Raw genomic sequence first — 57671 nt, 5'->3', positions numbered from 1 at the left:
CGGCGGCGCAGGATGAAGTGATCCACCAGCACCACCCCGAACAGCGGCGCGAACACCGAGCCGATCAGCAACAGGAAGTTCTGGTACTGGGCCAATGGCGCAAAGCACGCGATCAGGGTGCAGAGCACACCAATCGCCAACGCCAGGTGCTCAACCTTCACGCGCAACAGAATCCCGCTGGACACCGCCGCCGAGTGAATATCGGCAAAGGCATTTTCCGATTCGTCCAACAGGATCAGCAGCAGCGGAATCCCCAGGCCCGCCCCGGCCAGCGCCAGCAACAGCGCATTCACTTCACCGCTCGGCGCAAAGGCCAGGGTGTAGGCCACGCCCAGGCTCATCAGCCAGAAATTACCAATGAAGAAGCCCAAAGCGGTGCCGCCGAATACGCTTTTCGCGCGCTTGCCGAAACGTGAGTAGTCAGCGATCAGCGGCAGCCACGACAGCGGCATGGCGATCGCAATGTCAAAACCCACCGCAAACGGCATCGAACCATCACCGGCCTGAGCCCAGAGGGCGCCGAGGTCGGCTTTGGCGAACAGGTTCCAGGTCAACCACAGGCAGGTGGCAAGCAGCAGCCAGATCCCCCATTTGCGCAGGATTTGCCGCACGAACGTCAGCGGGCCACTCACGGCCAGTAGGGTCGCCAGGCCGCCGAAAAACACGGTCCATAGCAATGGGCTGGACAGCAAGCTGCCCTCGCTGAACGCCCGCGCGCCCAACAGACTGGCGGCATCGCGCATCACGATGATTTCGAACGAACCCCAGCCGATCAACTGCAGCAGGTTCAGCAACGCCGGCAGGCTGGCGCCTTTGGCACCGAGGCTGAGCTTGAGCGCGGCCATGGCGGATAGGCCGGTGTCACTGCCGATCACGCCAACGGCGGCCAGCAACAGCACGCCGACCAGAGTGCCGAGGAAAATTGCCAGTAACGAGCCGGAGAGACCCAGGCCCGGCGCCAGCAATGCGCCGGTTTGCAGGACCATCAGGCCGATGCCGAGGGAGAACCAGAGGGAGAACAGGTCGCGGGCGCCAAAAACTCTTTTGTCAGCAGGCACTGCGATGTCGGGGGAGTAGGTACTCGGTTGAATGTTCAAGGGTGGTATCTCTGAGGGGCACTTTGTTGTTTGGGTGATTGCTATCGGGGGCAAGCCCCCTCCCACATTTTGAATACTGTGGGAGGGGGCTTGCCCCCGATGAGGCCAGTGCAATCTGGGGTCAGACCTTCTTGTACAGCTGACTCCCTTCCTGCTTGAACCGCTCCGCCTGTTCAGCCAAGCCCTTGGCCACATCCACGTCCACCGCTTCAATGCGCTGGTTGGCGGCGTATTCACGCACTTCCTGGGTGATTTTCATCGAGCAGAATTTCGGCCCGCACATCGAACAGAAATGCGCGACCTTGGCAGAGTCCTTCGGCAGGGTTTCGTCGTGATACGAACGCGCGGTGTCTGGGTCCAGGCCAAGGTTGAACTGGTCTTCCCAGCGGAATTCGAAGCGCGCCTTGCTCAAGGCGTTATCGCGGATCTGCGCGCCGGGATGGCCTTTGGCCAAGTCCGCCGCATGGGCCGCGATTTTGTAGGTGATGATCCCGGTCTTCACGTCATCCTTGTTCGGCAGGCCCAAGTGTTCCTTGGGCGTGACGTAGCAAAGCATGGCGCAACCGAACCAGCCGATCATCGCCGCACCGATGCCGGAAGTGATGTGGTCGTAACCGGGTGCAATATCGGTGGTCAGTGGGCCGAGGGTGTAGAACGGCGCTTCGTCGCAGCATTCCAGCTGCTTGTCCATATTCTCCTTGATCAACTGCATCGGCACGTGGCCCGGGCCTTCGATCATGGTTTGCACGTCGTGCTTCCAGGCGATCTTGGTCAGTTCGCCAAGGGTTTCCAGCTCGCCGAATTGCGCGGCGTCGTTGGCGTCGGCAATCGAGCCCGGGCGCAGGCCGTCGCCGAGGGAGAAGCTGACATCGTAGGCCTTCATGATTTCGCAGATTTCGTCGAAATGCGTGTAGGTGAAGTTCTCTTTGTGGTGCGCCAGGCACCACTTGGCCATGATCGAACCGCCCCGGGACACGATGCCGGTCACGCGCTTGGCGGTCAGCGGCACGTAGCGCAGCAACACGCCGGCGTGGATGGTGAAGTAATCCACGCCCTGCTCGGCCTGCTCGATCAGCGTGTCGCGGAACAGCTCCCAGGTCAGGTCTTCGGCGGCGCCGCCGACTTTTTCCAGGGCCTGGTAGATCGGCACGGTACCGATCGGCACCGGCGAGTTGCGGATGATCCACTCGCGGGTTTCGTGGATGTGCTTGCCGGTGGACAGGTCCATCACCGTGTCCGAGCCCCAGCGAATACCCCAGGTGAGTTTCGCCACTTCTTCTTCGATGGACGAACCCAAGGCGCTGTTGCCGATGTTGCCGTTGATCTTCACCAGGAAGTTACGGCCGATGATCATCGGTTCCAGTTCGGTGTGGTTGATGTTGGCCGGGATAATCGCGCGGCCACGGGCGATTTCCTCGCGCACGAATTCAGGCGTGATAATTTTCGGCACGCTGGCGCCGAAGCTGTGGCCGGCGTGCTGCTGGTTCAGCAGGCCGCTGGCACGGGCCTCTTCAAGCTTCATGTTTTCGCGGATGGCGACGTATTCCATCTCGGCGGTAATGATGCCTTTGCGCGCGTAGTGCATCTGCGTGACGTTGGCGCCGGCCTTGGCGCGGCGCGGGTTCTTCACATGGGCGAAGCGCAGCGCAGTCAGTTCGGCATCACTGAGGCGTTGTTGGCCGAAGTGCGAACTGAGGCCAGGCAGGCGCTCGGTGTCGTTGCGCACCTCGATCCACGGCGAGCGCACATCGCCCAGGCCTTTGCGCACGTCGATGATCACGTTGGGGTCGGTGTACGGGCCGGAGGTGTCATACACCACTACGGGCGCGTTGATTTCACCGCCGAAATCGGTAGGGGTCACGTCCAGGCTGATTTCACGCATCGGCACGCGAATGTCCGGGCGGGTGCCTTGTACGTAGATTTTTTGCGAGCGGGTAAACGGCTGCACCGAGCCGGAGTCGACCTTGGCCGATTCACTCAAATGCACGGTGTTTTTTAGTTTTGTACTTTTTATTTCTGTGCTCATCACGGGCTCTCCAACTTATCCAGGCGGTGGATTTTTGTCGGAGCGAACCTGTGACGGATGGACGCACTGAAACCAGTGCTGTGCTAGGCACGAGGGCTGTTCGATTGTCGAACAACATCCCGGACGAAGCACAAGAGGACTCGCCGGGTGACGAGAAATCTTGTTCCCTACGCAGGCGCTAACCTGATCAGGTTCAACGGGATCCGGTATTTACCGATCTCAGCCTTCCAACAAGGCACCCCGACAAGAACGCGGCCAGTCTAGACCATGGCGTGGGCAAATTGCCAATAGCGGTTTATTCAGCGTGATGAATGGCGCGATTGCGGGATTGTTGCGCCGGGTCAGCGCCACTACACTCGATGACCGCCACAATGCTTGACGCCAGGAACGGCCAGCCTTAGCCTTGGGCGATAAATTATCACCGTAATATTCACTCTAGGGATCGCCTCATGCTGCGCAAACTCTCACTGGCGCTCGCCGTGTCTTGTGCGACCAACGGAATGGTCTGGGCAGCTGAAGCGCCCTTGTCCGCCAAAACCGACTTGGTCAGCGTCTACCAGGAAGCAGTGGACAACAACGCCGACCTGGCCGCCGCCCGCGCCCAATATGGCGCGCAAAAAGAAGTGGTGCCCCAGGCCCGCGCCGGCTTGCTGCCGAACCTGTCGGGCGGCGCCGATATCAATAACGTGCGCACCCAGATCGACACGCCGGCCGCCACCGCCAACCGCGATGCGCACTCCTGGCGCGCGACCCTGAGCCAGCCGCTGTTCCGCGCCGACCGCTGGTTCCAGCTGCAAGCGGCCGAGGCCACCAATGAGCAGGCCGCGCTGCAACTGTCCGCCACCGAACAAAACCTGATCCTGCAAAGCGCCGAAAGCTACTTCGCCGTGCTGCGCGCCCAGGACAACCTGGCCTCCACCAAGGCTGAAGAAAATGCCTTCAAGCGCCAGTTGGACCAGTCCAACGAGCGCTTCGACGTGGGCCTGTCGGACAAGACCGACGTGCTGCAATCCCAGGCCAGCTACGACACCGCGCGGGCCAACCGGATCCTGGCCCAGCGCCAGGTGGATGACGCCTTTGAAGCGCTGATCACCCTGACCAACCGCCAATACAACTCGATCCAGGGCATTGTCCACACGCTGCCGGTGCTGCCACCGCTGCCGAACGACGCCAAGGCCTGGGTCGAGACGGCCGGCCGCCAGAACCTCAACCTGCTCGCCAGCAACTACGCCGTAACCGCCGCCGAAGAAACCCTGAAGCAGCGCAAGGCCGGGCACGCGCCGACCCTCGACGCCGTGGCGCAGTATGAAAAAGGTGACAACGACGCCTTGGGCTTCAGCAACCCGAATGCCTTCGGCACGCCGTACCGCGGCGATGTGGAGCAACGCACCATCGGCCTGCGACTGAATATCCCGATCTACAGTGGTGGCCTGACCAGCTCGCAAGTGCGTGAGTCCTACTCGCGCCTGGGCCAGACCGAACAACAACGCGAAGGCCTGCGCCGCCAGGTCGTGGAGAACACCCGCAACCTGCATCGCGCGGTGAACACCGATGTGGAACAGGTGCAGGCGCGCCGCCAGTCGATCATCTCCAACCAGAGCGCGGTGGAAGCCACGGAAATCGGTTACCAGGTGGGCACGCGCAATATCGTCGATGTGCTGGACTCACAGCGCCAGCTCTACTCGTCGGTGCGCAACTACAACAACAGCCGCTACGACTACATCCTCGACAACCTGCGCTTGAAGCAGGCGGCGGGCACGTTGAACCCGGGGGATCTGCAGGACCTGGCGCGCTACCTCAAGGCGGACTACAACCCGGATAAAGACTTCCTGCCGCCGGACCTGGCCAAGGCTGCGGCTGAGCAGTTAAAAGCCCGCCCGGGATACTGAACACACCACCAAACAAATGTGGGAGGGGCGGTGCGACGATTCGACTTGCCCCCGATAGCAGTGGATCAGTCAATAAATGTGCTGACTGACACACCGCCATCGGGGGCAAGTCGAATCGTCGCACCGCCCCTCCCACATTTGGATCTATGTTGAATCAGATCAATCGGCCCAACCCATCCAACAAACGCTTGAGCGCGCCCTGGTTGGCCTGCATCACTTTAAGCCCCGCCTCGGCCATCTTCTGGGCATCCCGAGGCAACTCGAACAGCTGCCGCACCGCCTCGGCCAACCCCTCTGCATCCTCCACCTCACGCAACGCCCCGGCTTCACGCATCATCGCGGTGATTTCCAGGAAGTTGAACACGTGGGGCCCCATCAGCACCGGCTTGGCCAACGCCGCCGGCTCCAGCGGGTTGTGCCCACCGGTGGCTACCAGGCTGCCGCCGACAAACGCGCTGTCGGCCAGGGCGTAGAGAAACAGCAGCTCGCCCATGGTATCGCCGAGCAGCACCGAGGTTTGCGCGGTAACCGCTTCGCCGCTGGAACGGCGCACCGTGGCAAAGCCTTGTTGCCCGCACAGCTCGAACATCGGGCCGAAGCGCTCTTGATGGCGCGGCACCAGAATCAGCAGCGCGTTGGGATAGCTTTCGAGCAATTGGCGATGGGCCGCGAGCACCACTTCATCTTCGCCTTCATGGGTGCTGGCGGCGATCCATACCGGGCGCTCCGTGGCGCCCCACTGCTCACGCAGGGCGGCGGCGCGTGCTGGCAGCTCGGGGTCGATGGTCAGGTCGAACTTGATCGAGCCGGTGACCTCGACGGTTTCCGGCCGCGCGCCGAGGCTGAGGAAGCGCTGGGCTTCGGTTTCGGTTTGCACGGCGAACAGGCGCATTTCTGCCAGCATCGGCGCCGTCAGCTTGGCAAATTTTGCATACCCCTTCGCCGAGCGCGCCGACAGCCGCGCGTTGGCCAGGGCCACCGGAATACCGCGCTTGGCGCAGGCATGAATATGGTTGGGCCACAGCTCGGTCTCCATGATCACCGCGAGCCTGGGCTGCACACGATCAAGAAAGCGCTTGGCGGCGCAGGGTAGATCGTAAGGTAGATAGCAGTGCTGGATGCGCGGCTCATTGGCGAACAGCGCCTGGATCCGCTCGGAGCCGGTGGGCGTCATGCAGGTGACGGTGATCGGCAGTTGTGGATAACGTTCCAGCAGCCCACGAATCATCGGCGCGGCGGCAATGCTTTCGCCCACCGACACCGCATGCACCCAGATCCCGCCCGGCTGCATCGGCGGCAAGCCATAGGAGAAGCGCTCGCCCACGCGCCTGGCATAGGCCGGCGCCTTGCGCGCGCGCAGCCACAGACGTAAAGCCACCAACGGCAGCGCCAGGTAAAACAGACAGCTGTAGAGAGTTCTATTCATGGCGGCGGAGTTTATCCACTTTTTCAATCGATCGCCTGCAGGCACTCGGCAAAACGTTCGGCGAGGAAACGCGCGGCAGGCCCGAGGTGCTCGTCGCGGCGCCAAACCAGCTCCACCACCAGGGCCGGCGGCGTCCATTCGCTGTCCAGCTCCACCATTTTTTGCTGATAGGTCGGGTATTGCACGATATGCCGGGGCAGCCAGGCCCAGCCGAGGCCACTCATCATCCATTCGGCCAATACGTAGAAACTGTCGGCACGCCACACCAGCGGGCTGGCGGCTTCGCTGCCGGGGTAGACACTGGTCTGGGTCGACATCAATAGCTGGCGAAATTGCGCCAGGCGCTGGCAGGTCACGTATTTATCCTGGGCCAGCGGGTGGTTCACACCGCACACGGTGACCATTTCCACACTGCCCACCACGCGTCGCTCTAGGGCCTCGGGGATCTGGTCGTGATAGAACAACAGGCCCAGGTCGGCCTTGCGCTCCACCAACTTGCGCGCCACATCGCCCTGGGCAGCGCTGGACAACTGCACTTCGAGCAATGGGTAGTGCACCGCCAACGCCTCAAGGCTGTCGAGCACCGGCTGGAACAACATCGCCTCGTCCTGAGCCAGGCGCAGGCAGGCTTCTTCACCACGGGTCAATGACAGCGCCCTCCCATTGAGGCGCTCACACTGGCGCAACACCTCGCGTGCCTCCTCCAGCAGCACAGCGCCGGCTTCGGTCAGGCTTGGCTGACGGCCGCTGCTACGCTCGAACAGGCTTACGCCCAGGTCCGCTTCCAGCAACGCAATCCCATTGCTGACTGCCGATTGCGCCTTGCGCTGCCCACGCGCCACCGCCGAAAACGAACGCTGCTCAGCGACGTCGACAAACAGGCGCATCTGTTCCAGATTCCACTGCATGGCCAACCCATCTCTATTTCGGATAGGTAATGACTTTACCCCATCTGACAACCCTCTAGAATGCCGGCCTTATCAGATTGCTGCATACCGAGGACTACCCCATGAACGCCGCCTACTGCTACCTGGCCATTGCCATCTGCTCGGAAGTGATCGCCACCGTTTCCATGAAAGCCATCAAGGGCTGGAGCACGCCGATCCCATTGTTGCTGGTGATCGTCGGCTACGGCGTGGCCTTCTGGATGCTGACCCTGGTGGTGCGTACCGTGCCGGTGGGCGTGGCGTATGCCGTGTGGGCCGGGATGGGCATCGTGATGGTCAGCATCGCAGCGCTGTTTATCTACGGGCAGAAGCTGGATGTGCCGGCGATGCTCGGCATGGGCCTGATTGTGCTGGGCGTGGTGGTCATCCAGCTGTTCTCGAAAACCGCCGGGCACTGACCGCTACTCAACAGCCTGTATACTGCGCCTCTTGTCTTGAACACTGAGGTCGCCGATGCCATCCGTTATTTCCACCGACATCCTGATTGTCGGCGCCGGGGTTGCCGGCCTCTGGCTGAATGCGCGCCTGCGCCGCCAAGGCTTTTCCACGGTACTGGTGGAAAACGCCACCTTGGGTGGCGGGCAAAGCGTGAAGTCCCAGGGGATTATTCACGGCGGTGCGAAATACGCCCTGCACGGCGCCCTCACCGGCGCCTCCGAAGCCATTGCCGACATGCCGCGCCGCTGGCGCGAAGCCCTGGCCGGCAGCGGTGAGCTGGACCTGTCCGGCGTGCGGTTGCTGTCCGAGGCGCACTACCTGTGGTCGCCAGGCACGATCGCCGGCAACCTCACCAGCTTCTTCGCCAGCAAGGCGGTGCGCGGCCGCGTGGACCAGGTCAAGGGCGACGACCTGCCGCCGGCCCTGCAAGATCGGCGCTTCAAGGGCAAGGTTTACCGCCTGGCCGAATTGGTCATCGACGTGCCCAGCCTGATCGAGCGCCTGGCGCAACTGGCCGGGGATGGCCTGCTCGCCGGGCAGCACATCGAACCGCTGCTCGAAGGCGACAGCCTGGTGGGCCTGAAGGTCGATGGCCGCGAGATCCGCGCCCAGCGCATCGTGCTGAGTGCCGGCGGCGGCACCGCCGAGTTGTTGGCCGCGCTGGGCCTGAGCCAGCCGGCCATGCAAACCCGGCCGCTGCACATGATCATCGCCAAGGGCCCTGGCTTGAAGCCGCTGTACGCCCACTGCCTGGGCGGCGGCACCAAGCCGCGTATCACCGTGACCACCCACCCGGCGGCCGATGGCAACTGGGTGTGGTACATGGGCGGCGACATCGCCGAGGCCGACGGGGTGGCGCGCACGCCTGAAGAACAGATCGCCACTGCGCAGAAAGAGCTGGCGCAGTTGCTGCCATGGATCGACATGAGCCAGACCCGCTGGGCGACCCTGCGCGTCGACCGCGCCGAGCCGTTTCAATCGGGGCTGAGCCGCCCCGACAACGCCTTTGTCGCCGAACAGGGCCGCCTGCTGGTGGGTTGGCCGACCAAACTGGCGCTGGCGCCGGACTTCGCCGACCGGGTGATCAACAGCCTGGAACGCGACGGCATCCGCCCAAGTGCCAGCGAGCCCCTGCCCGCCCTGCCAACGCCGGCTATCGGCCAACCTGCCTGGGAGCAACTGTTGCCATGAGCCTGCCGACCCTGCACGACCTGCATCGCCCCTTGGGCAGCACTGGCCTGTTGGTGTCGCCACTGGGCCTGGGCACCGTCAAGCTCGGCCGCGACCAGGGGGTGAAATACCCCAACGGCTTTACGATTCCGGATGACGACGCCGCGCGGATGCTGCTGCGCCAAGCCCGTCAGCTGGGGATCAACCTGATCGACACCGCGCCGGCCTATGGCATGAGCGAGGAACGCCTGGGGCCGCTGCTGCGTGATCAGCGCAAGGACTGGGTGATTGTCAGCAAGGTCGGTGAAGAATTCGAAAACGGCGTGTCCAGTCACGACTTCAGTGCGGCCCACACCCGGATGTCCATCGAGCGCAGCTTGAAACGCCTTGAAACTGATTTTATCGACCTGGTGCTGGTGCACTCCGACGGCAACGACCTGCATATCCTCAATGACTGCGAGGTCTACCAGACCCTGGCCGAGCTGAAACGCGAGGGCAAGATCCGTGGTTTCGGCTTCTCCGGCAAAACCGTCGAGGGCGGCGTGAAGGCTCTGGAACAAGGTGATTGCGCGATGGTCACCTACAATCTGAACGAACAGGCGGAGAAAACCGTCATTGATTATGCGGCCGCCCACGGCAAGGGCATCCTGGTGAAAAAAGCCCTGGCCAGCGGCCATGTGTGCCTGGAGCCTGGAATGGATCCAATTCGTGCCAGTTTCATGTTGTTGTTTGCGCAAACGGGCGTCGCCAGTGCTATTGTCGGGACCATTAATCCGCTGCACCTGGCCCATAACGTGGCGACCGCTGCCCAAGTCATTCGTCAACTCTGATGCCGCCGACGCGGCCGACCCCGTCGCAGAAAGGAGCCGACATGCCGCGAACGCTCATAAGAAAAAACCCCAGCAACTTTAAAACACTGCCGCTGCACGTCGAAGCCACCCCCGAAGGCCTCAGCTACCAGAGCGTGGGCATGCCGCTCAACTTTGCCCAAACCCTGCAACGGCGCAAGCCGGTGGAGGTGGCCGACCCCGAGCGCTTCGTGCTGGAACTGGCCAATCTCGGCGTGTCAGTACGATTGACCCTGCACTGGCAAAACAAGGACTACTGGGTGCTGGTGCGCCAGCGTCGCCAGGACCGGGGCGATGTGGTGCTCAAGCTGATCTCTGGCTACGTGCCCGCCCACGAATTGAACCTGCCGCTGCACACCGCCATCCAGGAAATTGCCGAGGAGTGCCTGCTGGAGACGCCTGAAGGCTGGCTCAGCGGGCGCTTCAACGATACCTGGCTGCCGGCGCCCTACGCGGCAGCCCTGCACTACCGCGAGGCGCTGCCGTTTCGCCTCAGCCCGCTGTCCGGCGCCGCGCGCCCGGTGCGCTGCGCCACCACCCAGCTGATCGAACGCCCACGGGCCTACGTGCACCTGCCGACGGCGTCGCTGCAATTGATTTATGACTTGCGTCTTGAAGTGCCGAAGGAAGCCAAGTCCCTGAGCCTGTTCCATGTGGATGAGCGACTCGAAGGCGACCAGTTAGTCGCGCGCCTGGACCGCCAGCGCCCCGATCTGTACCTGATGCCACTGAAGGACGGCCAGCCGTTGGCCGAGCTGTACACCGTGAAGAAAGACCAGCTGTACCCGGCAAGCACGCGGGGTTTGTACCTGGCCGAAAGCTTCGCCCAGCAGGAAGGCTGGCTGGTGCGTGAGGAGCGCATTCGCTGGAAGGATTGGCTGCGCCAGCAAGGCCTGGCAGCGCCGGAGAAAGAATCGAAATTGAAGCGCCTGGCACAGCGGGTGCTGCGCAAGATTGTGCCGAAGAAGAAAGTTAAAGGTTAAACCGCAATCAAAATGTGGGAGGGGGCTTGCCCCCGATGGCGGTGTGTCAGTCACCTCATCTGTAACTGATACACCGCTATCGGGGGCAAGCCCCCTCCCACATTTGATTTAGGTTAGCCGTTGAGTAGGCGTTCCAGGCCGACTTTCAGCGGGGTAGGCTCGGGCAATTTGAAACTCGCCAACAACCGCTGGTTATTCGCCCGCGAATGCCGGATATCCCCCGATCGCGCCGGCCCGTAAGTCACCGTCGGCAAGCTGCCCACCGCTTCTTCCAATGCCTGCAACACCTGCTTGAGCGTGGTGGTACGGTTCCAACCCACGTTGATCGCACCCAAGGGCGCGTCCGGGGCTTCAATGGCCTGCACCAGCACGTCGACCAGGTCTTCCACGTACATGAAATCGCGGGTCTGCTCGCCGTCGCCGAACACGGCAATCGGCAGGCCCTGCTGGGCACGTTCGCTGAAAATGCTGATCACCCCGGAGTACGGCGAGGACGGATCCTGGCGCGGCCCGAAGATATTGAAGAAGCGGAAAATTACCGGCTCCAGGCCATGCTGGCGACGGTAGAAATCGAAGTAATGCTCGCCGGCCAACTTGTCGGAGGCATAGGGCGTCAGCGGCGCCTTGGTGGTGTCTTCATCAATCGAAGCCCCCTCGCCGTTGTTGCCATACACCGCGGCGCTGGAGGCAAACACCACGCGTTTCACGCCGGCCTTGCGCATGGCTTCGCAGACATTCAAGGTGCCGACGAAATTGCTCTGGTGCGTGCTGACCGGATCATCCACCGACGCCTGCACGGAGGCCACCGCCGCCAGGTGCACCACCGCCGTGGTGCCGACGGCGGCACGCGCCACCAGCGCCGCATCGGCGACGTCACCTTCCAGCAGCTCAACGCGCGGGTTGCCCAGCGGCAAGTTACTGCGCTTGCCTGTGGACAGGTTATCCAGCACCCGCACGGCGTAGCCCTTGGCGAGCAGCGCGTCGACCAGGTGCGAGCCGATGAACCCCGCGCCGCCGGTAATCAGAACCCACTTTTCAGCATTACTCATTGTTGCGGATCTTCTCGACAATGGCGGTGGTCGAGCTGTTCTCAACCAGGCCCAACACTTTGACCTTGCCACCGTAGGCACTGACGATATCGGCGCCAACCACCTGGTCGACGGAGTAGTCGCCGCCCTTGACCAGCACGTCCGGCTTGACCTGGGCCAGGAGGTTTTCCGGGGTCGCTTCCGGGAAGCTGATCACCCAGTCCACCGCGCCCAGGCCGGCCAGCACGGCCATGCGCCGGTCGACACTGTTGATCGGGCGGCCAGGGCCCTTGAGGCGGCTGACCGACGCATCGTCGTTAACCGCGACAATCAGGCGATCGCCTTGGGCGCGCGCCTGCTCCAGGTACGTCACGTGGCCGGCGTGCAGGATGTCGAAGCAGCCGTTGGTAAACACAATGCTTTCGTTATGGGCACGGGCATCGTCAATCGCCAGCAGCAATTGCTCGATGGTCAGTACGCCACGTTCCGAGCCTTCGGAGCGCTGGATCGCGCGGCGCAGTTCAGGCGCGCTGATCGCGGCGGTACCCAGCTTGCCGACCACGATGCCCGCCGCCAGATTGGCCAGGGCCACCGCGTGGGGCAGTTCTTCGCCAGCCGCAATCGAGGCCGCCAGGGTGGAAATCACCGTGTCGCCGGCGCCGGTCACGTCGAACACTTCACGGGCCCGTGCCGGCAGGTGCATCGCCGGATGGCCAGGGCGCAGCAGGGTCATGCCGTGCTCGCCACGGGTCACCAGCAAGGCGCCCAGGTCGAGGTCGGCCATGAGCGTGGCGCCCTTGGTGACCAGCTCGTGCTCATCGGCGCAACCACCGACGATGGCTTCGAACTCGCTGAGGTTCGGCGTGATCAGGCTGGCCCCGCGATAAATCGAGAAGTCCTTGCCCTTGGGATCGGCCAGCACCGGGATGCCCTTGGCCTTGGCGGCCTGGATCAGCACCTGGTGGTTCTTCAAGGCGCCTTTGCCGTAGTCGGACAACACCAGCACCTTGATGCCTTCGAGCAGTTCGTCAACCTGGCCACTGAGGGCCAGGGCGTCGGTGGCGAAGGGTTCTTCGAAATCGATACGCAGCAATTGCTGGTGACGGCTCATGACCCGCAGCTTGACGATGGTCGGCTGGTGGGCAATGCGCTGGAACAGCGCGCGCACGCCGGCACCGCGCAGGCTGTTGGCCAGGCTGTCGGCGGCTTCGTCGTCGCCGGTCACACCCACCAGGGAGGCCGGGGCGCCGAGGGCGGCAATATTGAGGGCAACGTTGGCAGCGCCGCCCGGGCGGTCTTCGATTTGCTCGACCTTGACGACCGGCACCGGCGCCTCAGGGGAAATCCGTGAGGTACCACCATGCCAGTAACGGTCGAGCATGACATCGCCGACCACCAAGACAGGGGCTTGATCGAATCGCGGCATGGACAACTTCATGGAGCAACCCACATACAAAATGAACAGGGGCGCGATATTAGCACAGGGTGAGCGCCGCCTAGTTCGAGAGCTTTATCCGCGATGCATCACGCGCGAAAACTGATCATTTTTTGAACAGAGCCGCCAGGATATGCTCCACGGCGTCGGCCAGTTCGACTGCATCGGTGTTGATTGTGCAGTCGGCCGCCAGCGGCGCTTCATACGGGCTGTCCAGGCCGGTGAAGGCCTTGATGCGCCCTTCCAGCGCCGCGCGGTACAGGCCCTTGGGGTCGCGCCGCGCGCACACGTCGAACGGCGTGTTGATGTACACCTCGTAAAACTGCCCCGGCCCGAACAGCGCCCGTGCGGTCGCCCGATCGGCGCTGAACGGCGAAATCGCCGAGACGATCACGATCAATCCCGCGTCCACCATCAGCCGCGCCACTTCGCCGATGCGGCGGATATTTTCCTTGCGCGCCGCATCACTCATGCCCAGGTCATTGCACAAACCGCTGCGCAGGTTGTCGCCATCGAGCACAAAGGTATGCCGCCCCTGCTCGTTTAGCTGCACTTCCAACGCATTCGCCAGGGTCGACTTACCGGACCCGGACAACCCGGTCAGCCACAGGCAGCAAGGCTGCTGGTGCTTGAGCGCGGCCCGTGCCGCCACCGATAACGACAAGGCAAAGGGACGGATGGAAGCGGAACCACCGGCAAGCGACTGGCTATTCATAACCCAGGACCTCGTAATCACGTTGATAGGCACGCCGGACCAGGCGGCGCGTGCGCAAGGTGCAAAACTCCTTGACCGGCTCGCTACGGCGCCCGAGGGAAACATTCAGATGAGGCAGGGATGAGTTCACCCCGAGGCGTTCGCACAGATGTCGGAAGTCTTGCTCCAGTGACTCCTGGCGCCCGAGAAAATCCATCGCCATGTGGCCCATTTGATCGACCAGAAAGTCGGTCTGGGGCGCGAAATGCAATTGGCGGCGCAGGTTGTCCGGGTGCAGCCAGCCGGCCACAAAATGGTCGAAATCACGGTAGCTGGAGACCAGGGCCTGGGCGTGCAAGTCGCGGGCACCCATGTGGTTGCCGCGCAAGTAGGTGTAGGCCGAGTAAGCACGTTCCAGCGGATCACGCACGAAGGCGAACTTGAAACTGCGCTCGCAGTGCTGGGGAAATTGCTGCTGGTACCAGTAGTACGGCAAATGCCCTGGCCACCGCCCTTCGAGCAGTGCCGAGCACACGCTGCTGCCAGCGCATTTGGGCACGTGGATAAACACACATTTATGCCGTTCGAAAGCGGGGTTGAGCGTGACGACCCCAGACAGGGATTTGTTCACTGCCTGGCGATCCACCACTGACAAACGCCCCAGCAAAAACACCCGCTGGTGTTTCGGGAGCAGTTTCCAGAACAGTCGTTGCAACATTCCATTACCCACGCAAGAAGGTTAGCCCTCTCGTTCTTGATTCGAATCGAGGAGGCCAACATAACAAACGACAGGCGGTGAATTATTTGGCTTTGGTAAAGCCTGTAAGGGCTTTGACACAAAAAACGGGGCGCATTGCGCGCCCCGGCTTATCAGGTGATGTTGGCCGTTGCCGGCTCATCCAGGCCCATGGCGTGCAGGCGCGAGTAATAGCCGCCCATGGCCAGCAGTTCGAGATGCGTACCACGCTCGACAATTTCACCGTGATCCATCACCAGAATCAGGTCGGCTTTCTCGATGGTGGACAAGCGGTGCGCGATCACCAGGGTGGTGCGGCCTTTCATGACCTTGTCCAGCGCGGCCTGGATATGCCGCTCCGACTCGGTATCCAGCGCCGAAGTAGCCTCGTCGAGGATCAGCAGCGGGGCGTTTTTCAGCAACGCACGCGCGATCGCCAGGCGTTGACGCTGGCCGCCGGAAAGCAGCACGCCGTTTTCGCCCACGTCGGTGTCCAGACCATTTGGCAGCTCGCTGATAAAGTCCATGGCATAGGCATCTGCCGCGGCTTTTTCGATGTCGGCACGTGGTGCGCCCGCCAGATCGCCGTAGGCAATATTGTTGGCCACGGTGTCATTGAACAGGGTTACGTGCTGGGTCACTTGGGCCACGTGCCGGCGCAGGTTGCGCAGGCGGTAGTCTTCGATCTCTACCTCGTCCAGCAGGATTTCCCCGGCTTCATGGTGGTAGAAGCGCGGGATCAGGCTGGCCAGGGTCGACTTGCCGCTGCCCGAGCGGCCGACCAGGGCGATCATCTGCCCAGGCGCTGCGCTGAAGCTGATGTTCTTGAGCACTTCACGCTCGGTGCCTGGGTAGGTGAAACTCAGGTTGCGCACGTCCAGGCGACCGCTGACGCGGTCACGCTCCACGGTGCCGCCGTCGACCTCAGGCACTTCATCCAACTGCTCGAAGATGCTCTCGGCACCCGCTACGCCCTTCTGGATCGTCGAGCTGACTTCCGACAGCTGGCGGATCGGCTTGGGCAGCAGGCCCGCAGCAGTGATGTACGCCACCAGGTCACCCGCCGTAGCGTCGCCGCGCAGCAGCAACACCAGGAACATCAGCGTCGCCATGGCGGTGTAGATCACCAATTGCAGCATCGGCGTGTAGACCGCGCCGGTCTTGTTCATGCGCAGTTGCTTGTCGGTGTTGCTCTGGCTGGCGGCGGCGAAACGCTGCTCTTCATAACTTTCGCCACCGAAGCTGCGCACCACGCGGTAGCCCTGGATGGTCTCGGAGGCCACGTGCGTCACGTCGCCCATCGCCACCTGGATCTTCTTGCTCTGCTTGCGGAATTTCTTGCTGGTGCTGCTCACCATCACCGCAATCAGCGGCAGGATCGCCAGCATCACCAGGGTCAGTTTCCAGTTCATCCACAGCAGGTAGCCGAACAGGAACACCACCGTCAGGCCTTCGCGGATCACCACTTTGATCGCATCGGTGGCGGCACCGGTCACCATGGTCACGTTGAAGGTGATGCGGGAAATCAGGTGGCCGGAGTTATGCGTATCAAAGTAGCGGTTGGGCAGCACCAACAGTTTGTTGAACAGCGAAACACGCAGGTCATGCACCAGCCCCAGGGAAACCTTGGCCAGGTAGTAGTTACCCAGGAAAGAGCCCAGGCCCTGCCACGCCGCGATTAGGATGATCAGCAGGGGCACGGCCATCAGCAGTTTCAGGTCCTTGAACAACGGGATCTTGGGCAGGAACACCACATCGGGATTGCTCAGGCCATCCACGAAGTATTTGAGGATCCCGGCGAGCATGGGCTGGGTAGACGCAAAGATCACGAAGCCCACGATACTCAGCATGAACATGCCGAGATACGGTTTCACATAGCCCAGCAGCCGCAAATAGATTTTGAGGCTGGACTCCTGGTCCGCTTTGGGCGGTGCGTCACTCATGTGTCGAGCTCACTGATTGGATAGGACGCGAACTTTATCACAAGCATCGGGTTTGGCCCGCGCCCAGACCAAAACACTGGCCAGCGCAATCGGCAGCCACGAGATAAACCACTCGGCCCGCGGCGTGCCGGTGAGGCTGGCCGCATCGAACTGCATGGCCAGGAACGAGAACACCCAGATACCGATAATGCCCTTGCCGTAGAGCGTGTCGCGCGCCTTCCAGGCTTGCCACAACACGCCGAACCACAGCCCGCACCACAGCAACAGGCCGGGCAGGCCCAGTTCGATGGTGATGTGGGTGAACAGGTTGTGGGAGTGATCAAAATAAAGCCCATCCGCCAGCACCTTGTAATCTCCGCCCAGGCCCAGGCCGGTCCACGGGTGCTCGGAAATCATCTGCAGGGCAGACATGAAGATTTGCGGCCGGTACGAAACGCCACGGGCCAGCATCAGCGACTGCATGGCAAAGAACACTGCCACTGCCGCCACGACCGCGCCGATGGCGATCACTGCAGTGCGCCGGTCACGGCACCAGGCGGGCATTGCGACCACAGTCAGCAGCAGAGCCAGTGCCGCACCACGGCTTTGGCTCAACACCACGAAAAGGCCGAGGAGTCCGATGGACAGCACCCACGCCACTTGCATCCAGCGGCCACGGGGCAGCCAGTGCAGCAGCCAGACGGCCGCCACGCCAATCACGTAGGCGCCCAGGATCGGGTGGGACAACTGGCCCAAGCCCTCGAGACGCGCAGACCAGGCATTGTGCTCCACACCATAGAACTTGATGATCGCCACCAGCGACGACAACGCGAGGCCGAAACCACCCCACTGCATCACGCGAATCACCCGCTCGGACTGGCCACAGGCGAGCACCGGGAAAAACAGCAGGAACATGCCGATGTACAGCAGGCGCTTGGTTTCACGCGAAGGATCTTCGGTATTCGTCCACAATAAACTCACCGCGCCCCACACCGCGAGCGCCGCGACCATCAGGCACATCCAACGCTGTTCGCGCCAGACCTCCTTGAGCCGTTCACGGGCCGACCAGGCAAACACCACGGCCGGCAACCAGAGAAACAACGTCAGCCCTTGTTGATAAATCTTGTTGGTCGGCGCGAAGGCAATCGCCAGCAAAAACCAAAGTAACCCGAAAATCATCCATACCTGCGCCCAACGACTTGCTTGCATCACCCGCTCCTGAAAACGTTCAACCCGCCAACCCGGCATGGTTAAAACCCAAAACTTTCGGCATTATTACCGATCAATGTGCCCCGCGACTCCCACAAGGCTTTCCAACGATGCAATGTTCAAGGCTTGCCCAAGCCGATTTAACCGCGATGATTGAAGGCGCCAGAATCCTGGAAAAGGACAGCTACGGGCCGAAAGTCTACCTGCTGTCTGACGGAAATATCCTCAAACTTTTCCGGCGCAAACGGCTGTTTTCGTCGGCACTGTTTCGCCCCTACTCCAAGCGGTTCATCGACAACGTGGCGCAACTGCAAGCGCGTGGCATCCCCACCTTGACCGTACTCGCGTTCTTTCAACTGGCAGCGCCCGGCATGACCGCCGTGTTGTATCGCCCGTTGCCGGGGGAAACGCTGCGGCAGATTTCCAATCAGGAAGGCTTTGAATGGGAGTCGAACCTCGGCCCGCTGGTGGCACTCATCCGCCGCTTGCATGGCGCAGGCATCTACTTCCGGTCCTTGCACCTGGGCAATATTGTCGTAACGCCAGACAATGAAATGGGGCTGATCGACGTGGCTGACATGCGCTTTCTGCGCGCGCCGCTGAACCCGGAACTGGCACGGCGCAACTTGCAGCACTTCGCACGCTATATTGCGCGCGAGAAGCTGAACGATCGCTTTCCAATGCAAGCATTGGAGCAGGCACTGCTAGCGGCATGAGAACAGCCGCTGGGAGGTTTCACTGAAATCTTTCCAGGCTTGTTCCGGCGCCAGCGCCCGCGACTGAGTCTCGACCACCGCGTGTGCAGAGGTGGCGAAGGCGCGTGCCATAAGGCTGCCCCAGGCTTGGGCATCGTCTGAAGGCGCGTACCAGCCGGCATCCGCCAATTGCTCGCGAAACACCGCCAATTCGCTGGTCAATACCGGTACCCCGGCCATCACCGCCTCTTGCAGGATCAAGCCCAAGCCCTCTTGGGTCGACGGAATGGCAACCCAATCGAAAGCCCGGTAAAGCGTCGCCGCGTCCGGCAGATGGCCCGGCAGCGACACGTTGCCCTGCAAGCCGAGCTGCTCGATGCGCGCTTCAAGGGCTGGCCTTGCGGGCCCTTCGCCGATGATCACCAGGCGCGCGTCAGGCTGTTCGACCGACACGTTGGCGAACGCCTCCAGCAAACAGCCAAACCCCTTGCCATCAACCAACCGCCCCACCGCACCCAACACCGGCGCACCTTGCAACGGCAAGTCCAGGCGCAACCGTGCATGCTCGCGGGTCAGCGCGGCAGCACGAAAGGCAACCGGGTCAAAAGCACTGCGCAACACAGCCACCGGCCGTTGCAGGTAACGTTCAAGCGAGTCAGCCAGGGTTTGCGACACCGCCGCCAACGTCAACTGCCCAGCCGGAAACTGGTCAAACAGCTTCTGGTCTGCCCGGCGCAGGCGCGTGGCGCCATGAAATACCACCACAGCACGCACCTGCGGCAAGCGCTGGAGCACTGGCAGCATCACCCGCGCAACCCCAACCCCATCCAGCAGCACCACCTCCAATGTTTCGGGCAGGGCTTTGTGAAAACGTGAGCGCATCCAGGGAGTCAGCAACTTCCACAGGTGCCGCCCCTTGAGCTGGGCGGAGGAAAGCTTCCATTCGAGCGCCGCCTCCCCTCCTTCCGCACTGCCTTGAAGCAGCCACGTATCAACCGGTGCCCGGCTGACGGCGTGGGACAGTATCTGCTGATGAACCTTCTGCACCGAAGCAAATGCAGTACCACCGGCCCACATGATGTTGAGGATACTCATCGAAAAAAATGACCCTTATGCGGCGTTGTGATGGCTTGTTATCGATAACTAATGGATCAGCCAACCGATACCGACACCCAGTACCAGCATGGCTGCCAGCTTGATCCGCTCTCGCCGCTTGCGCCGCGCTTTGGTCAAGCGCTCTTCTGCCGTCGCCACATGCAAACCGAACCCGGTATGCAGAACCGCATCACCTTCAAGGGTAACTGCCGCCAAATTCAGCTCGGCGTAACGCCTGGAAAGGCCCTTCTCACCCTCGAACCCTGCATAGGGTGCACACAACCGGTATTCCTTGATGCGCCGCAGGCCCGGGTTGAGGGAAAACCCCTGCCACTCGGGCTTGTCGGACAGCAAGGGGTAACACGGCACCCCGCCAACCACCTCGCGCGGCCCCAGATGGATATAGGGGCTGTGCACCTGCAAGTCGTACACGTAGTTGCGCAACCACACTTGAAGAATGTCGGGGCGCTGCTCCAGTACCGTCTTGGAGTCCTCGACAAACCCAGGTCGATAAAACGCCCAGTCATCTTCGCAATGGAATATGTAGGGGGTCTTGACCAGCTCGTAGGCCAGGTCAATGGATGCCAACTGCCCAAGTTTCGGGCGATTGATCAAAAAAGTGCAATGACTGTGCCAGTGCTCGGGGATCGCCCGGCGCACCGCTTCATCGCCAGAGTCTTCGGTAATGAAGACCTCACGAATGTCCGCAGTGTTGAACTGATCGAAGCTGTCGAGCGTGCGTTTCAACAAATCGAAGCGACCACAACTGGTCACTACAAGCGTTATGTCGCTTTGATCGGAGAATTGCATTCAAGCCTCGATAGTATCATATAGCCATTATTTGCAGCCACCTGGCCGATTTCAAACGCCCAGTCCAAGGCGCAACCTTTCCAGCAAGCTCAGCGGCCCACGGGGACGCAGGGGCGGCTGGAGCACTTCGACAATACGTTGGCCGATACGGGCAAAACTGTACTGGCTGACCACCAGCGCCTGCCCATTGCGCGCAATATCTGCCGCCAGTTGCGGATCGGCCCGCAATACGGACAGTTTTTCCTGCAACTGCGGGATATCCTTGTAGAACACCACATTGACCATGTCCTTGAAGCCAAGAGCCTCGTTTTCCGACGCCCCCTGGTCAAACGCCAGCAGCACGCAGCCACAGGCCATGGCCTCAAAATTCTTGATCATGTATTCGCCCATGCCCACATCGGCACTGACGAAAAAACGAATCCGATTGAGGGTAGCGCAATATTCCTCACCGGATTTGGTGCGCGTGACGACCAAAGGTTCAACTTGCGCCAGCTCATCGAGCAACGCCTTGCGACCACTATAGGCCACGCTGTTGGTACTGCCGACAAATGCCAGCTCGATGTCGCGCTCGCGTTCCTGCGGCTGCAGCAATGCCTGATCATAACCCTTGGGCACGAATACCGCGTCAAAGCCTTCAGCGCGCAGGCGCTCGGTCACCCTATGGCCGGAGCTGATCACCCGCACCCATGGCAAGCGGCGGTAATGCGCGCTGAACTTGCCGGTGTATTTGCAAGGGATGTAGTTCTGGTAGGCGTCGTGCTCGAGGATCACCAGGTTCGGGATCGTACGGATAAACCCCACCTGGCGGATTTCCTGCTTGAAACGCAGGAAGAACACGATGCGGTCATAGCGGGTCACGTCGACCTCACGCTTGAAGTACCCGCGCAGGTTGCGCTGCTCATCACTGCTCAGCCAGCGGGTATCACACTCGCAGTGCGCGGCAATGCCTTCGTACAGGCGATCGAGGATAGCGCGCTGTTCTTTCTGCACCAGAAACAAAACTTTCATGACTTTCCCTTTTACAAACGCCAGAACAACTCATGCCGTCGTACGGCCTTGCGGAAAAACTCGTTCTCACCGTAAGGCGAGCGTGCACGCCCCGCCAATACGCGCTGCAACCACCGACGTACGCGCCGTTTGAAGGGCGGCGCGGGTTGCAGGTCATGCATCATGCCCAGCGCCATCGCCTTGTCGCGTTGCTGTGCCAGCGACAGCGGCAGGCTGCACGGCCACAGTTCCTGCGCGGCGTCGAACACCGGCGGCAAGGCAATACCGGCGCCCGCATCGCCCATGGGCCAACGGTCGTTGTCATGCAGGTGGTTGGCGTAACCCAATACGGTCGTCGGCTGCCACTCCAGCCCTTGCAGGGCCTCGATCACCGCGGCATGGGCGCAGATGTGGTCGGGGTGCGGGTCGATGACCGGGTGCGGCAACACGACCACTTCAGGCCGCGCCGTCAGCAGCAATTGGCGCAAATCGGCCAGCAAGTTATTCCAGGTGGGCAGGCCGTCATGGTCTGCAGGTAATGCAAAAGGGTTGAATTGGCGGAACAGGCGGATATCCGACAGCTCAGCCTCGCGCGAAGCAACCGGCTGGTCAGGCGCCGCACGCATCGCCGGCAACTGCAGGCAGAAGTAGCCCAATTGCACGCAATGCGCCTCGGGCACACCGGCCCAACGCGGCACGGCGATACTGTCCCAGGCCCGCAGACGGCCCTTGAGTCGCGAGGCTTCGACCGGCTCCAGGCCCATCTGCTGATAATGTTCAGCTTCGATCTCACCGGCGGTGAGGGTCACGATCCAGGGTTTTTCGGCCTGGCTGTACAGCCCGAAAGCCGCCAGCTCGGCATCGTCGGCGTGGGGCGCGATCACCATCACGCGCTGCGCGGAGTAATCCGGATTGGCCCAGGCCCACAGCCTGGGCGCGCCCTGCAGCGAGCAAAAACGCCCGCGTAACTGCAGCTCGCCGGCCATCAAGGCGGGCGCCAAACCACTGAGGTTGAGATACCGCACGCCGTTCACGCCACGTTCGAACGCCTGCCGGTCCGGGCTCTCGCCGCCTGCAATCGTAACCGCGGGGTCAACGAAACGCCCCAGCCAACGGCTCTTGACCTTGATGGCCAGCACCAGCGTCGCATCGGCCGGCAGGGGTGCATCCACCCGCAGCCGCCCGCCTTCGAGGCGAACCCCGGCAACCTCGGCATCCGCCGCAAAACGGTAGTGATAGTCTTCCCCGGGCGCATAAAACAGGTGGTCGGCAAACCACGCCTCATGGGCCGCCCAGGCCAGCACGCCGAGCACCAGCGGCAGCCACCAGGCCACGCAGATACCGATCACCAGCAGCAGCACCAGGCCGATCAATACGCCGATGCGTTTGTTGCGCCGATGGCGCTTGAGCAATTGCTGTTTGCGGCTCATACGGTCAATACCGGCACGGGGTTGCACCAACGGTCCTTGTACTCGCGGTCAGCCCGCCCGAAGGAAAAACGCAGCGGCTTGCCGACTTCACGCGCCTGCTCCCAGGCACTTTGGGTATTGAGGAAACTCAACACGCTGCCCGGGCTGAACGCGCGGGTTTCAGGGTCTACGCCGCCGTTGACGTACTCCACGCTGATCCACTCGGGCGACTCGACCCGGTATACCAGTTGAACCGCAATCGGCGCGTCATTCAGGAAAATCACCGAACCGATCAGCCAGTCGCGCAGCAGTTCGATCACCTCGGCCATGCGCTCGGCGCCCGTGGCGACAAAGCCCCAACGGCGCAGGAACAAATCGCAGTAGATCGCCGCCAGTTCGACACTGGAAAACTCGCTGACCGGACGCACCACGCCACCGGCCTCCTCGAGCAAACGCAGTTCGCGGCGCTGGTTGTAGCGGAATTTCTTCGACAGCTCTTCCGGGGTGCGCGCCATGGCCAGTTGCTCGGCCTGGGGCTTGAGGCCGCTGAAACGGCCTTCATTCAGGGCCGACAGGTAGCGTGCACGGTGACGCAACGGCGCCTGGGCCGCAGGCGCGGCAGGCAGGATCAGCTCGGCGTTACCCAGGTCGAACAGGCCCTTTTTGCCGCGCTGCTTGAGCACATCCTTGGACAAAGCCAGGTCGCGACCCCACGTGGCGATGCACGCTTGCAGTTCGCCACCGTGCTCCCAGGCCAAGTAACGCACCGGGATGTCAGCCAGCCCGGCCAGGCGCTCGATCACTTGCGGGTGGGTGGCGACGCTGCCGCCAAAACGTTGCCAGGCGGCGCTGTACACAGGCGCGTCGACGACGGACCAGCCGCGCTCGCGCCAGCCTTGAAATCGATTGAGCATCAAGCCCCCGCGGTCAGTTCAATAACGTGCGGCAGTTGCCAGAAGGTATCGCGTACCGCCTGGTCCGAGAACCGCGTGCGCAGGCGTTCCAGCATCATCTCGGCGCACTGCCGTTGCTGGTTCGGGTCCATCGCCGCCAGGTGCCGCAGCCCCTGGGCGAGGTGCTCGGCATCGCCGAAGGGGAACAGAATCCCCACGCCCTCGACCACTTCCCGCGCCCCGCCACAGGCCGTGGCCAGCAAGGGCACGCCGGCCGCCATGGCTTCCAGCAGCACCATGCCGAACGGCTCGTGATCGGAACTCAGGGCAAACACATCGAATGCGCGGAAATACCGGCGTGCATCCGGCACCTGGCCGAGGAACAACACGTTGCCGACAATCCCCAGTTCCCGCGCCAGCGCCTTGAGGTCTTGCTCCAGGCGCCCGCTTCCGAGAATCGCCAGGCGGCTTTGCGCAGGCAAGTGCGGCAGCGCCAGGGCAAAACCCTTGAGCAGCGTGGCCTGGTCCTTGTCCGGATGCAGGCGACCGACGTTGCCGACCACCCATTCATCCGGCGACAAGCCCAAGGCGTCGCGCGCCTCTTCCACCGGCACCTGGATGGCCTGCAAGGCGTCGACATCGATGCGGTTATACAAGGTCTGAATACGGGCTGCCGGCCAGGCCGGCAGGCAGCGGCGCATGTCGTCACGCACGGCCTCGGAAACACCCAGCAGGCTCAGGCGCTTGCGGAAAATACCGGCAAACAGCTTGCGGCTGCGGCGCTGGTAGTCACCAAAAGCGTGATGCACGCCAATCACCGGCAGCCGTGTGGCCAACAACGCGATGTAGATCGGCTTGAAACGGTGGGCAATGCAGAAACTGAAATTGCGCGACGCCGCGATCTTGCGCAGCTCACGGATGGCACCCAGCTTCAGGCCACGGATGGCCTTGGAGCTGAATTCCATGAACAACACTTCATCGCTGGCACAACCGGCTGCTACCTCGGGGTCGGCGACCCCGGTGAGGAACACCGTGGTCACCTTGTAGCCGGAGCCTGCGAACAAACTGGCGTACTGCCGCGCGCAATCCAGAAACGGCCCGTCATAGCCGTGGCAGAACTGCAGGACGTGGCGGTCAGCCGAGCGCGTCATAAGGGTCCACGCCGTCTTTGACGACCAGGATGTCTTCCATGATCAGGTACTGCAGGTCGGAGCCGAAGAACATGTTCAGCGCGTCGGTCGGCGAGCAGATCATCGCTTCGCCACGACGGTTGAGCGAGGTGTTCAGGGACACGCCGTTGCCGGTCAGCACTTCGAGTTCTTTCATCATGTCGTAGTAGCGCGGGTTGTATTCGCGCTTGAGCACCTGGGCACGTGAGGTGCCGTCTTCATGCACCACTTCCGGCACGCGGGTCTTCCACTCTTCCGACACTTCAAAGGTGAAGGTCATGAACGGCGCCGGGTGATCGACCTTGATCATCTGCGGCGCAACGGTGTCGAGCATCGACGGGCAGAAAGGCCTCCAGCGCTCGCGGAACTTGATCTGGTGGTTGATGCGATCCGCCACGCCGGTAGCACTTGGGCAACCGATGATCGAACGCCCGCCCAACGCACGCGGGCCAAACTCCATGCGGCCCTGGAACCAGGCCACCGGGTTGCCGTCGACCATGATCTTGGCAATGCGCTGGGGCATGTTTTCGATCTTGCGCCAGTTCGGCTTGCTCTCGTGCTTGGCGCACGCGGCAATCACGTCTTCGTTGCTGTAGGACGGGCCGAGATAGACGTGTTCCATCTTCTCCACCGGTACACCACGGGCGTGGGACACATAGGCCGCCGCACCGACCGCAGTGCCGGCGTCGCCGGAAGCGGGCTGCACGAACAGCTCTTTGACGTCGTCACGGGCAATAATTTTCTGGTTCAGCTTGACGTTCAGCGCACAGCCGCCAGCGAAGGCCAGCTTGCCGGTGTCCTTGAGGATGTCGCCCAGGTAGTGGTCGATCATCTGCAAGGCCAGCTTCTCGAACAGCGCCTGCATGCTGGCCGCGTAGTGAATGTACGGCTCGTCGGCGATGTCGCCTTCGCGTTTCGGGCCCAGCCACTCGATCAGTTTTGGCGAGAAGTAGAAGCCCTTGCCCTTCTCTTTATAACGACGCAGGCCGATGACGTTGGCGTAGTCGGTGTTGATCACCAGCTCGCCGTTTTCAAACGAGGCCAGACGCGAGAAATCGTACTTGCTGGCATCGCCATACGGGGCCATGCCCATGACCTTGAACTCGCCGTCGAGCATCTCGAAACCGAGGAACTCGGTGATTGCGCCGTACAGGCCGCCCAAGGAATCCGGATCGTAGAATTCCTTGATCTTGTGGATCTTGCCGTTTTCGCCGTAGCCGAAGAACGTGGTCGCGTACTCACCTTTACCGTCGATACCGAGGATCGCGGTTTTTTCCTGGAAGCCGGAACAGTGGTAGGCGCTGGAAGCGTGGGCCAGGTGGTGTTCAACCGGTTCGATCTTGATTTTCTTCGGATCGAAGCCCAGTTGCTCCAGGCACCAGACGATCTTGTTGCGATAGCGCTTGTAGCGACGGTTGCCCATCAGGATCGCGTCGAGGGCGCGGTCCGGGGCGTACCAGTAACGCTTGGCGTAGTGCCAGCGCGCCTCGCCGAACAGGCTGATCGGGGCGAATGGGATCGCCACCACATCAACGTCGGAAGGCTTGATGCCGGCCTGCTCCAGGCAGAACTTCGCCGACTCGTAGGGCATGCGGTTCTTTGCATGTTTGTCGCGTACGAAGCGCTCTTCTTCGGCGGCCGCGATCAGCTTGCCGTCGATATACAAGGCTGCGGAAGGATCATGGCTAAGGGCGCCGGACAGGCCAAGAATCGTCAATGCCACTGGGGTCTAGCCTCTTTTAGTCTGCATGCAGGCGGGTCGCGCCTGAAAAAAGTGTGCTTCCCGCCTGGGCAGGAAACAGCTAAAGGGCGGGATTATAGCTTAAAAGCTGGGGGAAGCTGTTAGCGGCAAGCTGCAACCAGGTGGAGGCAGGCGGTGGGATCAGGCCTAAAGTGGGGTGGTACGGGCCTAAAGTAGCGGCCGGAGGATTCGTTAAACGCTGGCAGAATCGCTAGACTCGCGCGTTTGCCGTACCTGACCGGGTTAACCGATGAAGATTGCTGTCCCCTCTTACCTCACTCTGATCGCCGGCATGCTCGGCCTGTGCAACAGCGCCCTGGGCGACAATTCGCCGCTGGTGCTCGACCCCAGCGTGGTCACTGGGTCGCGCAGCGCCAGCCCGACGTTCGACCTGCCGTACTCGGTAGACGGCATCAGCCGCGAGCAGATCAGCGACGGCCAGTTGGGCATCAATGCCTCCGAAGCCCTGTCCCGCGTACCCGGGCTGGTGGTGCAGAATCGCCAGAACTATGCGCAGGACCTGCAGATTTCCTCCCGCGGCTTCGGTGCCCGCTCGGCGTTCGGTGTGCGAGGCATCAAGCTGATCGCCGACGGCATCCCCGCCAGCACCCCGGACGGCCAGGGCCAGGCCGCCACGTTCAACCTCGACACTGCCGAGCGCATCGAAGTGCTGCGCGGGCCGGCCGCCACCCTGTATGGCAGCAACGCCGGCGGGGTTATCCAGATGTTTTCCCGCGACGGCGAAGGCCCGCCGCGCATCGGCGCCGAAACCCTGGTGGGCAGCGACGGCCTGAACAAAAACCACCTCACCGCCGAGGGCGCGGCGAATGGTGCAGGATTTGTGCTCGACGCCTCGCGCATGGACACCAACGGCTACCGCGACCACAGCAGCGCGCGCCGCGACCAGACCTTCGCCAAGCTTAACTTCCAGCCGGATGACGACAGCAAGCTCGCGCTGATCTACAGCAGCCTGGAGCAGAACGGCACCCAGGACCCGCTGGGGCAGACCTGGGCGGGCTATAAGGCCGACCCGCGCTCGGTGAGCAGCAGTGCGCTGACCTACAACACGCGCAAAAGTATCGATCATCAGCAATTGGGCGTGAATTACGAGCGTTATTTCGGCGATGCGACGCTGCAGGTGAATGGCTACACGGGGCGGCGCAGTGTGATCCAGTATCTGTCGATTCCAGGCACTATCCCTGCGGGTAAACGTGGCGGCGTAGTGGCCTTCGACCGCCAGTTCTATGGCGGCTCCGCCCACTGGCTGCAACCCATCAGCAGCGCCCCCGGCGACCTCACGCTGATCGCCGGCCTCGACTACGACCGCAGCCAGGATGACCGCCAAGGTTATTCCAACACCGTGAACGGCGTGCAAGGCGTCAAAGGCGCCCTCGGCCGTGATGAAATCGACACCGCCACCAGCCTCGACCCCTTCGTGCAAGCCAACTGGTTGCTGGGCGACTGGACCCTGCAAGCCGGCCTGCGCCACAGCACCATGGAAATGAAGGTGGACGATCACTTCCTCAGCGACGGCAACGACAGCGGCAGCAAGACCTACCAGAAGAACACCCCGTCGGTCAGCGTGATGTACGCCTTCACCCCCGACCTGCACGGCTATGTCAGCGCGGGCAAGGGGTTCGAAACCCCGACCCAGGCGGAATCGGCGTACTCCAGCACGGCAAATGGTTTCAACTTTGCGCTCAAGCCCTCGGTCAGCAAACAGTATGAAGTCGGCCTGAAAGCTCGCCTCGGCGAGGACACCCGGGTCAACGCAGCCGTGTTCCAGATCACCACCGAAGACGAACTGGTGGTGCAGCAATCCAGCGGCGGTCGTACTACCTACCAGAACGCCGGCCGCACCCTGCGCCGCGGCTTTGAACTGGGCATCGAAAGCCAGCTGGCCGAACACTGGAGCACCAACCTCGCCTACACCCGCCTGCAAGCCACCTATGACAGCGACTTCATCAGCGGCGGCAGCACCGCCGTCGACAAGGGCAACTACCTCCCCGGCGTGCCGCAAACCACCTTGTTCGCCGAGCTCAATTGGAAGCCCCGGGACTGGGTCAGCACTGCCCTCGAAGGCATGTACCGCAGCAAGGTCTACGTCGAAGACACCAACAGGCAACACGCCGCACCGGGTTACAGCGTGTTCAACTGGCGTGCACGCTTCGAGCAGAAGGTGGAGCACTGGACTTTCCACCAGACCCTGCGCCTGGACAACCTGCTGGACCGCCAGTACGTAGGCTCGGTCATCGTCGGCGACGGCAATGGCCGCTATTACGAGGCCGCACCAGGCCGCTCGTGGTACGCCGGCGCCGGCGCCGAATACCAATTCTGAGTACACCCGTGGCGAGCGGGCTTGCCCGCGTTGGGCCGCGCAGCGGCCCCAAAACACATTTAAGTGCGCTCAACCATGCGTCGACTGGCGAAGCTGAACGCTAACACCACAAAAATCAGCACACCGGTCGCCACCTGCTGCCAGTAGAAATTCCAGCCAATCAGCAGCAGGCCGTTAGCGATCACGTTGATAAACAACACGCCCAGCAGGGTCCCGGGAATGTTCGCCCGGCCCTGCCGGCTCAGGGTGGTGCCGATAAACACCGCGCCAATCGCGTTGAGCAAAAACGCGTTGCCGGACAGCGGCACATAGGCGCTGACCGTGGCACTCAGCAGCACCCCCGCCACCGCGCACGCCAAGGCGGTAGCCAGGGCCACGACGGTGACGATGCGCCGCACCGACAACCCCGAGTAATACGCCAACAGCGGCTGAGTGCCCTGTGCGAGCAATTCACGCCCCAGGCGCCCGCGCGCCAGGGCCAGACCGTAGAACAGCGCCAGCGCTAAAACGATCAGCAAGGGGGTCAGGCCTACAAACTCGGGCTTCAGGCCCTCGGCCAGGTAGATCGGTTGGCCGCCGTCCGAGAGCAATTGCTGGGCGCTGGTGCCAATAAACAAGGTGCCCAGCGTCGCCAGGAACGGGCTGATCCGCAGCCCGGCAATCAAGCCGGCATTCACCAAGCCCACCAGCAGCCCGGCACCCAGCGCGCCCGTTACGGCCACCGCCCAGCCATGCCCGCCGTTAAGCAACACCACGAAACTGAAACTGGCGAAATCCAGCGCCGTGCCGACCGACAGGTCGATACCACCGGCGGCCACGGCGTAGGTCATGCCGATGGCGACAATCGCCAGTAACACGAAGTTGTTCAACAGCAGGCTTTGCAAGTTGCCGGCACTCAAGAACCCCGGCGCCTGCACCGCGAACACCACGACAATAAACACGAACACCGCTGGCAACGTCAGCGGCAACACGACACGCAGGTTCATGACGGCGCCCCTCGACTCAAGGCACTGGATGCGGCCACCACCAGCAAAATCAGCACGCCTTGCACGCCGTTGACCCAGAAGTTCGACACATTGAGCAATTGAAAGCCATTGATCAGAAAGCCAATCAACAGCGCCGCCAGCAAGGTGCCGGGGATACTCGCCACCAACCGCCGGGAAAACACCACCCCCAGAAAGGCAATCGCCACCACCGACAGCAACATGTCGCCGGAGCCCGTGGTGCTGCCACTGAAAAACGCCGCCGAACACAGCGCAGCCACCGCGGCGCACAGGCCCGACAGGGCATAACTCGACAACACGTAGGCCGGTACGCGCAGGCCAGCCGCTTCGGCCGCCTGGGGATATTCACCGACGGCATGCAGACGCAGCCCGTAGGCCGAATGCTGGATCAACAAGGTCAGCAACCCCGCCGTCAGCAACAACACCCACGCCAGCGCCGGCACCGCCAGCCACGTTCCAACGCTGAGCAGATCGAGCAACGGCGAGTCAGTGGAGACCACCGTGTTTTCCGTCAGCACCAGTTCCAGCCCGGCCAGCACGTTCATGCTCGCCAAGGTCGCCAGCAACGGCGGCAAGCGCAACACCACCACGGCCAAACCATTCAGAAAACCAACCGCCAGGCCGCAGCCCAAGGTCAGCAACAGGGTGAGCCAGAGGTCCAGGCCGGCATTGTTGAGACGGCTGAACACCGCCGCACACAGCCCCAGGTTGGCCGCCAGCGACAAGTCGAGCCCGCCCGCCAGCACATTCGAACCACCGCCGATAATCACGCAGGTCAGCCCGAAGGCCAACACGCCGAGGATCGCCGACTGGCTGAACACATTGGCCAGGTTACCCAGCGACAAAAAATTCGGCGCGGCCACGGCAAACCCCAACAGGATCGCCAGGAACACGCCCAGCGAACCCCGGCGCAATATCGCCTCAAGCATGTTCAACCTCCCGAACCAGCGGCGCCGTCGCAGCCACGGCCCCCGTCGCACAGGCCAGCAACTGGTCGCTGTCGACCTCGCCCGCGCGGAACTCACCGGCGATTTCGCCGCGATGCAGCACCACAATTCGATCGCTGATACCCAGCAACTCCGGCAAGTCCGAGGACAACACCAACACCGCCGCGCCCTCTTCCACCAGGCGGCCGATCAAGCGATAAATCTCCACCTTGGCCCCCACATCCACCCCCACGCAGGGCTCATCCAGCAGGTACACGGCCGAGCGGCGGCTGAGCCATTTGCCCAGCGCAACTTTCTGCTGGTTACCGCCACTCAACTGGCTGACCGACGCGTGCGGCCCCGGCGCCTTGATCGCCAGCTCGTCAATCAAACGGGTGGTTTCCAGCCGTTCCTTGCGCCGGCTCAGCAGACCCCAGCGGCTGAACCGCCCAAGCCCCGCCAGCGTAAGGTTTTCCAGCACCGACAGCAGCGGCGAAATCCCTTGGCTGCGCCGCTCCTCCGGCACCAACGCAATGCCCTCGGCAATCGCCTGCCCGGGTGAGCGCAGGCGCAGCAAACGCCCGTCCAGATGCACGCTGCCGCTGTCGGCGCGCTCGACGCCAAACAGTGTCTTGAACAACTCCTTGGCCCCCGAGCCGACCAGCCCGGTCAGGCCGAGGATTTCGCCGCGCCGCACCTGCAGGTCGATCTGCCGATAGCGCCGCGCCAGGCTCAACCCGCGCACCTGCAGCAGCGGCTCGCCCACCTCGACCGTTGCCTTGGGGTACATCTCCTGCACCTCGCGGTTCACCATCAGCCGCGCAATCTCGGCACTCGAGGTATGCCTTGGCTGCACCACCGCCACATCACGACCATTGCGCAGCACCGTGACTTCATCGCACAGGCTGTCGATTTCCTGCAGGTAATGGGAGATGTACAAGATCGACAAGCCCTGGTCGCGCAAACGCTTGACGATGCGCAGCAACTGGTCGACCTCACGCTTGACCAACGCCACGCTTGGCTCGTCGAATACCAGGATCTTCGGCTGGCGAATCAACGCCCGGGTGATTTGCAGCACTTGGCGCTCGGCACTGTTGAGCTCGCCCACCAAGGCGCCGGCCGGCAGTTGCAGGTCAAAATATTCCGCCAGCAATCGCTCGGCTTCACGCTGCTGCCGGCGCCGGTCCACGAACGGGCCGCGCCGCAACTCGTGGCCGAAAAACAGCGCCTCGCCCACGGTAAAACTCGCTGGCAACAGGCGCTCCTGATGGATGAACTGCACGCCCAGCCCATCCACCTGGCGCGGCGACAACGAGGCATACGCCTGACCGTCGATACTCACCTGCCCCGCATCCGCCTTGTGCAGGCCGGCCAGGATCTTGATCAACGTCGACTTGCCCGCGCCGTTCTCGCCCACCAGCCCGTGGATGCTGCCGCGCTCGACTTTAAGGCTCGCATCCTCCAGCGCCAGGGTGGCGCCGAAGCGTTTACGCAGATTCTGCAGGTGCAACGCCGCCATCAGTCACCCCGCAGTTGTTGGACCTGCGCCAGGTTACCGGCGGTGGTCAGCAACGTGGCCACGTGGGTTTCCTTGGGCAGGTCGCGCTGCCCGGCCAGGTAGCGCGCCACGTTCTGCACGGCGGTCTTGCCGATCAGTGCCGGTTGCTGCGCTACCACCGCGCCCACCGGCGAGTTGGCCTGGCCGAGCAGTGCCAGTACTTCGGGGGTGCCGTCCACGCCATAGGTCTTGATCTCGGTGCGCTTGGCATCGATCAACGCCTTGCTCGCGCCCAGTTGCGGAATATCCCACGCTGACCAGATCGCCGAAACGCTGCCTGCCGGGTACTTGTTGAGCAACGCCGACACCTGCGAATAAGCGTCCTGCACGGTGTTGGGGATTACGTCACGCAGCTCCGGCTGGATGATCTCCAGTTGCGGGTGATCCTTGAGTGCGAGCTTCAACTGGTCATATCGGATCGCGCACACCGGCACACCGTAGAAGCCGTTGAACACCAGGATCTTGCCCTTGCCGCCGGCGTCCTTGATCAACTGATCGGCCAGCGCCTTGCCGGTAGCGACGTTATCGGAAGTGGTGTTGTTAAGGCTGTACTGCGATGGCGCATCGATGGTGAACAACGGGATGCCCGCCTTGCTGATGCGCTTGAGCCAGGGGTCGATCACGCTGAGGGTGCCCAGGGTCTGGATCACCGCATCGGGCTTCTGGGTAACCACGGTTTGCAGTTGGGTCACCAGGTTCTTGTCATTACGCCCGGCATCGAGCGTGATGGGCGTGCCGCCCAGGCGCTTGATCTCATCCACCTGCGCCTGGAATGCCTTGATATCAAAATAGTGACTGGTGCCGGTCATGCTCACCGCAATGCGCTTGCCCGCCAGGGACGGCACGGCATCGTCGCCGTCTGCGGCATGCGCCGCGACGCTCAGCAGCAGGGTGGCGCCAAGGCAGATCAAACGGGAAAGCGAGGAAAGGCTGGAAGGCATACAGGGCTCCGCTGTGCGACCGGTGAAAGGGTTCACCAGAAGCCATTGCAGAGCCCGTGCCAGGATTTTTATCGCGTTAAATCAACGGGATAAAAGCCCTGAGTGGAATTGGACTGTCGTGTTCGGCCATCAACTGCCTGATTGCTGTTGCTCAGGCAACAGTTGCCCATATCTGATGAGCTTCGGGCATAAACCGATTTAATGTGGGAGCTGTCGAGCTTTAGCGAGGCTGCGATGCAGGCGCTGCGGTCTATCAGGTATACCGAGGTGATGCTATCGCAGCCTGGCTAAAGCTCGACAGCTCCCACACTCGATCCGCTTCATTTTCCAGTCCGTATTGCTTGAACAACAGCCGTTAGGCATCGCCCCTTCTACACGGGCATATCAACTCGCTGCGGCAAACGCTGATCAATCAACCTGTACAACGCACTCTCCTGCGGCCAATTACGCATAAAGCGCGCACGGTCCTTGGCGTATGCCGGAGCGAAGCTGGCAAGGGAGCGGTGTTGGCACATGGCGTCCAGATCGATCAGGGCCCAGCGGTCTTCGTGCCAGAACAGGTTATGGCCCTTGAAATCACCATGGCTGATGCGCTCGCGGATCAGTTCGGCGAACAGCTGGTCCAGCGCCTGCAGCTCGTTTTCCGGCGCATCGCCGTGTTCGACGTAGGGCGCGAAGCGCTCGATGATGTCCGGCCCCGGCAGGTATTCGGTGACCAGGTACGCGCGGCTGCGCAGCCACAGAAAACGCGTTTCCAGCACAGCCAGCGGCTTGGGCGTGGCGATGCCGAGGAACGCCAGGCGGTTACCTTCGCGCCACGAATGCCAGGCGCGGCTCGGGCGCCAGAAGCGCTTGAGCCAATGGGCAAAACCCTTGATGTTGTAGCGCTTGATCACCAGCGGCCGGCCGGCCACTTCGACTTTGGCCACGCTGGCCGCACCGCCGGTTTTGTACAGATGACCCTGGTCGAGCAGCGCATCTGCCTGCGCCAGCACCGGCAGCATCGCGGGCTCTTCCTCGCGACGAATTGCGCGCAAGGCAAAAGCGCCACGCACCACGCTGAACAGCGTGCACTCGCGGCCGACCTTGCTCAAAAAGTCTTTCAGGCGCCAGGCGCTGACCTTGCGCACCTGTGCTTCCAGGGCCTGCAGCGGCAAAGCGTGCTCGCCGTTGCTCAGCAGGTAGTACACCAATAACTCTTCGGTGAACGGCTCAAGATTCTTCGGTAACTGGGCGAAAAATACCCCAAGATTTTCCAGCACGCGGTTGCGCGACAGCGGCTTGCCGGCCTCTTCCACACGAATCCCGGCACCATCGATCAAATACAGCTTGTCGCCCTGGCGCAGCAGGTTGTCCAGGTGCAGGTCTTCCTGCCACAGGCCCTTGGCGTGCATCTGTGCAATCGCGCCCAGCGCCGCGGCGAGTACGGCGGTTTGTTCGTCGGCCAACGGCGGCAGCGCTTCAACGGCGTGCCAGGCATCGGCAAGGCTTTCGGCGCCTTCGATCAATTCGAACAGCAGCCAGCCACCCTCGCCATCCTGCAAGCCATCGGCGAGCAGCAGCGGCGTAGTCAGGCCCTGCTCGGCGAGCAGGCGCACACCACTGAGTTCACGCTGAAAATGCCGCGCCGCCTTGCTGCCCACCAGTAACTTGGCCAGCACCGGGCGCCCACGCCAAATCGCCGCCCCCACGTAGCGCTCGCCCGGCAATACCCGCAACAGGCTCAGCAGTTGCAGCTGGCCGGGGCCGGCGGCATCCGCAAGGTCGAGGCTCAAGGGCAGGCTCGGGGTGCGGCCGGCGTGTTTCAGCTCGCTCAGACGCATCAGCGGTTCTCCTTGTGGCTGCGCCGCTTGGTCAGGCGTTGCAGCCAAGTGCTGACGAGCGCGCTGTCTTCGGGCTGGTCGAGGTAGGCCGCCAGCAGTTGGCGCACCTGCGCATCCGACCACGGCCGCGCACGGCGCAACAACGGCTCCAGGTCCTTGACCCGATCGCGCCAGCCAAACAGCAGCGGGCGGGTTTTCTCCAGGTCGATCAGCTGCGCGGCATAACCGTCGCCAGTGGCCTGCAGGAAAATATGCTTGGGGTAAAAGCAGCCATGCACCTGGCCGACACTGTGCAGCCGGCGCGCCAGCAGGCCGCAGGCCAACAGGATCGCACGGTGCTGGGCGTCGCTCAGTTGCGGCCATTGGTCGAGCAGCGATTCCAGGTCATTCCAGCCATCCAGGGCGCGGGTCAGCAGCATTGCGCGGTGTTCGCCGGCGACCTTGCGTTCGCCATAGAACGCCGCCTGCAACGCCGGGATACCGAGCTTGCGGTAACGGCTGATATTGCGAAATTCGCGGGAAAAACTCGGCTCGCCCAACGGCCGGTGCAAGCTGCGCGTGAGGTAATTGCTCTGGCGCTTGAGGTAGTAGCCGTGGCCGTCCAGTTCCAGGCGGAACACGCTGCTCCAGCCGCCCCGGCTGGTGTTCGGTTCATCCACTGCGTCCAGTTGCTTGGCCCACAGTGCGTCGAATGTGGCGAGGCCGTGCCGCTCCAGCACTGCACGGTCTTCAGCCGCCAGGAAATCGCTCATTCGCGCCCCTCGAAAAATTTCACCACGTGGCGAATACGCTGCTTGTCCGACGCACTCAGGTGCCGGCGCTGACGGTACTGCATATAGAAACGCAGGCGCTGGGTGGCCGACAGGTGATACTTGGCCACCTTGTCCAGGCACGCCAGGTCCTTGGTGATGCGGTACTTGAGCCAGAAGCCGCGCCAGAAATCACCGTTGGGGCAGTCGATCAGGTACAGGGTCGACTGGTCGTCAATCAGCAGGTTGCGCCACTTCAAATCGTTATGGGTGAAGCGGTGGTCATGCATGGTCCGCGTGTATTCGGCGAGCTGGCGGCTCACCGCATTGACCCACTTGGGGTCGCGCAGGCGCGCATCGTTTCGGTCGGCGAGTACCGAGAGGTCTTCGGTATTCGGCAGTTCGCGGGTGATCATCGCGCCACGGTCGTAGGCCAAGCCCTTGCGCTCCAGGCCCCAGGCCACCACGTCGGCCGTTGGGATACCCCACTTGGCGAAACGCTTGAGGTTCTGCCACTCGGACTTGACCCGCGGCTTGCCCAGGTAGCGCCGCAGCCCCTTGCCCGCACCGGTGTAGCGCTTGACGTAGTAATTGACCCCGCCGCGCTCCACGCGGATCACTTCCGACAGCGGGTCACGCGTCAGGCGTTCGCCTTGCAGGGCGAACACCGCTTCGAGGCTGCCAAAATCATCCGCCAGATTGGCGTAAGCAGGCTCCAGGTTCCAACCCGCCATCAGATCGCATCCCCGTAACGTTGTTTGCGTGCATAGAGTTTGTCGGCCTTACGTTGCATCAGGCTCAGGGACGCCGATTGCTCAGCCAGGATCTGGCGCAGCGGCTGGCGGAAATAACCCTTGAGAAAGCGCAGTTTGTCGCGTTGGGTCAGGCCGATGTCCAGCGCCGAGTAGTACAGCGCCGACAAGTCTTTATCGCGCCAGCGCAGCGGCAAATGCGCGCGCAGTTGGGCGCGGTGCAGGTCGATCACCGAGAGTTTGATGTTGTTCGCGTCGACAGGCTTCGACGTGTCGAGCAGGAAGTGGCACAGGTAGCAGTCGCGGTGGTTCACGCCGCCACGGTGCATGTCGCCGACCATGCGCGCGAGTTCCGCCGTGAGGGCATGGCGCAAGGCCGGGGCCGGCGGCTCGGTGACCCAATTGAGGGTCACGTCTTCGAGGCTGAGGGTCGGCGCCAGTTCTTCAGTGATGATGAACGAGTGCTGGTCCGCCGGGTTACTGCCTTTTTCGCCGAAGGCCACGCCGGTCATGGTCGGCACGCCGAGTTCCTGCAAACGGTGGATGGCATCCCATTCCAGACCGGCACCGAGCACCGGCAACTTGGCGGTGATCAGGTTCTTGAAGATTTCCGCCCAGCCGATGCCACGGTGGATTTTCACGAAATACGGACGGCCCGCGACCTCGGTACGCAACGTGCGACGCGCCGCCAGTTCACGGAATACCTGGCCTTGCAGTTTCTCGACTTCGGCGAAGGCATCGAGCCCGGCCCACAACGTCTTGAACGGTTCGGCAAGAATCAACTTCATCGTTTTGGCTCCGCCAGAATCACATCCGCAGCGTGCTGCGGCATGCTGTAGAGGTCGGCCGTCTCGGCGAAGGCCAACCCATTGCGGCCCCAGGCCGCGCGCTGCGCAGAATCGGTCAACATCCGGGTGAGGTACTGGTTCAACTGAGCCTGCTCAAATGGCTCATCCAGCACCAGGCCGCTGTCGGCTTCGGCAATGTAGTGGGCATAACCACACACCGCCGAGACCAGCACCGGCAGCCCGGCCACCAGGGCTTCGAGCAACACGGTGCCGGTGTTTTCGTTGTACGCCGGGTGGATCAACAGGTCGGCGCCCAGCAGGAAACGCGGGATGTCGCTGCGCCCCTTGAGGAATTGCACGTTATCGCCCAGCCCCAGGGTAGCGCTTTGCAGTTGGAATACTTTGGGGTCATCCTGGCCGATTACAAACAGGCGCGTGCGTTTCTTCAGCTCAGACGGCAGCGCCGCCACGGCTTTCAGGCTGCGGTCGACGCCCTTGGTCTTGAAGCCCGAGCCGATCTGCACCAGCAGCAGGTCGTCGTCGCCCAGGTTGAATTCCTCGCGGAAGCCTTGGCGGATTTCAGCCGCATTCGGCGGCGCGCGGCGGTCCTGGGCAATGCCTGGCGGCAGCAGGTGGAAGCGCTCCAGCGGCGTGTCGTAGTGCTTGATAAACAGCGGCTGCTGCACTTCGGAAATCATCAGCACTTCGGTCTTGGCGTCCTTGGCGAACACCGCGCGTTCATACTCGGCAAAGTGCTTGTAGCGGCCAAAATAGCGGTACAGCGAGTGGCGCAGGTTTTGCGCCTTGTCTTCGAAGCAGCCGTCGGCGGCGTAGTACACGTCGAGGCCGGGCATCTTGTTGAAACCGATCAGGCGGTCCACCGGGCGTTTGGCCAGGTCGGCTTCCATCCACTCCAGCAGCTTCTCGTTGCGCCGATGGTTGAAGAATGCCTTGACCGGCGCCACCAGAACTTCGAAGCCAGGCGGGACGTCGCCTTCCCAGATCAGCGTATAGACGCGAATCGTGTGGCCACGCTGCTGGCATTCCAGGGCGATGCGCATGAAGTCGCGCTGCAGGCCACCGAAGGGGAAGTATTTGTACAGAACAAAAGCCAGTTGCATCAGTGCAGCTCCTCAGCCAATAACAACGTGCTCAGCCGGCTTGCCACACGCTCAGGGTTCAAGCGCGTGAAGCACAGGGGCGACTCGCGCTTGATGTCGAACCGACGCAGGTCGTCGGCCGTGGGTTGATAGGTACAGTGCTTTTGCAAGCAGGGCGCGCACGGAAAATCGCTGCCCAGGTGAATCTGGCCCTTGCCGTAGGCGCCAGTCAGGCCAGGGTTGGTCGGGCCGAACAGGGAAATGGTCGGCACATCCAGCGCAGCGGCCAAGTGGCCCAGGCCGGTGTCTACCGCCACACAGGCGCGGGCGCCAGCCAGCACGCGGGCCACGCCGGCCAGGTTCAGTTTTGGCAGCACCTCGGCGTTTTTCAGGCCTTGGGCCAGGCGCTCGGCGCGGGCTTTTTCGGCGGGGTTGCCCCACGGCAATTTCACGTCCACGCCCAGGCGGCCCATGCGCTCGGCCAGCTCGCGCCAGTAGGCTTCGGGCCAGTGCTTGGTGTCCCAGGTGGTGCCATGCAGCAGCAGCACAAAGGGCTTTTTCGGCGGCAGGCCGAGCAGCTTTTCAGTGCTCAGGCCGTAGTCACCCAGGCCTTTGGGCAGGTCGTAACCCAGGGCCACGGCAAACAGCTGGCGCAGGCGTTCCACCGCGTGCTGCCCACGGGCTACAGCCAGGCGCCGCGAGTAGAAGCGTGCCGCGATGGGCTCACGGGCGGAGTGCTTGTCGAAACCGGCCACCGGCGCACGCACGTAACGGGTCAACCAGGCGCTTTTGAGCAAGCCTTGGGCGTCGATCACCAGGTCATATTTGGTCGACTGGACGCTCTGTTTGAAGCGTCGCCACTCGCCGCTCTTGATGGTCTGCCAGATGTTTTTACGCCAGCGGCGGATCGCCACCGGGATCACCTTGCCCACCGCGGGGTGCCAGGTGGGGATTTCGGCAAAGCCTTCTTCCACCACCCAGTCGAATTGAATGCCGGGGATCGCCCGCGCCGCGTCGGTCAGTGCCGGCAAGGCGTGGATCACGTCGCCCAGGGATGAGGTCTTGATTACCAGTACCCGCAACTCAGTGGACCTCGACCGCAGTGCCTTGCAAGCGCTGCAAGGCCTCGTTCACCGGTTGCGGCAACAACTGGCGCATGCAGTTGTAGTGGCCGAAACGGCAGGTGCGGTCAAAGCACGGGCTGCAATCGAGGCCCAGGCGCACCACTTCGACCTTGTCGGCCAACGGCGGGGTAAAGCCCGGCGACGTAGAGCCGTACACCGCCACCAGCGGGCGGTTCAGCGCGGCGGCCACGTGCATCAGGCCGGAGTCGTTGGACACCACCGAGTCGGCGCAGGACAGCAAGTCGATGGCCTCGGCCAGCGAAGTGTCGCCACTGAGGTTCACCGCCTCTTCACGCAGGCCGGGGATCAGGCGCTGGCGAATGTCTTCACCCACCGGGTGATCCTTTTTCGAGCCGAACAACCACACCTGCCAACCTTCGCGAATCTTCGCCTCGGCGACCTTGGCGTAATGCTCCGACGGCCAGCGCTTGGACTCGCCAAACTCGGCCCCAGGGCACAGCGCCAATACCGGGCGATCCAGCGCCAGGCCAAACTTGGCCAGGGCCGCGTCGCGGCTCACCGGGTCAATCTGCAGGCTCGGGCGCGGGTACGGCTTGGGCAGCTCGGCACCCGGCGCGTAGGCCAGGGCCATGAAGCGTTCGATCATCAGCGGGTAGCGGGCTTTATCCAGCGTGCGCACGTCGTTGAGCAGCACGTAGCGGAATTCGCCGCGCCAGCCGGTGCGCTTGGGAATGCCGGCAAAATACGGCACCAACGCTGACTTCAGCGAGTTCGGCAGCAGGATCGCCTGGTCGTACTGGCCGGCCAGGGATTTGCCGATACGACGGCGGGTCGCCAGTTCCAGCGCGCCATGGCCGAGCGGAAAGCTCAAGGCCGCGCGCACTTCGGGCATGCGCTCAAGGATCGGCCGGCTCCACTCAGGGGCGAGCACGTCGATCTGGCAGTCTGGATAGCGCTGGCGCAGGCACTGGAACAGTGTCTGTGCCATCACCATGTCACCGACCCAACTGGGCCCAACGATCAGAATATTCATGTAGTTTCCACAAACGATACGGGGAGGCTTATGCCTCCCCGCATCGAAAATTAGCCTAGATTGCGCTAGCCACGGAGCCGCTTTGTGTGGGAGCGGGCTTGCTCGCGAAAGCATCACTGCGGTCCGCCAGGCAGACCGCAGCGCCTGCTTCGCGAGCAAGCCCGCGCCCACATAAAGCTGGTGTCCACATTAAATTGGCATCCCACATTTAATCGAGCTTCAGCTTAAACCCAGTTCATTCCAGATTCGCACCACCTGGCGCCGTTCGTCGGCGAACTGATCCCCGGCAACCTTCCCTGCCTCGTTTTGCAAGGCCTGGCGGTGCGCGGCGGAACGGTAGGCCTTATACACCTCGCGCAACAGATGGGCGTCGGCGGCGGGCATCAATCCCACCTGTTCAAGGCCTTCCAGAATGCGGATATTGTCGGTATAGCGCAGCAACGATGGATGTTGCGCAGACCACGCCAAAGCCGCGTATTGCACCATAAATTCAATATCCACGATACCTCCGGCGTCCTGCTTGAGGTCGAACACCGCCGTGGCCTCGAAGGCATTGGCGCCGGTACCGGCCGCCGTGCCCTTGGTACCCAGGTTGTCACGCATCTTGGCGCGCATCTCGCTGACCTCCTGGCGCAGCTTGGCCAAGTCGCGTTCCCGCCCGAGTACTTTAGCGCGGACCTGCTCGAACGCCTGGCCCACATCCTGGCTGCCCACCAGCACCCGCGCGCGGATCAGGGCCTGATGCTCCCAGGTCCAGGCTTCGTTTTCCTGGTAACGCTCGAATGCCCCGAGCGAGCTGACCAGCAAACCCGAGGCGCCGGAAGGTCGCAGGCGCATGTCCACTTCATACAGCTGGCCGGAGTTGGTCTGGGTGGTCAGCAGGTGAATGATCCGCTGGCCCAGGCGTGTGAAGAACTGCGCGCCGTCGATCGGCTTGGCGCCGTCGGTTTCGGCTTGTGGGTCGCCATCGTGGATAAACACCAGGTCCAGGTCCGAACCATGCCCCAGTTCGATCCCGCCGACTTTGCCATAACCGACAATAATGAACCCAGGGTCGCACAAGGTGCCGTCCAACCGCTGCGGCGAGCCATGGCGCGCCACCGTCTGGCGCCAGGCCAGGGCCAGCACTTGTTCGAGGATGGCTTCGGCGAGCCAGGTCAGGTAGTCGCTGACTTTCATCAACGGCAGGCTGCCGGCGATTTCCGAGGCGGCCACCCGCAGGCGGTGGGCCAGCTTGAAGTGACGCAAGGCTTCCATCTGCTGCTCGAGGTCGTCCTCGGGGATGCGCGTCAGACGCTCGCGCAGCTCGGCGGCGAGCTCCGGGGCCAGGGGCGGCTTGAACAGACGGCCTTCGTTGAGCAGTTCATCGAGCAGCAGCGGGAAGCGCGTGATCTGCTCGGCGATCCACGGGCTGGCGGCGCACAGGGTCAGCAGGCGGCGCAAGGCATCGGGGTTTTCCGTGAGCAGCACCAGGTACGCGGAACGCCGCGCGACGGCCTCCACCAGCGGCAATACGCGCTCCAGCACCAGGTCCGGATTAGCGTGTTCGACCGCCTGGGCCAGCAGGCGCGGGATAAACGCATCCAGTCGCTCGCGCCCCAGGCGCTGCATGGCGCGCAATTGCGGGCTGCCGCGCAGGCCCGCCAGGGCTTTGAGGGCCTTGGGTGCATCGGTGAAGCCGCCTTCGTCGAGCTGGCGGCAGGCGGCGTCTTCGTCCTGGGACTCTTCCCACAGCGGCAACCACTCACCACCGACGACCAATTCGTTTTCTTCGCCTTCTTCTTCGTCCGGGTCGGCAATCACTTGGCGGAAGTGCCAGTCCACGCGGCCGCGCCAGTACATCAAGCGCTCATGGAACGCGGCCCAGTCTTCAAAGCCCAGCATAAAGGCAATGCGCGCCTGGTCTTCCGGGCCGTCCGGGAGCATTTGCGTCTGGCGGTCGGCAATCGCCTGGATCGCATGTTCGGTGTAGCGCAGGAATTCGTAGCCATTGCGCAATTCGGCGATTACCGCCGGTGGCAGGTAGCCCTGGCCTTCGAGGGTGCCGAGCACCTTGAGCAGTGGCCGCTGTTGCAGGCTGAGGTCGCGGCCGCCGTGAATCAACTGGAACGCCTGGGCGATGAATTCCACCTCGCGGATGCCGCCCGAACCCAGCTTGATGTTGTCGGCCATGCCTTTGCGCCGCACTTCCTGCTGGATCAGCTGTTTCATGGTGCGCAGCGCTTCGATGGCGGAAAAGTCCAGGTAACGGCGGTACACAAACGGTCGCAACATTTCCAGCAGTTGCGCGCCGGCCACCTGGTCGCCGGCCACCACGCGCGCCTTGATCATGGCGTAGCGTTCCCAGTCGCGACCCTGGTCCTGATAATACTGCTCCAGCGCGTTGAAACTGAGCACCAAGGCACCCGCCGAGCCATAGGGGCGCAGGCGCATGTCGACGCGGAACACGAAGCCGTCGACGGTCATCGGGTCGAGGGCCTTGATCAATTTTTGACCAAGGCGAATAAAGAATTCCTGGTTATCCAGCGAGCGCTTCACGCCCACCGTCTCGCCACCCTCGGGATAGGCGAAGATCAGGTCGATATCCGACGACAGGTTCAACTCCACCGCGCCGAGCTTGCCCATGCCGAGGATGACCATGTGTTGCGGCTCGCCGCTGCGCCGGCCGGTGGGCGTGCCGAATTGGACGCAGTGGCGCTGGTACAGCCATTGGTAGGCCTGGTCGATGCTGGCGTCAGCCATGTCGGAGAGGTCGCGACAGGTTTGCACCAGGTCGGCCTGACGGGTCAGGTCGCGCCAGATGATGCGCACCTGCTGGCGCGTACGCTGGCGGCGCAGCACGCGACCCAGCTCATCTTCTGTTTCAGCCTGTTGCACCGCGCCGGCGATCTGACTGCACAGCTCACCCGGCGCAAAGCCTCGGTCCAGCTCGCCCCAGGCCACAAGTTCGAGCAACATCAAAGGGTCACGAATACTCTGTTCAATCACAAAATCACTGGCGGCGCACACCCGGGCGAAGTCGGCCCACCGTTGCGGCGTCCACGCAGAAAGTCCATGATCGTCGTCCAGCGCGGCCACTGCGTCACGAAATGACTGCTCGGCGCGCTGGGCGTAAGGCAAGAGAATGGCCGGCAGTTTGGCCAGCGTTGGAAGGCTCATGGTCTATCCTTGATCGGCGCGTAAATGGCCTGTTGCTGTGAACGCAAGAACCACGCTCGGTGAAGGACTGTCGAACAAAGGTTAGAAATAGCTGAAATTAATTTCATTTTGGCAGCCAACATCAAACATTCACCTTTTCTTGTTCGCAAATGATCAACAATAACGATTATGCTCACCAGCCAGACCGAGCAATCCGCTCAGTCTTGTGTAGTTTTACTACTCGTATATACATTCGAAAGGCTGAAATGGCCGACGATTTGTAGTAAAACTACAGGACGCCGAAGCAACCTTCGGCCATCCAAGAATTTATGTCGTCTGCCCACAAGGCCAGTCGCAAACTTCAGGCAACCGATTCTGGTAGCCTTTCCGCCCTGGAGCAAGCCATGCAAGACCTCGATCCCGTCGAAACCCAGGAATGGCTGGACGCCCTGGAATCGGTTCTCGACAAAGAAGGCGAAGACCGTGCTCACTACCTGATGACCCGTATGGGCGAACTCGCAACCCGCAGCGGTTCGCAATTGCCTTACGCCATCACTACGCCGTACCGCAACACCATCCCCGTTACCCACGAAGCACGCATGCCTGGCGACCTGTTCATGGAACGCCGCATTCGCTCGCTGGTACGTTGGAACGCCATGGCGATGGTAATGCGCACGAACTTGAAAGATTCTGACCTGGGCGGTCACATCTCCAGCTTCGCTTCCAGCGCAACCCTGTATGACATCGGCTTCAACTACTTCTTCCAGGCCCCGACCGACGAACACGGCGGCGACCTGATCTACTTCCAGGGCCACACCTCGCCAGGCGTCTACGCCCGTGCGTTCATGGAAGGCCGCATCACCGAAGAACACATGAACAACTTCCGCCAGGAAGTGGACGGTAACGGCCTGTCGTCGTACCCGCACCCTTGGCTGATGCCTGATTTCTGGCAGTTCCCGACTGTATCCATGGGCCTGGGCCCGATCCAGGCGATCTACCAGGCACGCTTCATGAAGTACCTGGAAGCGCGTGGCTTCATCCCGGAAGGCAAGCAGAAAGTCTGGTGTTTCCTGGGCGACGGCGAGTGCGACGAGCCGGAATCCCTGGGTGCCATCTCCCTGGCCGGCCGCGAGAAGCTGGACAACCTGATCTTCGTCATCAACTGCAACCTGCAGCGCCTCGACGGCCCGGTTCGCGGCAACGGCAAGATCATCCAGGAACTCGAAGGCGTGTTCCGCGGTGCTCAGTGGAACGTCACCAAAGTCATCTGGGGCCGTTTCTGGGACCCACTGCTGGCCAAGGACGTCGACGGCATCCTGCAACGTCGCATGGACGAAGTCATCGACGGCGAGTACCAGAACTACAAGGCCAAAGACGGCGCGTTCGTACGTGAACACTTCTTCAACACGCCTGAACTCAAGGCGATGGTTGCCGACCTGTCCGACGACGAGATCTGGAAACTCAACCGTGGTGGCCACGACCCGTACAAGGTCTACGCGGCTTACCACGAAGCGGTGAACCACAAAGAACAACCGACCGTCATCCTGGCCAAGACCATCAAGGGTTATGGCACCGGTGCCGGCGAAGCGAAAAACACTGCGCACAACACCAAGAAAGTCGATGTCGACAGCCTGAAGTTGTTCCGCGACCGTTTCGACATCCCGGTAAAAGACGAAGAGCTGGAGAACCTGCCGTTCTTCAAGCCTGAGCCAAACAGCGCCGAAGCCCGTTACCTGAGCGAGCGTCGTGCCGCACTGGGCGGTTTCGTGCCACAGCGCCGCGCGCAGAGCTTCAGCGTACCGACGCCGGACCTCAGCACCCTCAAGGCCATCCTTGACGGCTCGGGCGACCGTGAAATCTCCACCACCATGGCTTTCGTGCGCATCCTGGCGCAGCTGGTCAAGGACAAGGAAATCGGCCCACGCATCGTTCCGATCATCCCGGACGAAGCCCGTACCTTCGGTATGGAAGGCATGTTCCGTCAGTTGGGCATCTACTCCTCCGTCGGCCAGCTCTACGAGCCAGTCGATAAAGACCAGGTGATGTTCTACAAGGAAGACAAAAAGGGCCAGATCCTCGAAGAAGGCATCAACGAAGCGGGCGCCATGAGCTCCTTCATCGCTGCCGGTACTTCGTACTCCAGCCACAACCAGCCGATGCTGCCGTTCTACATCTTCTACTCGATGTTCGGTTTCCAGCGTATCGGCGACCTGGCGTGGGCAGCAGGCGACAGCCGTACCCGTGGCTTCCTGATCGGCGGCACCGCCGGCCGCACCACGCTGAACGGCGAAGGCCTGCAACACGAAGACGGTCACAGCCACATCCTGGCTGCCACCATCCCGAACTGCCGCACCTTTGATCCAACCTACGGCTATGAGCTGGCGGTGATCATCCAGGACGGCATGAAGAAGATGACCGAAGAGCAGCAGGACGTTTTCTACTACATCACCGTGATGAACGAGTCCTACCAGCAGCCAGCCATGCCGGCCGGTGTCGAGGAAGGCATCATCAAGGGCATGTACCTGCTCGAAGAAGACACCAAGGAAGCAGCGCACCACGTACAGCTGATGGGCTCCGGCACCATCCTGCGCGAAGTGCGTGAAGCGGCGAAGATCCTGCGTGACGAGTTCAACGTCGGCGCCGACGTGTGGAGCGTTACCAGCTTCAACGAACTGCGTCGCGACGGCCTGGCCGTTGAGCGCAACAACCGCCTGCACCCTGGCCAGAAACCAGTGAAGAGCTACGTCGAAGAGTGCCTGGCCGGCCGTAAAGGTCCAGTCATTGCCTCTACCGACTACATGAAGCTGTTTGCTGAACAGATTCGCCAGTGGGTCCCGTCCAAGGAATTCAAAGTCCTGGGCACCGACGGTTTCGGCCGCAGTGACAGCCGCAAGAAGCTGCGTCACTTCTTCGAAGTCGACCGTCACTTCGTGGTGTTGGCAGCCCTGGAAGCCTTGGCTGACCGTGGTGAGATCGAACCTAAGGTGGTGGCTGACGCTATCGTCAAGTTCGGGATCAACCCGGAAAAACGCAACCCACTGGACTGCTGAGGAGATTTTTTGTGAGCGAACTCATTCGCGTACCTGACATCGGCAGCGGTGAAGGTGAAGTAATCGAGCTGTTTGTAAAGGTCGGCGACAAAGTCGAAGCCGACCAGAGCATCCTGACCCTGGAGTCGGACAAGGCGAGCATGGAAATCCCTGCTCCCAAGGCCGGCGTGGTCAAGAGCCTGAAAGTGAAGCTGGGCGACCGCCTGAAAGAAGGCGACGAACTGCTGGAGCTGGAAATCGAAGGCGCCGCTGATGCGGCCCCTGCGGCGGCTCCTGCCGCTGCCGCTGCAGCACCCGCACCGGCTGCTGAAAAGCCTGCTGCTGCCGAGGCCCCAGCGGCCCCGGCTGCTGCACCGGCCGCCGCCACTGTCCAGGACATTCATGTTCCGGACATCGGTTCGTCGGGCAAGGCCAAGATCATCGAGCTGCTGGTCAAGGTCGGCGACACCGTCGAAGCCGACCAGTCGCTGATCACCCTGGAGTCCGACAAGGCCTCCATGGAAATCCCTTCGCCGGCTGCCGGCGTGGTGGAAAGCATCGCGGTCAAGCTGGAAGACGAAGTCGGCACTGGCGACTTCATCCTCAAGCTGAAAGTACAAGGCGCTGCACCTGCCGCTGCTCCAGCTGCGGCTGCTCCGGCTGCCAAGGCTGAAGCGGCTCCGGCTGCAGCGGCCCCTGCACCTGCACCTGCTGCAAAAGCCGAGGCCGCACCGGCCCCTGCGGCTGCCGCACCTGCGCCAAGCGGTGCCAAAGTTCACGCCGGCCCGGCTGTGCGCCAACTGGCCCGTGAGTTTGGCGTGGAGCTGAGCGCTGTGTCGGCCACCGGCCCGCACGGTCGCGTGCTGAAAGAAGACGTGCAGGTTTACGTCAAAACCATGATGCAGAAGGCCAAGGAAGCGCCGGCTGCTGGCGGCGCTACCGGTGGTTCGGGCATTCCGCCGATCCGCACCGTGGACTTCAGCCGCTTCGGCGAAACCGAAGAAGTGCCGATGACCCGCCTGATGCAAATCGGCGCGGCAGGCCTGCACGCCAGCTGGCTGAACATCCCGCACGTGACCCAGTTCGACCAGGCCGACATCACCGACCTGGAAGCTTTCCGCGTTGCGCAGAAAGCCGTGGCCGAGAAGGCCGGCGTGAAACTGACCGTGCTGCCATTGCTGCTCAAGGCCTGTGCGCACCTGCTCAAGGAGCTGCCGGACTTCAACAGTTCGCTGGCGCCAAGCGGCAAGGCGATCATTCGCAAGAAGTACGTGAACGTCGGCTTTGCCGTCGACACCCCGGATGGCCTGCTGGTACCGGTCATCAAGAACGTCGACCAGAAGAGCCTGCTGCAGCTTGCCGCTGAGGCTGCTGCACTGGCTGCCAAGGCGCGTGACAAGAAGCTCACCCCGGACGACATGCAGGGCGCGTGCTTCACCATCTCCAGCCTCGGTCACATTGGCGGTACTGGCTTCACGCCAATCGTCAACGCGCCGGAAGTGGCGATCCTGGGTGTGTCCAAGGCCACTATCCAGCCTGTATGGGACGGTAAAGCGTTCCAGCCGAAGCTGATGCTGCCGCTGTCGTTGTCCTACGATCACCGTGTGATCAACGGCGCCGCTGCTGCACGCTTCACGCAGCGCCTGAGCCAACTGCTGAACGACATCCGCACCATTCTGCTGTAAGCGACAACGGCCTCCCCCTGACCGGGGAGGCCTGGCTGCACCGATTTCCGAGCGCCACGCTCGTACCTCAACCCCGCCCCTTGGCGGGGCTTTTTTTGTCTGTTTTGCGGTCATAAATTGGACAGGCAAAACAGGTTTGTACACCTTCCGTCACGTCGATTGAAGAATCCACTCACGCGGCCGATAACACCCTTATAGCACTTAGCCTTCATCCTCTCTTGTCAGCCCGCGCCGCATGATGCAACCTTGCCGCAGGCAACAGAAAAGAGGGCGTGAGCCCGGCGCCGTGCGCGTTATTTCAAGTGAGTTTCCCCCATGAAAAGCCAACCCGATGTCGCCCGAATGGCGGCCGAGGTAGTGACGCAGTTACCGGTGCCCTCGCGCCTCGGTATGCTGCGTTTCGAGCGGCTTAATGAGGCAAGCTGGGCCCTTCTGTATCTCGACCCCAACTGCGAGCGCCAATTCGGCCTGCCGGCGGTCGAGCTGTGCGCCCTGCTCGGCACCCCCTACGCCAGCCTGATGGAACCCCAGGCGCGTTATCAACTGCACGACACCATCCAGCAACAACTGACCCTGAGCCCTCACTACCTGGTGCGCTACACCCTGCACACCAGCGACGGCCCACTGAGCCTGCTGGAAATGGGCGAAGCCTACAAACAACACAATCGCCACCTGCTGCGCGGCTACCTGATGGTGGTCGATGGCCTGTTCAGCGAAATCCCCAGCGCCGCCCCCACGGCAGACCTGGAAAGCCAGAACAGCCGCCTGCAGATCGCCCTGGAACTCAACCAGCGTGCCCAGCAGGAACAACTGCAGCACCTGGAGCGGGTGCGCGCCCAGCAGGAGCTGATCCTGCTGCTGGCCCGCCAGCGCTACACCGCCAACAATTCGCTGCAGGAAGCCGCCGAGCTGATCACCCGCAGCGCCTGCGATATTTACCAGATCGACTGCGCCAGCATCTGGAACCTCGAAGGCCAGCGCCTGGTGCCGATCTCGGCGTACCACCGCGCCGACCAGCAGCACCATATGCCCGAGGCCATCGATGCCAGCTGCTTCCCGGATTACCTGGAAGCCCTGCACACCAGCCGCGCGATCGACGCCACCAACGCCATGCGCGACCCGCGCACCCGCGAAATGGCCGAGAACCTGCGCGCCAAGGACATCCACGCCATGCTCGACGCGAGCATCCGCGTCGACGGCCAGGTAGTGGGCGTGCTGTGCCTGGAACAGGGCGGCAGTTCGCGCGCCTGGCAGGCCGATGAGATTGCCTTTGCCGGCGAACTGGCCGACCAGTTCGCGCAAGTGATCAACAACCACAACCGGCGCACCGCCACCAGCGCCCTGCACCTGTTCCAGCGCGCGGTGGAGCAAAGTGCCAACGCGTTTTTGCTGGTCAACTGCGACGGCGTGGTGGAGTACGTCAACCCGAGTTTCACCGCGATCACCCAGTACAGCGCCGAAGAAGTCCACGGTCACCGCCTGGCCCAACTGCCGGCCCTGGAGAACCTCAGTGAATTGCTGTTCGACGCGCCCTCCAGCCTGGCCAAGAGCAACAGTTGGCAGGGCGAGTTCAAGAGCCGGCGCAAAAACCTCGAACCCTACTGGGGCCAGCTGTCGATTTCCAAGGTGTATGGCGACAACCGTGAGCTGACCCACTACATCGGCATCTACGAAGACATCACCCAGACCAAACTCGCGCAGCAACGCATCGAGCGCCTGGCCTACACCGACAACCTGACCAACCTGGGCAACCGCCCGGCGTTCATCCGCAACCTCGACGAACGCTTCGCCCGTGACAGCGACAGCCCGATCAGCCTGCTCCTGGTGGACATCGACAACTTCAAGCGGATCAACGACAGCCTCGGCCACCAGACCGGCGACAAGCTGCTGATCAGCCTGGCCCGACGCCTGCGCAACAGCCTGAGCAGCGGCGGCAGCCTGGCGCGGTTTGCCAGTAACGAATTTGCGGTGCTGCTCGACGATGCAGACCTGGAGAGCGGCCAGCAGGTCGCCAGCCAGTTGTTGGCGACCCTCGACAAGCCGATGTTCGTCGACAACCAGTTGATCAGCGTCACCGGCTCCGTCGGCCTGGCCTGTGCGCCCCTGCATGGGCGCGACCCGCAGACCCTGATGCGTAACGCCGGTTTAGCCCTGCACAAGGCCAAGGCCAACGGCAAGCACCAGGTACAGGTGTTTACCGAAGCGCTGAACGCCGAGGCCAGCTACAAGCTGTTTGTGGAAAACAACCTGCGCCGCGCCCTGACCCAGAACGAGCTGGACGTGTTCTACCAGCCCAAGCTGTGCCTGCGCAGCGGCCGCCTGCTGGGCATGGAAGCGCTGCTGCGCTGGAACCACCCGGAAAAGGGCATGATCCGCCCCGACCAATTCATCAGCGTGGCCGAAGAGACCGGGCTGATCATCCCCATCGGCAAGTGGATCGCACGCCAGGCCTGCCGCATGAGCAAGCAATTGAGCGCCGCTGGCATGGGCAACTTGCAGGTGGCGATCAACCTGTCGCCCAAGCAGTTCTCCGACCCCGACCTGGTGGCCTCGATCGCCACCATCCTCAAGGAAGAACAGCTGCCGGCCAACCTGCTGGAGCTGGAACTGACCGAAGGCCTGTTGCTGGAAGCCACCGAAGACACGCGCCTGCAGCTGGATCAGTTGAAGAGCTTTGGCCTGACCCTGGCCATGGACGACTTCGGCACGGGTTACTCGTCGCTCAGCTACTTGAAAAAATTCCCCATCGACATCATCAAGATCGATCGCAGCTTTATCCACGAAATCCCGGATAACCAGGACGACATGGAAATCACCTCGGCAGTGATCGCCATGGCCCACAACCTCAAGCTCAAGGTGGTGGCCGAAGGCATCGAGACCTCCGAGCAACTGGCGTTCCTGCGCCGGCACCGTTGCGACGTCGGCCAGGGCTACCTGTTCGACCGGCCGATCCCCGGTGCAGAGCTGTTCGAGAAGCTTAAACGCTACCCTCGCGGGCCAATCGCCTGACAGCGCTGTAACACTCGGGCACACTGGCTGTCTGAATCTTTACCGCTAACTCAACCTGACGAGAGGACTGATCATGGTCTTGCGCTCGGAAATTCTGGTGAACAAAAACGTGCTTCCTACTGCAGAACAAGCTTTGCCTGGCCGTGAAACCCCGATGAACCTGCCGGAAACCCACTTCGTCAACGGCAACCCGCTGCTGGGCCCGTTCCTCGACGATGTTGGCTTTGCGATCTTCGGCCTGGGCTGCTTCTGGGGCGCCGAGCGTAAATTCTGGCAGCGCGACGGCGTGGTCAGCACCGTGGTCGGCTACGCCGGTGGCTACACGCCGAACCCGACCTACGAAGAAGTCTGCTCGGGCCTCACCGGCCATAGCGAAGTGGTGCTGGTGGTGTACGACCAGGCCAAGGTCAAATACGAAGACCTGCTGAAAATGTTCTGGGAACTGCACAACCCGACCCAGGGCATGCGCCAGGGCAACGACATCGGCAGCCAGTACCGCTCGGTGATCTACGCGACCACCCCTGAGCAATTGGCGGCGGCGCAGGCCAGTGCAGAGGCTTATCAGGGTGAGTTAACCAAAGCAGGTTTGGGTGTGATTACCACCGAGATCGATGAGGCGCCGACGGTGTACTTCGCCGAGACGTATCACCAACAGTACCTGGCGAAGAATCCCCAGGGCTATTGCGGGATCGGCGGCACGGGCGTGACTTGCCCGATCTAAGCTCCAGCACAATTCAAATGTGGGAGGGGGCTTGCCCCCGATAGCGGTGGGTCAGCTACAGATGTGCTGACTGACACTAAGCTATCGGGGGCAAGCCCCCTCCCACATTTGTTATGTATCTGGCTTGGGAGTTAATTACTCGGCAATCAGCCAATCCATCTGCCACCCGCCCTGGGTCTGGCCCAGCTGCTTGGACAGCCACGGCAGCAACTCACGCAGTTCCTCCTCCAAGCCCCACGGCGGGTTGGCGATGGCCAGGCCCGAGCCGGTCAGGGTGTTGGGCGTGTCCAGCGGATGCACCAACAGTTCCACCCGCAGCAATTTCGGCGCGCCAGTACCGGCCAGGTCCTGGTAGAAGCGGCGCAACATGCGCTGGTCCTTCACCGGGTACCAGATAGCCGCGACAGTCTGGCGCATACGGCTTACAGCTTCCTTGAGGGAAGCGGCGCAACGCTGCATCTCATCGAGCTTCTCGAACGGCGGGTCGATCAGCATCAGCGCGCGCTTTTCCGGTACCGGCAGCAACGCCCGGGGTACGTGCCAGCCTTCGCCCAGATGCACTTTGACCCGACGATCACCCTTCATGTTGTCCTTGAGCAGCACGCCGTCTTCCGGGTGCTTTTCATTCAGCAACACGCGGTCCTGAGGCCGCGTGAGGCGGCGCGCCAACTCCGGCGACCCCGGGTAATAACGCAACTGGCCATCCGGGTTCATCTCGTGCAGCACGCGCATGTAGTCGGCGGTCAGCGGCGGCAGGTCGCTTTTGCCCCACAAGCGCGCGATGCCTTCCAGGTATTCACCGGTGCGGTTGGCCTGGTCGCCTTGCAGGTCGTACAGCCCGATGCCCGCGTGGGTGTCGAGATAGGCGAACGGCTGCTCCTTGCGCGACATCAGGGCGATGAGGCGGGTCAAGGTCAGGTGTTTGAAGACATCGGCGTGGTTGCCGGCGTGAAAGGCGTGACGATAATTCATGGTTGCTCCTGCGCAGGGGGCGAAGTTTACCTTTTACCGGCGCAAAGGTGCAGGGCCGCATGCCGGGCGGTGCTTATGCCGCAAACACAGGAGGCGGGGCGAAAAAAATCTAAATGGACGGGCAGGCGCAGATTTATTGTGGCGGGCAGCCCATCCAAGGAGGACAACCACCATCATGAAAGACGCCACCATCGCCCTGCACCACGGCTTCAAGTCCGACCCGACCACCAAGGCCGTCGCGGTGCCGATCTAGCAGAATGTCGCCTTCGAATTCGATAACGCCCAGCACGGTGCCGACCTGTTCAACCTGGACGTGCCCGGCAACATCTACACGCGGATCATGAACCCCACCAACGATGTGCTGGAGCAACGCATCGCAGCGCTGGAAGGCGGCATTGCGGCCCTGGCAGTCTCGGCCGGCAGCGCCGCGATCCACTATGCAATCCAGACCCTGACCCGCGCCGGCGACAATATCGTCACCACGCCGCAGCTCTACGGCGGCACCTACACCCTGTTCGCCCACCTGTTGCCGAGCTTTGGCGTGGATGTGCGCTTCGCCCGCGACGACTCCGCCGAGGCCATCGCCGAGCTGATCGATGACAACACCAAGCTGGTGTACTGCGAGAGCATCGGCAACCCGGCCGGCAATATCATCGACCTCGAAGCCCTGGCCAACGTAGCCCACGCCCGTGGCGTGCCGCTGGTAGTGGACAACACCGTGGCCACGCCGATCCTGTGCAAGCCGATCCAGTTCGGCGCCGACATCGTGGTGCACTCGGTGACCAAATATGTCGGTGGCCACGGCAACTCCCTCGGCGGCGTGATCGTCGACAGCGGCACCTTCCCCTGGGCGAACTACCCGGAAAAATTCCCCGGCCTCAACAGGCCCGAGCCGGCCTATCACGGCGTGGTCTACACCGAAAAATTCGGCCCCGCCGCGTTTATCGCCCGCGCCCGCACCGTGCCGCTGCGCAATACCGGCGCAGCCCTGGCGCCCATGAACGCCTTCCTGCTGCTGCAAGGCCTCGAAACCCTGGCCCTGCGCATGGAGCGCCACACCGAAAACGCACTGAAAATTGCGCAGTTCCTGCAAGGCCATGCCGAGGTGGAATGGGTCAGCTACGCCGGCCTGCCGGACCACCCGCACCACGCACCGGCGCAAAAATACATGCAGGGCAAACCTTCGGCGATCCTGTCCTTCGGCTTGAAGGGCGGCTTCGATGCCGGTGTACGCTTCTACGATGCGCTGCAAATCTTCAAGCGCCTGGTCAACATCGGCGACGCAAAATCCCTGGCCTGCCACCCAGCCTCCACCACCCATCGGCAGATGAACGAGCAGGAACAAGCCAAGGCCGGCGTGAAGCCGGAGATGATCCGCCTGTCGGTGGGCATCGAGGCGATTGAAGACCTGATCGAAGATTTGCAACAGGCGCTGAGTTCAACCCGAGCCTGACGCCAGCGAGTCGACCAGTGCTTCATAGCTGATATCCGTACCGCGCGCGAAGTAGGCGACCTTGTGCCGCAAGGTCGCCGAGGTAAAGGCCGTGTTCAGGTCGGGCCGCTGCTCTTCGAGCCATTGCAGCAGGTTGTCGATCAGGGGCTGCTGCGATTGCTCTGCCAGGTGCTTGAGTAACGGCGCGGGCACTCGCCACCAAGGGCTGGCTTTGGCCTCGGTTACCGGCCCCGGCGTAACCGCGAGTGCCTGGCCGTTGATCAGGTAACGCTGGAACACCGGCAACACCTTTCCCGCCTCGTCGCCGAGCCCCTGCAATATCGGTAGAAACTGGGTGCCATCCCAGAAACGCAAAAAGACTTCCTGTCCGCCTGGCAGGTGCACCTTGGTCAGGCCTTGCAGGTGCGCAACCACGCTTTCCAGTGGGCTGGAAGAGACTGCCAGCCAGCCCCAATCCGTCGATTCGGCAGTCGCTATCCAGTCCAGGAAAGCACTGTCCGGACCGACGACTGCGACGTAAGGCATAACCTCATCCCAATCGGCGTAGGCTGTCGCGGCCCAGATAGGTTGCGACGGCTTCCCGGCCGCCATGGCTTGCCACGCCGCGAAAGGTTTGGCATCGCTGGCACTGCCCAGCACCGCGAACAGTTGCTCACCGGCAAGCAGAGGGTTCTGGCTCAGCCAGGTGCCGGGAGCTACATGCGCAGACATCAAGGCAAACTCCGGTGAACGGGAATATTGCACTGGCCATTCTTGCAGCGCTCGCACTCCTCACAAAAAGGCGCGCTGCGTTTCAGGCTGGCCACCTGAACACGGCTCAGCGGCGCGGGAATCAACGCCAACAGCTTCTCCTTAACACCTGGGATTAACGGTACCGGCGCAGGCCCGGGCCCACCGCCGAGCTGGATCGGCACACTACTGAATATGCCGCCCGCCGACAGCGTGATCGACTGCCCTCCTGCCTGGATCGTAACGCTGGCGCCCGCGTCGATAACGATGCTCTGCCCTGCGCCAATCTGAATGGTTCGCCCCGCCTTCATCTGCTGCGAGCCGCCGACCACCAGGTGATCATCCTGCTTGAGCTCGGTCAGGCGGTTGCCATGGGTGATGCGCTGCTCTTCGCCCTGCAGTTCATGGTGCGACTCACCACCCACCCTCACGCGGCGCCTGTTGTCGACCTGCACCTGCTGGTCATGCAACACGTGTTGGGTCCAGTCGCGCTGGGCACGCAGATAGATTTCCTCGGCGCCCTTGCGGTCTTCGATACGCAGTTCGTTATAGCCGCCCCCACCGGGGCTGCTCTGGCTGCGGAAGAGGCTGCGGGTCTTGTCCGCCGGCAGGTCGAGGGGTACCGGCGTCGCTGCGTTGGGCAGGCAGCCCATCACCAGCGGCATATCCAGGTCACCATTGACGAAGCCCACCAGCACTTCCATGCCGACCCTGGGGATCAGCACCGAGCCATAACGGTCATGGGCCCAACTGCTGGCAACCCGCAGCCAGCAACTGGAATGATCGTTGTGTTCCCCGGCACGGTCCCAGGCCAGTTGCACCTTGACCCGGCCGTACTCGTCGCAGTGGATCTCACTGTCGGCAGGCCCGGTGACCACGGCATTCTGGTAACCCGAGATAGCCGGGCGCGCTTGCTCAGGCAAAGGCGGACGAAAAATCACATCCCAAGGGGCGGCGACAAATTCGTTGCGGTAGCCCTGGCGAAAATCAGCGCCGCAAACCTCGGTTACCGCCTCCTCAAGCACTTGGGGCTGCTTGCCTTCGTGGGTCACTTGCCGCACCAGCCACAAGTCATTCCAGCCCTCGCGGGGGTGCCCTGACAGCTTCAGAAAAGCACCACTGACCAGTGCAGGGTCATCGCCCTCGCCATGGGCGAGCCGATAGTCGCTACGATGGCGCTCCAACCCGCGCTGCGCGAGGTATTTGCCATCGGCGCGGTCGCTGAATTGGCCGGGATAGCCCTGCTGCTCGAGCGTGGGAAGCTGTTCACGGGTGGCCGTGCTTTCCAGCACCAGGCGCGGCTTGCGAAAATCGTAGTCGCGCAGGCTTACCGCCGTGGTACAGGTGGCCAATTGCACGGCAAAGCGCTTGATCGCCGGAGTATCCGCGACCATCCCGGAGCCGGGCATGTAAGGGGTGGGTTGCGCGGCCTGGGCGAATACGGTCTGGTCATCGCCAAACACCAGCAGATGCCCTTCGGGTGAATGCTGGAAATGATAGTGAACGCCCCACTCGCCACACAGGCGCTGGATGAACGCCAGGTCGGTTTCACCGAACTGCACGCAATATTCGCGCTCGGGGTAAGTACCGCTCAGGCGAAATTCAAATTGGTCGGCCTGGATGCCCTGCTCCGCCAGCACCAGCGCGACAATCTGCGGCACGCTCTTGTGCTGGAAAATACGCTGATGGCTGCTGTGCGCCAGATAGGCCAGCTGCGGCATCAGGCTGAGCCGATAGCGCGTGAGGCGCCGCCCCGAATCACCCTGCGCTACTCGGTAAACCAGGCCGTGCACACCGTGGCCCTGATCATCGAAACTCAGGTATGCCTGGCGATGCAGCATGCCCTCCAAGTCCAGGTCAGGCTGCTCGCAGACCAGCTCAAGGTTAAAGCAGTAGGGTTGGCTGAGCGCCTCCTCACCACTGAAGCTGTAGACCTTGAGGTCGCTGGCAACCCCGTCCAGGGTCAGGGTAAAAACACTTTGGTTGGCAGGAGCGAACATCCGGTGTTTCTCTGCAATGGGATAGGTCGCCGATTCTGCACCACTGCATCCGGGTGCAGAGCACGTCCCGAATAAATCAGTAAAACCCTACATCCGGACGTCAGAACTTTCCCAGAGACGTCTCAAATCGCACGCAAAAAAAGGCCCGCTATCCGTAGGACGCGGGCCTTCTTTCAACTCAGCGGGCGCCG

General features: G+C 62.4%; 43 protein-coding genes, 1 pseudogene and 1 riboswitch (1 of these 45 running past the window's edge). Of the genes and pseudogenes, 12 read left to right on the top strand and 32 right to left on the bottom strand.

Annotation, left to right across the window (positions count from 1 at the left end; translation table 11 throughout):
* Nucleotides 1-1097, bottom strand: partial view of a putative hydroxymethylpyrimidine transporter CytX gene (gene cytX, locus CXQ82_RS02570; protein WP_101265861.1) — the 5' portion only. 193 nt of this gene lie to the left of the window's left edge; only the first 1097 of its 1290 coding nucleotides appear in the window; the start codon lies at nucleotides 1095-1097; its stop codon lies off the left edge, out of view.
* A gap of 121 nt (nucleotides 1098-1218) precedes the next feature.
* A complete protein-coding gene (gene thiC, locus CXQ82_RS02565; protein WP_101265859.1) occupies nucleotides 1219-3123 on the bottom strand; it encodes a phosphomethylpyrimidine synthase ThiC in 1905 nt (634 codons plus the stop codon).
* 147 nt (nucleotides 3124-3270) lie between these two features.
* Nucleotides 3271-3376: riboswitch (TPP riboswitch) on the bottom strand.
* A gap of 196 nt (nucleotides 3377-3572) precedes the next feature.
* Here thiC and CXQ82_RS02560 point away from each other — a divergent pair.
* A complete protein-coding gene (locus CXQ82_RS02560) occupies nucleotides 3573-5012 on the top strand; it encodes a TolC family outer membrane protein (protein ID WP_101265857.1) in 1440 nt (479 codons plus the stop codon).
* 154 nt (nucleotides 5013-5166) lie between these two features.
* On the opposite strand, the gene waaA is transcribed toward CXQ82_RS02560, so the two are convergent.
* Both waaA and CXQ82_RS02550 read right to left on the bottom strand, forming a co-directional pair.
* On the bottom strand, nucleotides 5167-6438 hold the full coding sequence (waaA, locus tag CXQ82_RS02555; RefSeq protein WP_101265855.1) for a lipid IV(A) 3-deoxy-D-manno-octulosonic acid transferase: 1272 nt from the start codon (nucleotides 6436-6438) through the stop codon (nucleotides 5167-5169).
* Nucleotides 6439-6461: 23 nt separating this feature from the next.
* Entirely contained in the window at nucleotides 6462-7352 is an 891-nt protein-coding gene (locus tag CXQ82_RS02550) for a LysR family transcriptional regulator (RefSeq protein ID WP_101265853.1), read from the bottom strand.
* A 95-nt stretch (nucleotides 7353-7447) separates the two neighbouring features.
* Between CXQ82_RS02550 and CXQ82_RS02545 the strand changes: the two genes are divergently transcribed.
* From CXQ82_RS02545 to CXQ82_RS02530, 4 genes are read left to right on the top strand one after another with little or no spacing between them, the layout of a single operon-like run.
* Complete coding sequence (locus tag CXQ82_RS02545) at nucleotides 7448-7783, top strand: multidrug efflux SMR transporter (RefSeq protein WP_027604927.1); 336 nt, start codon at nucleotides 7448-7450, stop codon at nucleotides 7781-7783.
* A 55-nt stretch (nucleotides 7784-7838) separates the two neighbouring features.
* The gene (locus CXQ82_RS02540; RefSeq protein WP_101265851.1) at nucleotides 7839-9014 is read left to right on the top strand and encodes an FAD-binding oxidoreductase; all 1176 of its coding nucleotides are present in this window, start codon (nucleotides 7839-7841) and stop codon (nucleotides 9012-9014) included.
* Nucleotides 9011-9823, top strand: a complete 813-nt coding sequence (locus CXQ82_RS02535; RefSeq protein ID WP_101265849.1) for an aldo/keto reductase — start codon at nucleotides 9011-9013, stop codon at nucleotides 9821-9823. Before CXQ82_RS02540 ends, CXQ82_RS02535 begins: the two co-directional genes overlap by 4 nt.
* A gap of 41 nt (nucleotides 9824-9864) precedes the next feature.
* Nucleotides 9865-10824 (top strand): metal ABC transporter ATPase, encoded by a 960-nt coding sequence (locus tag CXQ82_RS02530; protein ID WP_101265847.1) that lies wholly within the window; start codon nucleotides 9865-9867, stop codon nucleotides 10822-10824.
* Nucleotides 10825-10937: 113 nt separating this feature from the next.
* On the opposite strand, the gene CXQ82_RS02525 is transcribed toward CXQ82_RS02530, so the two are convergent.
* The 6 genes from CXQ82_RS02525 to CXQ82_RS02500 all read right to left on the bottom strand — a co-directional run bounded on the left by CXQ82_RS02525 (nucleotide 10938) and on the right by CXQ82_RS02500 (nucleotide 17848).
* The gene (locus CXQ82_RS02525; RefSeq protein WP_101265845.1) at nucleotides 10938-11873 is read right to left on the bottom strand and encodes an NAD-dependent epimerase/dehydratase family protein; all 936 of its coding nucleotides are present in this window, start codon (nucleotides 11871-11873) and stop codon (nucleotides 10938-10940) included.
* Complete coding sequence (hldE, locus tag CXQ82_RS02520; protein WP_101273713.1) at nucleotides 11866-13290, bottom strand: bifunctional D-glycero-beta-D-manno-heptose-7-phosphate kinase/D-glycero-beta-D-manno-heptose 1-phosphate adenylyltransferase HldE; 1425 nt, start codon at nucleotides 13288-13290, stop codon at nucleotides 11866-11868. Before hldE ends, CXQ82_RS02525 begins: the two co-directional genes overlap by 8 nt.
* Before the next feature lie 103 nt (nucleotides 13291-13393).
* Nucleotides 13394-14002: an adenylyl-sulfate kinase gene (gene cysC, locus CXQ82_RS02515; RefSeq protein ID WP_101265843.1), complete on the bottom strand. Its 609-nt coding sequence runs from the start codon at nucleotides 14000-14002 to the stop codon at nucleotides 13394-13396.
* Nucleotides 13995-14699, bottom strand: coding sequence for a sulfotransferase family 2 domain-containing protein (locus tag CXQ82_RS02510; RefSeq protein ID WP_101265841.1), 705 nt, complete (start codon nucleotides 14697-14699; stop codon nucleotides 13995-13997). The genes cysC and CXQ82_RS02510 overlap by 8 nt, the downstream gene beginning before the upstream one ends.
* A 152-nt stretch (nucleotides 14700-14851) precedes the next feature.
* Entirely contained in the window at nucleotides 14852-16660 is a 1809-nt protein-coding gene (gene msbA, locus CXQ82_RS02505) for a lipid A export permease/ATP-binding protein MsbA (RefSeq protein ID WP_101265839.1), read from the bottom strand.
* 9 nt (nucleotides 16661-16669) lie between these two features.
* Entirely contained in the window at nucleotides 16670-17848 is a 1179-nt protein-coding gene (locus tag CXQ82_RS02500) for an O-antigen ligase (protein WP_101265837.1), read from the bottom strand.
* Nucleotides 17849-17997: 149 nt separating this feature from the next.
* On the opposite strand from CXQ82_RS02500, the gene CXQ82_RS02495 reads away from it, so the two are divergent.
* Entirely contained in the window at nucleotides 17998-18564 is a 567-nt protein-coding gene (locus CXQ82_RS02495; RefSeq protein ID WP_177409937.1) for a toluene tolerance protein, read from the top strand.
* Here CXQ82_RS02495 and CXQ82_RS02490 read toward each other — a convergent pair.
* The 7 genes from CXQ82_RS02490 to CXQ82_RS02460 are packed head-to-tail and all read right to left on the bottom strand — an operon-like array spanning nucleotide 18553 to nucleotide 26629.
* A complete protein-coding gene (locus CXQ82_RS02490; protein ID WP_101265833.1) occupies nucleotides 18553-19638 on the bottom strand; it encodes a glycosyltransferase in 1086 nt (361 codons plus the stop codon). The two genes, CXQ82_RS02495 and CXQ82_RS02490, sit on opposite strands and share 12 nt — an antisense overlap.
* A 48-nt stretch (nucleotides 19639-19686) precedes the next feature.
* Nucleotides 19687-20448: a glycosyltransferase family 2 protein gene (locus tag CXQ82_RS02485; RefSeq protein ID WP_101265831.1), complete on the bottom strand. Its 762-nt coding sequence runs from the start codon at nucleotides 20446-20448 to the stop codon at nucleotides 19687-19689.
* A gap of 51 nt (nucleotides 20449-20499) precedes the next feature.
* Nucleotides 20500-21456: a glycosyltransferase gene (locus CXQ82_RS02480; RefSeq protein WP_101265829.1), complete on the bottom strand. Its 957-nt coding sequence runs from the start codon at nucleotides 21454-21456 to the stop codon at nucleotides 20500-20502.
* A gap of 11 nt (nucleotides 21457-21467) precedes the next feature.
* A complete protein-coding gene (locus CXQ82_RS02475; protein WP_101265827.1) occupies nucleotides 21468-22865 on the bottom strand; it encodes a PIG-L deacetylase family protein in 1398 nt (465 codons plus the stop codon).
* Nucleotides 22862-23758 (bottom strand): GNAT family N-acetyltransferase, encoded by an 897-nt coding sequence (locus tag CXQ82_RS02470; protein ID WP_101265825.1) that lies wholly within the window; start codon nucleotides 23756-23758, stop codon nucleotides 22862-22864. The genes CXQ82_RS02475 and CXQ82_RS02470 overlap by 4 nt, the downstream gene beginning before the upstream one ends.
* Complete coding sequence (locus CXQ82_RS02465) at nucleotides 23758-24888, bottom strand: glycosyltransferase (RefSeq protein WP_101265823.1); 1131 nt, start codon at nucleotides 24886-24888, stop codon at nucleotides 23758-23760. The genes CXQ82_RS02470 and CXQ82_RS02465 overlap by 1 nt, the downstream gene beginning before the upstream one ends.
* Nucleotides 24872-26629: a carbamoyltransferase gene (locus CXQ82_RS02460; RefSeq protein ID WP_065875259.1), complete on the bottom strand. Its 1758-nt coding sequence runs from the start codon at nucleotides 26627-26629 to the stop codon at nucleotides 24872-24874. Before CXQ82_RS02460 ends, CXQ82_RS02465 begins: the two co-directional genes overlap by 17 nt.
* A gap of 268 nt (nucleotides 26630-26897) precedes the next feature.
* Here CXQ82_RS02460 and CXQ82_RS02455 point away from each other — a divergent pair, with 268 nt between their 5' ends.
* Complete coding sequence (locus tag CXQ82_RS02455) at nucleotides 26898-28985, top strand: TonB-dependent receptor (protein WP_101265821.1); 2088 nt, start codon at nucleotides 26898-26900, stop codon at nucleotides 28983-28985.
* A 59-nt stretch (nucleotides 28986-29044) separates the two neighbouring features.
* On the opposite strand, the gene CXQ82_RS02450 is transcribed toward CXQ82_RS02455, so the two are convergent.
* From CXQ82_RS02450 to glnE, 12 genes are all read right to left on the bottom strand, one after another.
* A complete protein-coding gene (locus tag CXQ82_RS02450; RefSeq protein ID WP_101265819.1) occupies nucleotides 29045-29971 on the bottom strand; it encodes an ABC transporter permease in 927 nt (308 codons plus the stop codon).
* Nucleotides 29968-30918 carry an ABC transporter permease gene (locus CXQ82_RS02445; RefSeq protein ID WP_101265818.1) on the bottom strand — a complete coding sequence of 317 codons (951 nt, stop codon included), beginning with the start codon at nucleotides 30916-30918 and terminating at the stop codon, nucleotides 29968-29970. Before CXQ82_RS02445 ends, CXQ82_RS02450 begins: the two co-directional genes overlap by 4 nt.
* Nucleotides 30911-32434, bottom strand: coding sequence for a sugar ABC transporter ATP-binding protein (locus CXQ82_RS02440; RefSeq protein WP_101265816.1), 1524 nt, complete (start codon nucleotides 32432-32434; stop codon nucleotides 30911-30913). Before CXQ82_RS02440 ends, CXQ82_RS02445 begins: the two co-directional genes overlap by 8 nt.
* Entirely contained in the window at nucleotides 32434-33414 is a 981-nt protein-coding gene (locus CXQ82_RS02435; RefSeq protein ID WP_101265814.1) for a sugar ABC transporter substrate-binding protein, read from the bottom strand. Before CXQ82_RS02435 ends, CXQ82_RS02440 begins: the two co-directional genes overlap by 1 nt.
* 371 nt (nucleotides 33415-33785) lie before the next feature.
* The gene (locus CXQ82_RS02430) at nucleotides 33786-35237 is read right to left on the bottom strand and encodes a lipopolysaccharide kinase InaA family protein (protein WP_101265812.1); all 1452 of its coding nucleotides are present in this window, start codon (nucleotides 35235-35237) and stop codon (nucleotides 33786-33788) included.
* Complete coding sequence (locus tag CXQ82_RS02425; RefSeq protein ID WP_101265810.1) at nucleotides 35237-35989, bottom strand: lipopolysaccharide kinase InaA family protein; 753 nt, start codon at nucleotides 35987-35989, stop codon at nucleotides 35237-35239. Before CXQ82_RS02425 ends, CXQ82_RS02430 begins: the two co-directional genes overlap by 1 nt.
* Nucleotides 35986-36720, bottom strand: a complete 735-nt coding sequence (locus tag CXQ82_RS02420; protein WP_101265808.1) for a lipopolysaccharide kinase InaA family protein — start codon at nucleotides 36718-36720, stop codon at nucleotides 35986-35988. The genes CXQ82_RS02425 and CXQ82_RS02420 overlap by 4 nt, the downstream gene beginning before the upstream one ends.
* On the bottom strand, nucleotides 36720-37526 hold the full coding sequence (rfaP, locus tag CXQ82_RS02415; protein WP_101265806.1) for a lipopolysaccharide core heptose(I) kinase RfaP: 807 nt from the start codon (nucleotides 37524-37526) through the stop codon (nucleotides 36720-36722). The genes CXQ82_RS02420 and rfaP overlap by 1 nt, the downstream gene beginning before the upstream one ends.
* Complete coding sequence (locus tag CXQ82_RS02410; RefSeq protein ID WP_101265804.1) at nucleotides 37523-38647, bottom strand: glycosyltransferase family 4 protein; 1125 nt, start codon at nucleotides 38645-38647, stop codon at nucleotides 37523-37525. The genes rfaP and CXQ82_RS02410 overlap by 4 nt, the downstream gene beginning before the upstream one ends.
* On the bottom strand, nucleotides 38647-39708 hold the full coding sequence (gene waaC, locus CXQ82_RS02405; protein WP_101265802.1) for a lipopolysaccharide heptosyltransferase I: 1062 nt from the start codon (nucleotides 39706-39708) through the stop codon (nucleotides 38647-38649). The genes CXQ82_RS02410 and waaC overlap by 1 nt, the downstream gene beginning before the upstream one ends.
* Before the next feature lies 1 nt (nucleotide 39709).
* The gene (waaF, locus tag CXQ82_RS02400) at nucleotides 39710-40744 is read right to left on the bottom strand and encodes a lipopolysaccharide heptosyltransferase II (RefSeq protein WP_101265801.1); all 1035 of its coding nucleotides are present in this window, start codon (nucleotides 40742-40744) and stop codon (nucleotides 39710-39712) included.
* A gap of 219 nt (nucleotides 40745-40963) precedes the next feature.
* Nucleotides 40964-43903, bottom strand: coding sequence for a bifunctional [glutamate--ammonia ligase]-adenylyl-L-tyrosine phosphorylase/[glutamate--ammonia-ligase] adenylyltransferase (glnE, locus tag CXQ82_RS02395; RefSeq protein WP_101265799.1), 2940 nt, complete (start codon nucleotides 43901-43903; stop codon nucleotides 40964-40966).
* 383 nt (nucleotides 43904-44286) lie between these two features.
* Between glnE and aceE the strand changes: the two genes are divergently transcribed.
* The 4 genes from aceE (at nucleotide 44287) to msrA (ending at nucleotide 52326) form a co-directional block, all read left to right on the top strand.
* The gene (gene aceE, locus CXQ82_RS02390; protein ID WP_101265797.1) at nucleotides 44287-46932 is read left to right on the top strand and encodes a pyruvate dehydrogenase (acetyl-transferring), homodimeric type; all 2646 of its coding nucleotides are present in this window, start codon (nucleotides 44287-44289) and stop codon (nucleotides 46930-46932) included.
* Nucleotides 46933-46943: 11 nt separating this feature from the next.
* Nucleotides 46944-48596: a dihydrolipoyllysine-residue acetyltransferase gene (gene aceF / locus CXQ82_RS02385; protein WP_101265795.1), complete on the top strand. Its 1653-nt coding sequence runs from the start codon at nucleotides 46944-46946 to the stop codon at nucleotides 48594-48596.
* Nucleotides 48597-48911: 315 nt separating this feature from the next.
* Nucleotides 48912-51605, top strand: coding sequence for a bifunctional diguanylate cyclase/phosphodiesterase (locus CXQ82_RS02380; RefSeq protein WP_101265794.1), 2694 nt, complete (start codon nucleotides 48912-48914; stop codon nucleotides 51603-51605).
* A 73-nt stretch (nucleotides 51606-51678) separates the two neighbouring features.
* Nucleotides 51679-52326 (top strand): peptide-methionine (S)-S-oxide reductase MsrA, encoded by a 648-nt coding sequence (msrA, locus tag CXQ82_RS02375; protein WP_101265792.1) that lies wholly within the window; start codon nucleotides 51679-51681, stop codon nucleotides 52324-52326.
* A gap of 135 nt (nucleotides 52327-52461) precedes the next feature.
* Here msrA and CXQ82_RS02370 read toward each other — a convergent pair whose 3' ends face one another.
* Entirely contained in the window at nucleotides 52462-53298 is an 837-nt protein-coding gene (locus CXQ82_RS02370; protein ID WP_101265790.1) for a 23S rRNA (adenine(2030)-N(6))-methyltransferase RlmJ, read from the bottom strand.
* Nucleotides 53299-53473: 175 nt separating this feature from the next.
* On the opposite strand from CXQ82_RS02370, the pseudogene CXQ82_RS02365 reads away from it, so the two are divergent.
* Nucleotides 53474-54751 (top strand): annotated as a pseudogene (locus CXQ82_RS02365) (O-acetylhomoserine aminocarboxypropyltransferase/cysteine synthase family protein).
* On the opposite strand, the gene CXQ82_RS02360 reads toward CXQ82_RS02365, so the two are convergent.
* Nucleotides 54737-55462, bottom strand: a complete 726-nt coding sequence (locus tag CXQ82_RS02360; protein WP_101265788.1) for a DUF4123 domain-containing protein — start codon at nucleotides 55460-55462, stop codon at nucleotides 54737-54739. The pseudogene CXQ82_RS02365 and the gene CXQ82_RS02360 overlap by 15 nt on opposite strands.
* Nucleotides 55462-57480 (bottom strand): type VI secretion system tip protein VgrG, encoded by a 2019-nt coding sequence (locus tag CXQ82_RS02355; protein WP_101265786.1) that lies wholly within the window; start codon nucleotides 57478-57480, stop codon nucleotides 55462-55464. Before CXQ82_RS02355 ends, CXQ82_RS02360 begins: the two co-directional genes overlap by 1 nt.
* Nucleotides 57481-57671 lie beyond the last annotated feature (191 nt).

It is taken from the genome of Pseudomonas sp. S09G 359, from assembly GCF_002843605.1.
Lineage (GTDB): Bacteria > Pseudomonadota > Gammaproteobacteria > Pseudomonadales > Pseudomonadaceae > Aquipseudomonas.
Note: the sequence above shows the minus strand (reverse complement) of the source record. Positions and strands in the feature narration are given on the sequence as shown.

Bases quoted from the DNA above. Each gene is read 5' to 3' on its own strand.
- CXQ82_RS02430 (WP_101265812.1), bottom strand. From the start codon at position 35,237: ATGCGTCTGAGCGAGCTGAAACACGCCGGCCGCACCCCGAGCCTGCCC.
- CXQ82_RS02475 (WP_101265827.1), bottom strand. From the start codon at position 22,865: ATGAGCCGCAAACAGCAATTGCTCAAGCGCCATCGGCGCAACAAACGC.
- CXQ82_RS02360 (WP_101265788.1), bottom strand. From the start codon at position 55,462: ATGTCTGCGCATGTAGCTCCCGGCACCTGGCTGAGCCAGAACCCTCTG.
- CXQ82_RS02380 (WP_101265794.1), top strand. From the start codon at position 48,912: ATGAAAAGCCAACCCGATGTCGCCCGAATGGCGGCCGAGGTAGTGACG.
- CXQ82_RS02525 (WP_101265845.1), bottom strand. From the start codon at position 11,873: ATGAGTAATGCTGAAAAGTGGGTTCTGATTACCGGCGGCGCGGGGTTC.
- rfaP (WP_101265806.1), bottom strand. From the start codon at position 37,526: ATGAAGTTGATTCTTGCCGAACCGTTCAAGACGTTGTGGGCCGGGCTC.
- CXQ82_RS02355 (WP_101265786.1), bottom strand. From the start codon at position 57,480: ATGTTCGCTCCTGCCAACCAAAGTGTTTTTACCCTGACCCTGGACGGG.
- CXQ82_RS02470 (WP_101265825.1), bottom strand. From the start codon at position 23,758: ATGCTCAATCGATTTCAAGGCTGGCGCGAGCGCGGCTGGTCCGTCGTC.
- CXQ82_RS02370 (WP_101265790.1), bottom strand. From the start codon at position 53,298: ATGAATTATCGTCACGCCTTTCACGCCGGCAACCACGCCGATGTCTTC.
- CXQ82_RS02465 (WP_101265823.1), bottom strand. From the start codon at position 24,888: ATGACGCGCTCGGCTGACCGCCACGTCCTGCAGTTCTGCCACGGCTAT.
- CXQ82_RS02540 (WP_101265851.1), top strand. From the start codon at position 7,839: ATGCCATCCGTTATTTCCACCGACATCCTGATTGTCGGCGCCGGGGTT.
- waaA (WP_101265855.1), bottom strand. From the start codon at position 6,438: ATGAATAGAACTCTCTACAGCTGTCTGTTTTACCTGGCGCTGCCGTTG.
- CXQ82_RS02510 (WP_101265841.1), bottom strand. From the start codon at position 14,699: ATGTTGCAACGACTGTTCTGGAAACTGCTCCCGAAACACCAGCGGGTG.
- CXQ82_RS02420 (WP_101265808.1), bottom strand. From the start codon at position 36,720: ATGGCGGGTTGGAACCTGGAGCCTGCTTACGCCAATCTGGCGGATGAT.
- CXQ82_RS02435 (WP_101265814.1), bottom strand. From the start codon at position 33,414: ATGCCTTCCAGCCTTTCCTCGCTTTCCCGTTTGATCTGCCTTGGCGCC.
- waaF (WP_101265801.1), bottom strand. From the start codon at position 40,744: ATGAATATTCTGATCGTTGGGCCCAGTTGGGTCGGTGACATGGTGATG.
- CXQ82_RS02495 (WP_177409937.1), top strand. From the start codon at position 17,998: ATGATTGAAGGCGCCAGAATCCTGGAAAAGGACAGCTACGGGCCGAAA.
- CXQ82_RS02535 (WP_101265849.1), top strand. From the start codon at position 9,011: ATGAGCCTGCCGACCCTGCACGACCTGCATCGCCCCTTGGGCAGCACT.
- CXQ82_RS02490 (WP_101265833.1), bottom strand. From the start codon at position 19,638: ATGAGTATCCTCAACATCATGTGGGCCGGTGGTACTGCATTTGCTTCG.
- msbA (WP_101265839.1), bottom strand. From the start codon at position 16,660: ATGAGTGACGCACCGCCCAAAGCGGACCAGGAGTCCAGCCTCAAAATC.
- CXQ82_RS02500 (WP_101265837.1), bottom strand. From the start codon at position 17,848: ATGCAAGCAAGTCGTTGGGCGCAGGTATGGATGATTTTCGGGTTACTT.
- CXQ82_RS02445 (WP_101265818.1), bottom strand. From the start codon at position 30,918: ATGCTTGAGGCGATATTGCGCCGGGGTTCGCTGGGCGTGTTCCTGGCG.
- cysC (WP_101265843.1), bottom strand. From the start codon at position 14,002: ATGAATAGCCAGTCGCTTGCCGGTGGTTCCGCTTCCATCCGTCCCTTT.
- CXQ82_RS02485 (WP_101265831.1), bottom strand. From the start codon at position 20,448: ATGCAATTCTCCGATCAAAGCGACATAACGCTTGTAGTGACCAGTTGT.
- msrA (WP_101265792.1), top strand. From the start codon at position 51,679: ATGGTCTTGCGCTCGGAAATTCTGGTGAACAAAAACGTGCTTCCTACT.
- glnE (WP_101265799.1), bottom strand. From the start codon at position 43,903: ATGAGCCTTCCAACGCTGGCCAAACTGCCGGCCATTCTCTTGCCTTAC.
- CXQ82_RS02455 (WP_101265821.1), top strand. From the start codon at position 26,898: ATGAAGATTGCTGTCCCCTCTTACCTCACTCTGATCGCCGGCATGCTC.
- CXQ82_RS02450 (WP_101265819.1), bottom strand. From the start codon at position 29,971: ATGAACCTGCGTGTCGTGTTGCCGCTGACGTTGCCAGCGGTGTTCGTG.
- CXQ82_RS02560 (WP_101265857.1), top strand. From the start codon at position 3,573: ATGCTGCGCAAACTCTCACTGGCGCTCGCCGTGTCTTGTGCGACCAAC.
- CXQ82_RS02440 (WP_101265816.1), bottom strand. From the start codon at position 32,434: ATGGCGGCGTTGCACCTGCAGAATCTGCGTAAACGCTTCGGCGCCACC.
- thiC (WP_101265859.1), bottom strand. From the start codon at position 3,123: ATGAGCACAGAAATAAAAAGTACAAAACTAAAAAACACCGTGCATTTG.
- CXQ82_RS02410 (WP_101265804.1), bottom strand. From the start codon at position 38,647: ATGCAACTGGCTTTTGTTCTGTACAAATACTTCCCCTTCGGTGGCCTG.
- aceE (WP_101265797.1), top strand. From the start codon at position 44,287: ATGCAAGACCTCGATCCCGTCGAAACCCAGGAATGGCTGGACGCCCTG.
- hldE (WP_101273713.1), bottom strand. From the start codon at position 13,290: ATGAAGTTGTCCATGCCGCGATTCGATCAAGCCCCTGTCTTGGTGGTC.
- CXQ82_RS02480 (WP_101265829.1), bottom strand. From the start codon at position 21,456: ATGAAAGTTTTGTTTCTGGTGCAGAAAGAACAGCGCGCTATCCTCGAT.
- CXQ82_RS02545 (WP_027604927.1), top strand. From the start codon at position 7,448: ATGAACGCCGCCTACTGCTACCTGGCCATTGCCATCTGCTCGGAAGTG.
- CXQ82_RS02530 (WP_101265847.1), top strand. From the start codon at position 9,865: ATGCCGCGAACGCTCATAAGAAAAAACCCCAGCAACTTTAAAACACTG.
- CXQ82_RS02425 (WP_101265810.1), bottom strand. From the start codon at position 35,989: ATGAGCGATTTCCTGGCGGCTGAAGACCGTGCAGTGCTGGAGCGGCAC.